This window comes from Pseudomonas sp. Marseille-Q5115, assembly GCF_916618905.1.
Classification (GTDB): domain Bacteria; phylum Pseudomonadota; class Gammaproteobacteria; order Pseudomonadales; family Pseudomonadaceae; genus Aquipseudomonas; species Aquipseudomonas japonica_A.
Genome location: NZ_CAKAKI010000001.1, coordinates 4,452,501 through 4,509,576 on the forward strand (window position 1 = coordinate 4,452,501; position 57,076 = coordinate 4,509,576).

Annotated in this window: 54 protein-coding genes and 1 pseudogene (2 of these 55 only partly in view); 32 read left to right on the top strand and 23 right to left on the bottom strand. The window is 60.8% G+C overall.

The window, feature by feature from the left end:
- Positions 1–936: the 5' portion of an acyl-CoA dehydrogenase gene (locus LG385_RS20250; RefSeq protein WP_225775661.1), read on the bottom strand. It extends 246 nt beyond the left edge of the window; the window shows 936 of its 1,182 coding nt (coding positions 1–936); the start codon lies at positions 934–936; the stop codon falls past the left edge of the window.
- 143 nt (positions 937–1,079) lie between these two features.
- Between LG385_RS20250 and LG385_RS20255 the strand changes: the two genes are divergently transcribed.
- The 15 genes from LG385_RS20255 to LG385_RS20325 all read left to right on the top strand — a co-directional run bounded on the left by LG385_RS20255 (position 1,080) and on the right by LG385_RS20325 (position 17,271).
- Positions 1,080–1,988 carry a LysR family transcriptional regulator gene (locus LG385_RS20255; protein WP_225775662.1) on the top strand — a complete coding sequence of 303 codons (909 nt, stop codon included), beginning with the start codon at positions 1,080–1,082 and terminating at the stop codon, positions 1,986–1,988.
- Between the two features lie 353 nt (positions 1,989–2,341).
- Entirely contained in the window at positions 2,342–3,463 is a 1,122-nt protein-coding gene (locus tag LG385_RS20260; RefSeq protein ID WP_225775663.1) for a Re/Si-specific NAD(P)(+) transhydrogenase subunit alpha, read from the top strand.
- Between the two features lie 14 nt (positions 3,464–3,477).
- Complete coding sequence (locus tag LG385_RS20265) at positions 3,478–3,795, top strand: NAD(P) transhydrogenase subunit alpha (RefSeq protein WP_181111269.1); 318 nt, start codon at positions 3,478–3,480, stop codon at positions 3,793–3,795.
- Positions 3,792–5,228 (top strand): NAD(P)(+) transhydrogenase (Re/Si-specific) subunit beta, encoded by a 1,437-nt coding sequence (locus LG385_RS20270; protein WP_181111268.1) that lies wholly within the window; start codon positions 3,792–3,794, stop codon positions 5,226–5,228. Before LG385_RS20265 ends, LG385_RS20270 begins: the two co-directional genes overlap by 4 nt.
- Positions 5,229–5,401: 173 nt before the next feature.
- Complete coding sequence (locus LG385_RS20275) at positions 5,402–6,895, top strand: acetyl-CoA hydrolase/transferase family protein (protein WP_225776289.1); 1,494 nt, start codon at positions 5,402–5,404, stop codon at positions 6,893–6,895.
- Between the two features lie 320 nt (positions 6,896–7,215).
- Positions 7,216–7,431, top strand: a complete 216-nt coding sequence (locus tag LG385_RS20280; RefSeq protein ID WP_225775664.1) for a DUF1127 domain-containing protein — start codon at positions 7,216–7,218, stop codon at positions 7,429–7,431.
- 213 nt (positions 7,432–7,644) lie between these two features.
- A complete protein-coding gene (locus LG385_RS20285) occupies positions 7,645–7,971 on the top strand; it encodes a DUF2388 domain-containing protein (RefSeq protein ID WP_181111266.1) in 327 nt (108 codons plus the stop codon).
- 106 nt (positions 7,972–8,077) lie between these two features.
- A complete protein-coding gene (locus LG385_RS20290; protein WP_225775665.1) occupies positions 8,078–8,371 on the top strand; it encodes a DUF2388 domain-containing protein in 294 nt (97 codons plus the stop codon).
- 34 nt (positions 8,372–8,405) lie between these two features.
- Positions 8,406–8,726, top strand: a complete 321-nt coding sequence (locus tag LG385_RS20295; protein ID WP_225775666.1) for a DUF2388 domain-containing protein — start codon at positions 8,406–8,408, stop codon at positions 8,724–8,726.
- Positions 8,723–10,684: a DUF4105 domain-containing protein gene (locus LG385_RS20300; protein ID WP_225775667.1), complete on the top strand. Its 1,962-nt coding sequence runs from the start codon at positions 8,723–8,725 to the stop codon at positions 10,682–10,684. The genes LG385_RS20295 and LG385_RS20300 overlap by 4 nt, the downstream gene beginning before the upstream one ends.
- A 104-nt stretch (positions 10,685–10,788) precedes the next feature.
- Positions 10,789–12,096 carry a CitMHS family transporter gene (locus LG385_RS20305; protein WP_225775668.1) on the top strand — a complete coding sequence of 436 codons (1,308 nt, stop codon included), beginning with the start codon at positions 10,789–10,791 and terminating at the stop codon, positions 12,094–12,096.
- A gap of 58 nt (positions 12,097–12,154) precedes the next feature.
- Positions 12,155–12,889 (top strand): TerC family protein, encoded by a 735-nt coding sequence (locus tag LG385_RS20310; RefSeq protein WP_225775669.1) that lies wholly within the window; start codon positions 12,155–12,157, stop codon positions 12,887–12,889.
- Between the two features lie 141 nt (positions 12,890–13,030).
- Positions 13,031–14,686, top strand: a complete 1,656-nt coding sequence (locus LG385_RS20315) for a Na/Pi cotransporter family protein (protein WP_225775670.1) — start codon at positions 13,031–13,033, stop codon at positions 14,684–14,686.
- Positions 14,687–14,759: 73 nt separating this feature from the next.
- Complete coding sequence (locus LG385_RS20320) at positions 14,760–16,160, top strand: M16 family metallopeptidase (protein WP_225775671.1); 1,401 nt, start codon at positions 14,760–14,762, stop codon at positions 16,158–16,160.
- 55 nt (positions 16,161–16,215) lie between these two features.
- Positions 16,216–17,271 carry a DUF5924 family protein gene (locus LG385_RS20325; RefSeq protein WP_225775672.1) on the top strand — a complete coding sequence of 352 codons (1,056 nt, stop codon included), beginning with the start codon at positions 16,216–16,218 and terminating at the stop codon, positions 17,269–17,271.
- Here LG385_RS20325 and LG385_RS20330 read toward each other — a convergent pair.
- From LG385_RS20330 to LG385_RS20355, 6 genes are all read right to left on the bottom strand, one after another.
- Entirely contained in the window at positions 17,253–18,482 is a 1,230-nt protein-coding gene (locus tag LG385_RS20330; RefSeq protein ID WP_225775673.1) for a nucleoside recognition domain-containing protein, read from the bottom strand. The two genes, LG385_RS20325 and LG385_RS20330, sit on opposite strands and share 19 nt — an antisense overlap.
- Positions 18,483–18,572: 90 nt before the next feature.
- A complete protein-coding gene (gltP, locus tag LG385_RS20335) occupies positions 18,573–19,901 on the bottom strand; it encodes a glutamate/aspartate:proton symporter GltP (RefSeq protein WP_225775674.1) in 1,329 nt (442 codons plus the stop codon).
- A gap of 543 nt (positions 19,902–20,444) precedes the next feature.
- Positions 20,445–20,870, bottom strand: coding sequence for an inhibitor of vertebrate lysozyme family protein (locus LG385_RS20340; RefSeq protein WP_225776290.1), 426 nt, complete (start codon positions 20,868–20,870; stop codon positions 20,445–20,447).
- A gap of 40 nt (positions 20,871–20,910) precedes the next feature.
- Positions 20,911–21,075 (bottom strand): DUF1328 domain-containing protein, encoded by a 165-nt coding sequence (locus tag LG385_RS20345; protein ID WP_040260491.1) that lies wholly within the window; start codon positions 21,073–21,075, stop codon positions 20,911–20,913.
- A gap of 37 nt (positions 21,076–21,112) precedes the next feature.
- Positions 21,113–21,394 (bottom strand): hypothetical protein, encoded by a 282-nt coding sequence (locus LG385_RS20350; RefSeq protein ID WP_225775675.1) that lies wholly within the window; start codon positions 21,392–21,394, stop codon positions 21,113–21,115.
- Between the two features lie 197 nt (positions 21,395–21,591).
- Complete coding sequence (locus LG385_RS20355; protein ID WP_225775676.1) at positions 21,592–22,434, bottom strand: BON domain-containing protein; 843 nt, start codon at positions 22,432–22,434, stop codon at positions 21,592–21,594.
- Between the two features lie 160 nt (positions 22,435–22,594).
- On the opposite strand from LG385_RS20355, the pseudogene LG385_RS25810 reads away from it, so the two are divergent.
- Positions 22,595–22,678, top strand: a pseudogene (locus tag LG385_RS25810) (hypothetical protein); the annotation flags it as partial.
- Here the strand turns inward: LG385_RS25810 and LG385_RS20360 are convergent.
- A protein-coding gene (locus LG385_RS20360; RefSeq protein WP_225772267.1) for an IS5 family transposase occupies positions 22,676–23,529 on the bottom strand; the annotation gives its coding sequence in 2 pieces (ribosomal slippage) (positions 22,676–23,181 and positions 23,181–23,529; 855 coding nt in all). The pseudogene LG385_RS25810 and the gene LG385_RS20360 overlap by 3 nt on opposite strands.
- A 93-nt stretch (positions 23,530–23,622) precedes the next feature.
- On the opposite strand from LG385_RS20360, the gene algB reads away from it, so the two are divergent.
- On the top strand, positions 23,623–24,969 hold the full coding sequence (gene algB, locus LG385_RS20365) for a sigma-54-dependent response regulator transcription factor AlgB (RefSeq protein WP_225775677.1): 1,347 nt from the start codon (positions 23,623–23,625) through the stop codon (positions 24,967–24,969).
- Positions 24,970–24,977: 8 nt separating this feature from the next.
- Entirely contained in the window at positions 24,978–26,750 is a 1,773-nt protein-coding gene (locus tag LG385_RS20370; protein WP_413247339.1) for an ATP-binding protein, read from the top strand.
- Here the strand turns inward: LG385_RS20370 and LG385_RS20375 are convergent.
- From LG385_RS20375 to LG385_RS20385, 3 genes are all read right to left on the bottom strand, one after another.
- Positions 26,743–27,537, bottom strand: a complete 795-nt coding sequence (locus LG385_RS20375) for an N-acetylmuramoyl-L-alanine amidase (RefSeq protein ID WP_318781411.1) — start codon at positions 27,535–27,537, stop codon at positions 26,743–26,745. The genes LG385_RS20370 and LG385_RS20375 overlap by 8 nt on opposite strands.
- 59 nt (positions 27,538–27,596) lie before the next feature.
- On the bottom strand, positions 27,597–29,693 hold the full coding sequence (locus tag LG385_RS20380; protein ID WP_225775679.1) for a diguanylate cyclase: 2,097 nt from the start codon (positions 29,691–29,693) through the stop codon (positions 27,597–27,599).
- A 90-nt stretch (positions 29,694–29,783) separates the two neighbouring features.
- Positions 29,784–30,425 (bottom strand): thiol:disulfide interchange protein DsbA/DsbL, encoded by a 642-nt coding sequence (locus tag LG385_RS20385; protein ID WP_225775680.1) that lies wholly within the window; start codon positions 30,423–30,425, stop codon positions 29,784–29,786.
- 174 nt (positions 30,426–30,599) lie between these two features.
- Here LG385_RS20385 and yihA point away from each other — a divergent pair, with 174 nt between their 5' ends.
- Complete coding sequence (yihA, locus tag LG385_RS20390) at positions 30,600–31,238, top strand: ribosome biogenesis GTP-binding protein YihA/YsxC (protein WP_225775681.1); 639 nt, start codon at positions 30,600–30,602, stop codon at positions 31,236–31,238.
- Between the two features lie 233 nt (positions 31,239–31,471).
- Here the strand turns inward: yihA and polA are convergent, their stop codons facing one another.
- Positions 31,472–34,234, bottom strand: a complete 2,763-nt coding sequence (polA, locus tag LG385_RS20395) for a DNA polymerase I (RefSeq protein WP_225775682.1) — start codon at positions 34,232–34,234, stop codon at positions 31,472–31,474.
- Between the two features lie 74 nt (positions 34,235–34,308).
- Between polA and LG385_RS20400 the strand changes: the two genes are divergently transcribed.
- Both LG385_RS20400 and LG385_RS20405 read left to right on the top strand, forming a co-directional pair.
- Positions 34,309–34,596, top strand: coding sequence for a DUF2782 domain-containing protein (locus tag LG385_RS20400; RefSeq protein WP_225775683.1), 288 nt, complete (start codon positions 34,309–34,311; stop codon positions 34,594–34,596).
- 65 nt (positions 34,597–34,661) lie between these two features.
- Positions 34,662–35,612 carry a homoserine kinase gene (locus LG385_RS20405; protein ID WP_225775684.1) on the top strand — a complete coding sequence of 317 codons (951 nt, stop codon included), beginning with the start codon at positions 34,662–34,664 and terminating at the stop codon, positions 35,610–35,612.
- Position 35,613: 1 nt separating this feature from the next.
- On the opposite strand, the gene LG385_RS20410 is transcribed toward LG385_RS20405, so the two are convergent.
- On the bottom strand, positions 35,614–36,534 hold the full coding sequence (locus LG385_RS20410; RefSeq protein ID WP_413247340.1) for a zinc ABC transporter substrate-binding protein: 921 nt from the start codon (positions 36,532–36,534) through the stop codon (positions 35,614–35,616).
- A 65-nt stretch (positions 36,535–36,599) separates the two neighbouring features.
- Here LG385_RS20410 and LG385_RS20415 point away from each other — a divergent pair, with 65 nt between their 5' ends.
- From LG385_RS20415 to LG385_RS20430, 4 genes are all read left to right on the top strand, one after another.
- Entirely contained in the window at positions 36,600–37,082 is a 483-nt protein-coding gene (locus LG385_RS20415) for a Fur family transcriptional regulator (RefSeq protein ID WP_181111243.1), read from the top strand.
- Positions 37,082–37,855, top strand: a complete 774-nt coding sequence (gene znuC / locus LG385_RS20420) for a zinc ABC transporter ATP-binding protein ZnuC (RefSeq protein ID WP_225775685.1) — start codon at positions 37,082–37,084, stop codon at positions 37,853–37,855. The genes LG385_RS20415 and znuC overlap by 1 nt, the downstream gene beginning before the upstream one ends.
- Positions 37,848–38,633: a zinc ABC transporter permease subunit ZnuB gene (gene znuB / locus LG385_RS20425; protein WP_225775686.1), complete on the top strand. Its 786-nt coding sequence runs from the start codon at positions 37,848–37,850 to the stop codon at positions 38,631–38,633. The genes znuC and znuB overlap by 8 nt, the downstream gene beginning before the upstream one ends.
- Positions 38,634–38,715: 82 nt before the next feature.
- On the top strand, positions 38,716–39,423 hold the full coding sequence (locus tag LG385_RS20430; RefSeq protein WP_225775687.1) for a PA5502 family lipoprotein: 708 nt from the start codon (positions 38,716–38,718) through the stop codon (positions 39,421–39,423).
- A 33-nt stretch (positions 39,424–39,456) separates the two neighbouring features.
- On the opposite strand, the gene katE is transcribed toward LG385_RS20430, so the two are convergent.
- Positions 39,457–41,583: a catalase HPII gene (gene katE, locus LG385_RS20435; protein WP_225775688.1), complete on the bottom strand. Its 2,127-nt coding sequence runs from the start codon at positions 41,581–41,583 to the stop codon at positions 39,457–39,459.
- Positions 41,584–41,802: 219 nt separating this feature from the next.
- Between katE and LG385_RS20440 the strand changes: the two genes are divergently transcribed.
- The 3 genes from LG385_RS20440 to LG385_RS20450 are packed head-to-tail and all read left to right on the top strand — an operon-like array spanning position 41,803 to position 44,292.
- Positions 41,803–42,810 carry a methionine ABC transporter ATP-binding protein gene (locus LG385_RS20440; RefSeq protein ID WP_225775689.1) on the top strand — a complete coding sequence of 336 codons (1,008 nt, stop codon included), beginning with the start codon at positions 41,803–41,805 and terminating at the stop codon, positions 42,808–42,810.
- Positions 42,810–43,472: a methionine ABC transporter permease gene (locus tag LG385_RS20445; RefSeq protein WP_225775690.1), complete on the top strand. Its 663-nt coding sequence runs from the start codon at positions 42,810–42,812 to the stop codon at positions 43,470–43,472. Before LG385_RS20440 ends, LG385_RS20445 begins: the two co-directional genes overlap by 1 nt.
- 46 nt (positions 43,473–43,518) lie before the next feature.
- Positions 43,519–44,292 (top strand): MetQ/NlpA family ABC transporter substrate-binding protein, encoded by a 774-nt coding sequence (locus tag LG385_RS20450; RefSeq protein WP_181111237.1) that lies wholly within the window; start codon positions 43,519–43,521, stop codon positions 44,290–44,292.
- A 3-nt stretch (positions 44,293–44,295) separates the two neighbouring features.
- Here the strand turns inward: LG385_RS20450 and LG385_RS20455 are convergent, their stop codons facing one another.
- Positions 44,296–44,928 (bottom strand): SCO family protein, encoded by a 633-nt coding sequence (locus LG385_RS20455; RefSeq protein WP_225775691.1) that lies wholly within the window; start codon positions 44,926–44,928, stop codon positions 44,296–44,298.
- A gap of 218 nt (positions 44,929–45,146) precedes the next feature.
- On the opposite strand from LG385_RS20455, the gene LG385_RS20460 reads away from it, so the two are divergent.
- On the top strand, positions 45,147–45,791 hold the full coding sequence (locus tag LG385_RS20460; protein ID WP_225775692.1) for a hypothetical protein: 645 nt from the start codon (positions 45,147–45,149) through the stop codon (positions 45,789–45,791).
- 5 nt (positions 45,792–45,796) lie between these two features.
- Here the strand turns inward: LG385_RS20460 and LG385_RS20465 are convergent, their stop codons facing one another.
- From LG385_RS20465 to LG385_RS20485, 5 genes are all read right to left on the bottom strand, one after another.
- A complete protein-coding gene (locus LG385_RS20465) occupies positions 45,797–47,290 on the bottom strand; it encodes a SulP family inorganic anion transporter (protein ID WP_225776293.1) in 1,494 nt (497 codons plus the stop codon).
- Between the two features lie 238 nt (positions 47,291–47,528).
- Complete coding sequence (locus tag LG385_RS20470) at positions 47,529–48,248, bottom strand: carbonic anhydrase (RefSeq protein WP_225775693.1); 720 nt, start codon at positions 48,246–48,248, stop codon at positions 47,529–47,531.
- A gap of 248 nt (positions 48,249–48,496) precedes the next feature.
- A complete protein-coding gene (locus LG385_RS20475) occupies positions 48,497–49,555 on the bottom strand; it encodes a PA0069 family radical SAM protein (RefSeq protein ID WP_225775694.1) in 1,059 nt (352 codons plus the stop codon).
- A 69-nt stretch (positions 49,556–49,624) separates the two neighbouring features.
- Complete coding sequence (gudD, locus tag LG385_RS20480; protein ID WP_225775695.1) at positions 49,625–50,971, bottom strand: glucarate dehydratase; 1,347 nt, start codon at positions 50,969–50,971, stop codon at positions 49,625–49,627.
- A gap of 28 nt (positions 50,972–50,999) precedes the next feature.
- Complete coding sequence (locus LG385_RS20485; protein ID WP_225775696.1) at positions 51,000–52,355, bottom strand: MFS transporter; 1,356 nt, start codon at positions 52,353–52,355, stop codon at positions 51,000–51,002.
- A gap of 259 nt (positions 52,356–52,614) precedes the next feature.
- Here LG385_RS20485 and LG385_RS20490 point away from each other — a divergent pair, with 259 nt between their 5' ends.
- Entirely contained in the window at positions 52,615–53,328 is a 714-nt protein-coding gene (locus tag LG385_RS20490) for a FadR/GntR family transcriptional regulator (protein ID WP_225775697.1), read from the top strand.
- 52 nt (positions 53,329–53,380) lie between these two features.
- On the opposite strand, the gene LG385_RS20495 is transcribed toward LG385_RS20490, so the two are convergent.
- Both LG385_RS20495 and prlC read right to left on the bottom strand, forming a co-directional pair.
- Positions 53,381–53,653, bottom strand: coding sequence for a YheV family putative zinc ribbon protein (locus LG385_RS20495; protein ID WP_181111229.1), 273 nt, complete (start codon positions 53,651–53,653; stop codon positions 53,381–53,383).
- Positions 53,653–55,701 carry an oligopeptidase A gene (gene prlC, locus LG385_RS20500; protein WP_225775698.1) on the bottom strand — a complete coding sequence of 683 codons (2,049 nt, stop codon included), beginning with the start codon at positions 55,699–55,701 and terminating at the stop codon, positions 53,653–53,655. Before prlC ends, LG385_RS20495 begins: the two co-directional genes overlap by 1 nt.
- 100 nt (positions 55,702–55,801) lie before the next feature.
- Between prlC and LG385_RS20505 the strand changes: the two genes are divergently transcribed.
- The gene (locus LG385_RS20505; RefSeq protein ID WP_181111291.1) at positions 55,802–56,353 is read left to right on the top strand and encodes a gamma carbonic anhydrase family protein; all 552 of its coding nucleotides are present in this window, start codon (positions 55,802–55,804) and stop codon (positions 56,351–56,353) included.
- Positions 56,354–56,359: 6 nt separating this feature from the next.
- Complete coding sequence (locus LG385_RS20510; RefSeq protein ID WP_225775699.1) at positions 56,360–57,016, top strand: HAD family hydrolase; 657 nt, start codon at positions 56,360–56,362, stop codon at positions 57,014–57,016.
- Here the strand turns inward: LG385_RS20510 and LG385_RS20515 are convergent.
- Positions 56,984–57,076, bottom strand: the final stretch of a protein-coding gene (locus LG385_RS20515) for an aminopeptidase (RefSeq protein ID WP_225775700.1). Its footprint extends 1,002 nt past the window's final position; the window shows 93 of its 1,095 coding nt (coding positions 1,003–1,095); its start codon lies off the right edge, out of view; the stop codon is at positions 56,984–56,986. The genes LG385_RS20510 and LG385_RS20515 overlap by 33 nt on opposite strands.

Genomic DNA, 57,076 nt, shown 5'->3' on the forward strand with positions numbered 1-57,076 from the left:
CCCCAGCCTCAGACACCCTTGAAGGGCGAGTGTGATTTCGGTCTGCATGTCAGCGAGCTTCTTCTGTACCAGTTGGGTGGCCGCCAACGGCCGGCCGAACTGCTGGCGGTCCAGGGTGTACTGCCGTGCCGTATGCCAGCAATACTCAGCCGCACCAAGAGCACCCCAGGAAATCCCGTACCGCGCCGAGTTCAGGCAGGTGAAGGGGCCTTTAAGCCCTCGCACATCCGGGAAGGCGTTTTCTTCGGGCACGAATACGCTGTCCATCACGATTTCGCCGGTAATAGAAGCACGCAGCCCAACCTTACCGTGAATGGCGGGTGCAGTAAGGCCATCCCAGCCTTTCTCCAGAATGAACCCGCGGATATCGCCTTCGTCATCCTTGGCCCATACCACGAACACATCGGCGATCGGGCTGTTGGTGATCCACATCTTGTTGCCGGTCAGGCGATAACCGCCATCGACCTTCCTGGCGCGAGTGATCATTGCCCCTGGGTCCGAGCCATGATTAGGCTCGGTCAAACCGAAGCAACCGATCGAATGGCCGCTGGCAAGCTTGGGCAGGTACTTCTGCTTCTGGGCTTCGGTGCCGAATTCATTGATCGGCACCATTACCAGCGAAGACTGCACGCTCATCATGGAGCGGTAGCCAGAGTCAATTCGCTCCACCTCACGGGCGATCAACCCGTAGCACACGTAATTCAGCCCGCTACCGCCGTATTGCTCAGGGATGGTTGCGCCAAGCAACCCGATATCACCCATCTCGCGGAAGATGGCAGGGTCGGTCAGCTCGTGCCTGAAGGCTTCCAGCACCCTTGGCGCCAGGCTGGTGTTCGCGAATTGAGCCGCGCTGTCCCGCACCATGCGCTCTTCTTCTGTGAGCTGTTGATCCAGCAGCAACGGGTCAATCCAGTTAAAGCTCGCTTTTGTGGCCATGGTGCGGTCCTCGAAAAAGTAACAGTGCGTTAAGCCTAGATGCCGCGACGGCAGTACTCAAACGAGCTTTATGCACCCTGTTGTGTTGATTTCTCACTCCGAAAGCCGCACAAAGGCGCAAATGCCAGCCGAGGTCATGAGCCATGCGCAGAAAGATCCCTAGCACTGCAGCCCTTGTCAGTTTCGAATCCGCAGCCCGCCACGAGAGCTTCACCAAGGCAGCGCAGGAGCTATCGCTGACCCAGGGCGCCGTATGCCGCCAGATCGCCGCACTCGAGGGCTTTCTTAATGTGGAGCTGTTTCGGCGCTCACGCCGCGGGGTAAAACTGACCGAAGCAGGGCTTTCCTATAGCCGGCAGGTCGCCGCTCAGCTGGATGCGGTCGAGCGGGACACCTTGTCGGTCATGGGCCAGCAGGGTGCGGTGGCTATCGAACTGGCAGTGGTGCCCACTTTCGGCACACGGTGGCTATTGCCACGGCTGAAAGACTTCCAGCGGCTGCATCCTCACGTGACGGTAAACCTCACCAACAGAACCCGGCCATTCCTGTTCGCCGATACGCCGTTTGATGCCGCAATCTACTTCGGTGACGGTGAATGGCCGGGCGCCCAGGCTTTTTCGTTGATGGGTGAACGGTCGGTTCCCGTATGCAGCCCGGCGCTGCTGTCCAGGGGTACCTTGCAAGACCCGGCAGCCCTTGCCGAGCTGCCGCTGCTCCAGCAAACGACCAGGCCGTATGCATGGCGGCAATGGTTCAACTCCGCAGGGCTGCAAGTGGCGCGGGACCTTACCGGCCCCCGTTATGAGCTGTTCTCGATGCTGGCCCAGGCCGCTATCCATCAGATGGGGGTTGCGCTGATTCCACCATTTTTAATTGAGCAGGAATTACTCAGAAAAGAGCTGGTGATAGCACATCAACATGCCTTCTCCGACGCTCGTGCTTATCACCTGATGATTCCGGAAAGGAAAGTTGAATCCGCTTCGCTGAAAGCTTTCAGGGACTGGCTGATCGGTGCAGCGCGCAACTATTCCTTTGAAGACTATCAGCCATAACTTCCAATCCATGCGCGTAAAGAATAGCTGCTATAACTAACTTTGTTGTAAGCAATTGACGCACCCACCACTTAGAGACCAGTCGGTCTAGCTCAGACCGCCCGGCCTGCGGGCCTTTGCGCCCGAAAACAAGAGCCCGCCAGCGGCTTTAATTGCAATGATTACAGCCACTTGCGGAACACCCGCAAACGAACAAATACACCTGCAAAGCATTAATAGTTGATAGCAGCTGAATGCCTATGCAGAATGCAGCCAGGCATTTCCTTTAACCACTTCAGTCTGCTGCTTATTGCAGGGCGGCCTGCGTCTTTTAAAGTGCAAGCTCCAACAAAGTTTCAGCGAGGAGAAAGATCGTGCGCATAGGCGTTCCACTAGAAACCCACCCGGGGGAAACCCGCGTGGCGGCCACTCCCGAAACAATCAAGAAGCTGATCGGCCAGGGCCACAGCGTGGTGGTCGAAGCCGGCGCAGGTGTGGCCGCGAGCATCCCGGATGCCGCCTATGAAGCAGCGGGCGCCAGCATCGGGGACGCATCCCAGGTGCTGAGCGCACAGGTGGTGTTGAAGGTCGTTGCGCCGAGTGCCGAGGAACTGACCGCCCTCGCTGCCGGTACGGTCGTGGTAGGCATGCTCAACCCATTCAACGCCGAAGGCCTGGCGCGCATGGCGGAGCAGGGGATTACTGCCTTCGCGCTGGAGGCTGCGCCCCGTACATCCCGCGCCCAGAGCCTGGACGTGTTGTCTTCCCAGGCCAATATCGCCGGCTACAAGGCTGTGCTGTTGGCTACCCAGCATTATCCGCGGTTCATGCCGATGCTGATGACCGCCGCTGGCACCGTGAAAGCCGCGCGGGTACTGGTACTTGGCGCCGGTGTAGCGGGGCTGCAGGCCATCGCAACCGCCAAGCGGCTAGGCGCGGTCATCGAAGCGTCCGACGTTCGCCCCGCAGTGAAGGAACAGATTGAGTCGTTGGGCGCGAAATTCATCGATGTGCGTTACGAAACGGACGAAGAACGCGAGTGCGCCCAAGGTGTGGGCGGTTATGCCCGACCAATGCCAGCCAGTTGGATGCAGCGCCAGGCTCAGGCCGTGCATGAGCGGGCGAAGCAGGCGGATATCGTCATCACCACCGCCCTGATCCCGGGCCGCAAGGCGCCCACGCTGCTTAGCGCCGAAACCGTCGCGCAGATGAAACCCGGCGCCGTGGTGGTGGACCTCGCGGCCTCCCAAGGTGGCAACTGCCCGCTCACGGTCGTGGATCAAGTGGTTAACGCCCATGGCGTGACTATCGTAGGCCCGGCGAACCTTGCCACTCAGGTGCCTGCGGACGCCTCCGCGCTCTACGCGCGTAACGTGCTGGACTTCCTCAAGCTCATTCTGGGCAAGGACGGGGCACTGGACATCAACCTCGAAGACGACATCGTCGCGGCCTGCCTGATGTGCCGGGACGGCCAACTTCTGCGCAAGCAGCCCTGAAAAGGAATATCGCAATGGATGACATGCTGATCTCTCACGGCATCTACAACCTGATCATCTTCGTGCTCGCCATTTATGTGGGCTACCACGTGGTGTGGAACGTTACACCCGCTTTGCACACCCCGCTGATGGCGGTCACCAATGCCATCTCCGCCATCGTGATCGTAGGCGCGATGCTGGCTGCTGCGCTGACCGTAACCCCGCTCGGCAAGTTCATGGGCACGGCGGCCGTGGCGTTGGCCGCAGTGAATGTGTTTGGTGGCTTCCTCGTTACCCGTCGCATGCTGGAAATGTTCAAGAAAAAAGCCAAGCCCGGAGCCGACGCGCAATGAGCATGAACCTGATTACCCTTCTTTATCTGGTGGCCTCCATCTGCTTTATCCAGGCACTCAAGGGGCTTTCACATCCGACCACCTCCCGCCGCGGTAACCTGTACGGGATGGCGGGCATGGCACTGGCTGTGCTGACCACTGTGGTACTGATCTTCAAGCTGGGCTCGGAGCTGGCGGGGGTAGGGATTGGCTACGTACTGCTTGGGCTGCTGATTGGCGGCACGGCGGGGTCGATCATGGCGCGCCGGGTAGAAATGACCAAGATGCCGGAGCTGGTAGCCTTCATGCACAGCATGATCGGCCTGGCGGCGGTGTTCATTGCCATTGCGGCCGTAGTAGAGCCACAGTCGTTGGGCATCGTCGCGCAGCTGGGCGACCCTATCCCTGCGGGCAACCGTCTTGAGCTGTTCCTCGGCGCGGCCATCGGGGCCATTACCTTCTCCGGCTCCGTGATAGCTTTCGGCAAGCTCTCGGGCAAATACAAGTTCCGCCTGTTCCAAGGTGCGCCCGTACAGTTCGCCGGCCAACACAAGCTCAACCTCCTGCTTGGCATACTTACGGTCGGCCTTGGGCTTGTGTTCATGCTCAGTGGCAGCCACACCGCCTTTGCACTAATGCTAGTGCTCGCGTTCGTAATGGGTGTGTTGATCATCATCCCGATCGGCGGGGCCGACATGCCGGTGGTGGTGTCCATGCTCAACAGCTATTCAGGCTGGGCAGCGGCAGGCATCGGCTTCTCGCTCAACAACTCGATGCTGATCATTGCCGGCTCGCTGGTAGGCTCGTCCGGGGCGATCCTCTCCTACATCATGTGCAAGGCAATGAACCGGTCCTTCTTCAATGTGATCCTCGGTGGCTTCGGCGGTAACGCTCAGGCGAGCGCCAGTACGGGTAGCCAGGAAGCGCGGCCAGTGAAATCCGGTTCGGCCGATGACGCCAGCTTCCTGCTGAGCAACGCCGACACTGTCATCATCGTGCCCGGCTATGGCCTGGCGGTGGCCCGCGCGCAGCACGCCCTCAAGGAGCTGACCGAGAAGCTGACCCACAACGGGGTTACAGTGAAATATGCCATTCACCCGGTTGCCGGTCGCATGCCCGGGCACATGAACGTACTGCTCGCCGAAGCCGAAGTCCCCTATGACCAGGTGTTCGAGATGGACGACATCAACTCCGAGTTCGGCCAGGCAGACGTTGTGCTGGTGCTGGGGGCCAACGATGTGGTCAACCCGGCCGCGAAGAACGACCCGAACTCCCCGATTGCAGGCATGCCCATCCTGGAAGCTTTCAAGGCCCGTACCATCATCGTAAACAAACGCTCCATGGCAAGCGGCTATGCCGGGCTTGATAACGAGCTGTTCTACCTGGACAAAACCATGATGGTGTTTGGCGACGCTAAAAAGGTCATCGAGGACATGGTCAAAGCGGTCGAATAACCCTTCAATAACAGAGGCCCGGCTTCACCGCCGGGCCCGTTCGTTACCATCCCCGCAATACTGTTTTACACTGAAAACCCCTCTCCAGAGCCTTTCCTTCGACCTTGGTCGATGGTCAGGCACAGCCGCGGTTCAATAGACTTGTCGCCTGATTTCCCTCGAGAGACATGTCCATGTACACCGATCGCATTCGCCTGCCTTCCCTTCTCAGCAAGGTGATGCCCGCTTCCGAAGCCGCCGCCTTGATCGAAGACGGGATGACGGTGGGCATGAGTGGCTTTACCCGCGCCGGTGAAGCCAAGGCCGTTCCCCAGGCGCTGGCGGAGCGCGCGCACCATCATCCGCTGCAGATTACCTTGATGACAGGCGCCAGCCTGGGTAATGACCTGGACAAGCAATTGACCGACGCAGGCGTGCTGGCACGGCGCATGCCGTTCCAGGTCGACAGCACGCTGCGCAAGGCTATCAACGATGGCAAGGTCATGTTTATCGACCAGCACCTTTCTGAAACCGTCGAACAGCTGCGCAACCTGCAGCTCAAGCCGGTGGACCTGGCTGTGATCGAAGCCGTGGCAATCACGGAGCAGGGCCACATCGTCCCAAGCACTTCGGTGGGTAACTCGGCCAGCTTCGCCATCCTGGCGAACAAGGTGATCGTGGAGATCAACCTTTCCCAGCCAGCCTCTCTGGAAGGGTTGCATGACATTTATATCCCGACCTACCGACCTACGCGCACACCTATCCCGGTGGTCGCCTGCGATAGCCGGATCGGCAGCACGGCGATCCCGATTGACCCGGCAAAGATCGCGGGCATCGTCATCAGCAACCAACCGGATTCGAACTCCACGGTGCTTCCGCCAGACGAGGACACCAAAGCCATCGCGGATCACCTGGTGGCATTCTTCAACAACGAAGTAGCGCTTGGGCGGCTCACGCCACGGCTCATGCCGTTGCAGGCCGGAATCGGCACAATCGCCAATGCGGTGATGCATGGTTTGCTGGATTCTCCGTTCCACGACCTCACGATGTATTCGGAAGTGCTTCAGGACTCAACCTTTGACCTGTTCGACGCCGGCAAACTGAGCTTCGCCTCCGGTAGCTCCATCACACTGTCCGCGCGCCGCCATGAGCAAGTGTTCTCAGACCTGGAGCGGTACAAAGACCGGCTGGTACTGCGACCTCAGGAAATTTCCAACCACCCGGAAGTCATTCGTCGCCTCGGCATCATTGGTATCAACACAGCGCTGGAATTCGACATCTACGGCAATGTGAACTCTACCCACGTTGCAGGCACCCGGATGATGAACGGGATTGGGGGTTCAGGCGATTTCGCGCGCAATGCACACTTGGCCATATTCGTTACCAAGTCCATCGCGAAGGGCGGCGCCATTTCAAGCGTTGTTCCGATGGCCAGTCACGTGGACCATACCGAGCATGATGTCGACATCCTGGTGACTGAACAGGGCCTGGCAGACCTGCGCGGCCTTGCTCCACGGGAACGCGCCGAGGCGATTATCGAGAACTGTGTGCACCCAGCTTTCAAAAACGCGCTGCGGGAGTACTTCGAAACCGCCTGCACGAAAGGCGGGCACACACCTCACAACCTGGCGCAGGCCCTCAGCTGGCACATCAATGCCGAAACAACCGGCCGAATGCTCGCTGAATAGGAATACGGAGCGGTCTGTGGAGCAAAACAGTTTGGTGCCAGCAAGGTGTTAATCAGGGAAGCTGGCAAAAACTGTTCTGCTGTACCGCTCAAAATCCAGGCAAATTTAGCCGTCTAGCGCATTTCATGCAGTCGAGTGCTCCAACACGGTGCGCACCAGTACAGAATGCACCGGTTAGGGTAGTACAGTGGCGTAAAACAGATAACTGAATGCCACTCTTATTAGTGAACTGTGCATATGATTTCGGGTGGTTGAGGCGCATCATTTGCTCATCTTCAGATCACCACTTGAATCCCGCCACAAGCGGAAGGATGACCACCATGGAACGTACCCTGAGTTCCGACCTGCAATTCACTGAAACTACCACCCGCAACCAGGCCTCGTTGCCGCTGCGTATTCTCGCTAGCCTGAGCCTGTGGCAGCGCCGCTTGGCCAGCCGCCATCAACTGGCTCGCCTGGATGCTCGACTGCTTGCCGACGCCGGTATCAGCGAATCCCAGCGTTACGAAGAGCTGAGCAAGCCTTTCTGGCGCTAAGCGCACCTCCGGGTGACATCAAAAACCCGCTACGGCTTCCGTAGCGGGTTTTTTTTGTATCTATCACGCTCGAATACAGTTTTACCTTGAATCCGGAAATCCTTTAACTGTATCTGCCCCGAATAAACGCCACGATGGAATCTTTCTCACTTCGCGGTTCTAATACCTCGGTCGCAGGCCAGCGCTCCGCTGGGCCACGCAGGGAGAGTCATCATGCTTAACGCTAAACAAGGTCTGGCGCTCGCCGGCGCGCTCGTTCTCGGAATCGCGAGCGGGGCGCAAGCTTCCAGCTTCGTGGTCACCACTGACGCCGTAGTACGTGCGGTCGATGCAAGCACCAATGCTACGTCGGACGTTTCTTCGTCTCTACGGGACAACAAGATTGTGCAGCAGGCGAAAGACGATGCAGCCAGCTTTGTTGCCACGCAGGGGCAAATCCGAGGGGTTCGCCTCGAAAGCGCCCTGGGTTGGATTCGCGGGCAGATGCCTGGGCTGCAGGCCAGCGATATCGAACTGGCCAAGGCCATTGTTGCCAGCTGAGCGGATGAAACTTGCGCAAGGCGAGCGCTGCGGACCGGCCAGGGCCTAGCTCCGCCGATGCGCATGCGCTAGCCTTGCCGCTTCGTTGAAAATGCCCTAAAAAACCATGCGCTACCTGTTCCTGCTATTTACCTGGCTGCTGTGCACTGGCACTGCCCAGGCTTTCGATACCACCACGCAAGGCGTCATCATCAGCGGCTATGTGACTAGCCAGGTCACCACGGCACCGTTCGACAAAAAGATCATCGCCGATGCGCGCGATGATGCCGCTGTGTTCGTGGCCACCAAAGGCAGGGACCGCGGCGTACGGCTCGAGGCAGCCTTGCAGGCCCTGCGGCGCGACGCATCGGACCACAACGCCAGCGACCTTGAACTGGCGCAGGCGATTCTCGTCCAATAGGCACTTTTACACCCCCCGTTTTTCCGGAGATACCATGCGCACCACATTGATCGTCGCAACCTTGGGCCTGCTGGCCCTGGCTGATGCGGCGCAAGCCCACACACTCGTGCAAACCAGCAATATCATCGTTCGCGCCTTCGGCCGCTCGATCGACTTCACCTCGGACACCACCACGTCCATCCGTGATTCCAAAGTGGTGCTGCAGGCCAAGGATGACGCGGCGAGCTACGTTGCCAGCCAAGGTGATATCCGAAGCGCCCAGCTGGAATCCGCATTGGCCACCCTGCGTGCCCACTTGCCTGAAGCACAAGGCGCGAGCGACCAGGCACTGGCTGAAGCCATTCTCGCCCTGTGAAAGCCTTGGCCGCCTGGCTGCTTGCCGGCGGCCTCCTGTTTTTCAGCGCTACCGCGAGTGCGGCGCTGGAGCTGCTGATAAACGATCCCGGCCTTACAGCTGCCGAGCACAGTGCCACCCAAGCACTGCTCGACGAGGCCACAGCCGCACTGCCTCCCGCGTTTATTGCTGCGCTGGACCGCACTGTTCACGTGAGGTGGACAACCCATATGCCCGAGGATGCCTACGGGCAGGCAGGGTTGGTGTCTACGCTGGAACTCAATCGCCGGTTGTTACCTGGCCTGGTTGACGGTTCGGCCGCCATCGAGAAAACCGGCCGCCCTCATGGCACTGTGCGGGCAGAGATGCTGGCGACGGTTCTGCACGAGCTCACCCACCTCTATGACCGGGCGCGGTTATGGCCAGCCAGCGAACGAGCCCTTATTACGCGCTGCCGCCAACAGCAGGCGGCACTGGGCGAAGTGGGCCTGGCGCAAGCGTGCAGAGGGCAAACGGAGCGACGGTTCACCTTGAGCGACGACCCGCGCTTGCTGGACTTGGCAGGATGGCCCCAGGCCGTGGGCCGCCGCGGCGAGCGTGAGCAGGCTAACCGGCAGATCGCACGAAGCCCGGACCTGTACGAAACCAGCAGCCCCAAGGAATTTATCGCGGTCAACATGGAATACTTCCTGTTAGACCCAGCCTATGCCTGCCGCCGGCCTGAGCTATATGCCTACCTTAAAGGCCACTTTGGCTGGGCACCGGCCAGCCAGGCCAACTGTCCCACCGCGTTGCCATTCCTCAACGCAGGCAGTGATTTTGCCCGCCAGCCGCTTGGCCTCATCGACCCCGAGCGGGTCTATGAAGTCGATTATCTGTTGGCAGAGGCCAATCAGAACTGGGTAAGCCGCTGGGGCCACAGCATGCTTCGGCTGGTCATCTGCGCCCCGGGCAGGCCGCGCGGGCCGGATTGCAGGCTGGACCTTGAATACAGCCTGGTGCTGTCGTTCCGCGCCTTCGTCAACGATGTGCAACTGTCCACCTGGGGCGGGCTCAACGGTGCGTATCCGTCTCGGCTGTTCGTACTGCCGCTGTCTCAGGTGATTGATGAATACACCAAGACCGAGCTGCGTAGCCTGGCTTCGGTACCGCTCAAGCTCAGCCGCCTGGAGATCCAGTCCCTGGTGCGCCATGCGGCCGAGATGCACTGGAGCTACGACGGTAACTATTACTTCCTCTCCAACAACTGCGCTGTGGAAACACTCAAACTGCTGCGTGCCGGGACCCGGAACCCGGCCCTGCAGAGCATGGACAGTATCGTGCCCAATGGCTTGCTGAGCGTACTGGAAGCGCGGGGGCTCGCTGACGGGAATGTACTCAAGGACAAGCGTGAAGCCCTGCGCCGCGGGTACCTGTTCGACTCCTTCCGGGACCGCTATCAGGCGATGTTCACGATTCTGAAGCAGCAGCTGCCTATCCCCCAGAACACGGTGGAGGAGTGGCTGGAGCAACCTGCGGCCGCACGGCAGGCGTGGTTCACCAAGGCCGACTTGCGCACCAGCGCCGCGCTGCTGTTGCTGGAGCAGGCCGGCTATCGGCGGCAACTGCTGCTGGCTCAGGAGGAAGTGAAGCAGCGTTACCTGGGCGCTCGGGACGCCGGCGACCAGAGCGTGGGCAATGCCAACGAAACCCTACAGGCCATCCTCGCCAACAGCGGGTTCCTCAGCCGCCCCGCCGAGCTGCTCGGCGCAGAAGGCTACGGGCTGCCTCAGGAAAGCGAGTGGAAGCGCCTGGAGCAGGCATCGGGTGAGCGCCAACGACAGCTGCAACAGCTGAGCGTCGACCTCGACAAGGAAGTCCGTGCCTTGTTAACGCCAGAGCGCGCCGCAGCCATCGCTGCCAGCGAGTCCAATCTCAAAGCCATCGGCCAGCACCTGCGCGACCTGCACAAGGCCAGCGGCGGGTTGATTCTGCCGTAACTACCTTGCTGCACTGAAAGGCAGGCGAAAGCCACAGTGCTTAGGATCGGCGGCAACCGGTGCCGTGCCCGGACCATAACGAAGACAACAACAAGAGATTCGCCATGCTGACCTTCCTTGGCTTCGCCATGGTCGTGACGTTCATGTTCCTGATCATGACCAAACGACTGTCCGCCCTGATCGCCCTGATCATCATTCCTATCCTGTTCGCGCTGTTCGGCGGTTTCGCCGCCAAGATCGGCCCCATGATGCTCGAAGGCATCAGCAAGCTGGCGCCCACGGGCGTAATGCTGATGTTCGCCATCCTGTACTTCGCCTTGATGATCGACTCCGGGCTGTTCGACCCGGCCGTGCGCAAGATCCTCAAGCTGGTAAAGGGTGACCCGCTGAAGGTCTCCGTCGGTACCGCCGTGCTCGCCTTGGTGGTATCGCTCGATGGCGACGGCGCCACCACGTACATGATCTGCTGCGCGGCAATGCTGCCTTTGTACAGCCGCCTGGGCATGAGCCCGCGGATCATGGCCGGGCTGATCATTCTCGCCGGTGGCGTTATGAACATGACGCCTTGGGGTGGCCCAACGGCCCGTGCCGCCAGCGCGCTGCATGTAGACCCTTCCGATATCTTCGTACCGATGGTGCCCGCCATGGTCGCGGGCGTACTGGGCATCCTGGCCATCGCCTGGATGTACGGCAAACGTGAAAGGGCGCGCCTGGGTGAGCTGCACCTTCCGGGTGATGAAGCGCCCTCCTGCGATATCACGGTATCTCAGTTCCCGGACGCACGCCGGCCGAAGCTGATCTGGTTCAATGGCCTGCTTACCGCCGGGCTGATGGTAGCCCTGATCAACGGCGTATTGCCGTTGCCTGTGCTGTTCATGATCGCGTTCAGTATCGCCATGATCGTGAACTATCCCTGCTTGCAGGCCCAGAAAGACCGCGTTGCCGCCCACGCTGGCAGCGTGCTCGCGGTGGTGGGGCTGATCTTCGCGGCGGGTATCTTCACTGGCATTCTGTCGGGTACGGGCATGGTAGACGCCATGTCCAAGAGCCTGCTGGGCGTGATTCCGGAAGCGTTGGGGCCGTACCTGGCTGTTATCACAGCGCTGGTGAGCATGCCGTTCACCTTCTTCATGTCCAACGATGCGTTCTATTACGGCGTGCTGCCGGTGCTGGCCGAAGCCGCTTCGCACTACGGCATCACACCCGTTGAAATGGCCCGCGCCTCGATCGTTGGCCAACCCGTGCACCTGCTCAGCCCGTTGGTCCCTTCCACTTACCTGCTGGTAGCGCTGGCAGGCATCGAGTTCGGCGACCATCAACGCTTCACCCTTAAATGGGCAGTACTGGTTTGCCTGTGCATAATGTGCGCCGCCTTGCTGATGGGGATCTTTCCCCTGGCAGGCGGGCTCTAATCCACTACCGTATATTCAGCGCTAGCAAGCGCCGTTGTCTCTACCAAAGGAATCAATAATGGAATGGTTGACCAGCCCGGAACTCTGGGTCGCCTTTTTCACCCTGACCGCGTTGGAAATTGTACTGGGCATCGACAACATCATCATGATCTCGATCCTGGTAAGCCGCATGCCCAAAGCCATGCAGGCCCGCACCCGGCTGTTCGGCCTGGCCCTGGCCATGGTCACGCGCATCCTGCTGTTGCTGTCGATCACCTGGGTGATGCGCCTCACCGCTGACCTGTTCGTGGTATTCGAACAGGGCATTTCCGGCCGGGACCTGATCCTGTTCTTCGGTGGGCTGTTCCTGTTGTGGAAGAGCGCGCAGGAGATCTACCACGGCATGGAAGGCGAAGAAGAGAGTGGTGATGAGCCTTCTGGCAAAGGGGGTAACTTCCTTTACACCATCATCCAGATCGCAATCATCGACATCGTATTTTCCCTGGACTCGGTCATTACCGCTGTAGGGATGGTGTCGCATGTACCGGTGATGATCGCGGCGATCATTGTGGCGGTACTGGTGATGATGCTTGCTTCGGGCACCATCAGTCGCTTCATCGACCAGCACCCGTCGCTGAAGATGCTCGCGCTGTCCTTCCTGCTGGTGGTAGGTACCGTATTGATCGGCGAAGCATTCGACGTTCATGTGCCCAAGGGCTACGTTTACTTTGCCATGGCGTTCTCGCTGGCAGTGGAAGCCATCAACATCAAAATGCGCACCAGCGCAGCGAAGAAGCGCAACACACAAGCCTGAGGCACGTGCGGGCTGCAACAAGGCCCGCTCGTATGTTACGGTTTTGTTTCAACAAGGCCTGTGCCCTGCTGGCCACAGGTGCAGGCCTCAGCGGTTCTGGATGTTCGCCCCGTGGGGGCTTAATCAGGGAGGCCGTTTCGCATGCTCACCCTGCTGGATCTTCTTTCCGCCGTGGCGCTGCTGGTGTGGGGTACCCACATCGTTCGCACCGGCATCCTTCGTGTGTACGGTACCGCGCTGCGCAGGTTGCTGGGGCAGAACATGGCCAACCGGCCACTGGCGTTCCTGGCGGGCATTCTCGTTACCGCTGTGGTTCAGAGCAGTAACGCCACCGCCATGCTCACCACCTCCTTCGTAGGCCAAGGCTTGATGGGCCTTACCCCGGCCCTGGCAATCATGCTGGGCGCAGATGTGGGTACCGCGGTCATGTCTCGGGTGCTCACCTTCGATCTGTCATGGCTGTCCCCGCTGCTGATTTTCCTCGGCGTTGTCTTTTTCCTTTCACGCAAGCAAACCCGCCTCGGGCAGCTGGGCCGCGTAAGCATTGGGCTGGGGCTGATCATCCTGGCGCTACAGCTGATCGTCGAAGCGGCCGCGCCCATCACCCAGGCAAAAGGGGTGCAGGTACTGTTCGGCTCATTGACCGGCGATATCCTGCTGGACGCATTGGTGGGTGCGCTCTTCGCGATGGTGTCGTACTCAAGCCTGGCCGCCGTGCTGCTCACCGCCACGCTGGCTGAAACCGGCGTGATCAGCTTGCCGGTCGCTGTAGGCCTGGTGATTGGCGCGAACATCGGCAGTGGGTTGCTGGCGTTCATGTCCACCAATATGCAGAACACCCCCGGGCGCCAAGTGGCACTGGGCAGCCTGCTGTACAAGCTTATCGGCCTGGTAGCGATCATTCCGGTGCTGGACCCGGTGGTTCACTGGATGGACACCCTGGGCTTCGACCCACAATCCATGGTGATCGGCTTCCACGTGCTCTATAACAGCCTGCGCTGCCTGGTACTGCTGCCCACCGCTGGGCCCATGGGCCGGCTGTGCGCGGCGTTATTGCCCGAGCGCCCCGATACCGGTGGCCGCGCGGTGCCTCGCCACCTCGACGCTACCGCTTTGAGCACCCCAAGCCTGGGGCTGGCCAACGCCGTGCGTGAAACACTGCGTATCGGAGATATCGTCGAAAGCATGCTCGGAGCGGTGCTCAACGCCTTGCGCGGCGTTCAAACGGCGGTCACCGCCGAAGTGCGAAGCCTGGGCGATGATGCCGAGGCGTTATCCAGCGCCATCAAGCTGTATCTGGCGCAAATGCCTTTGGATGAACTCAGCGATCAGGACCGGCACCGTTGGGCCGAGATCATCGAGCTGTCGGTAAACCTGAACCTGGCCAGCGACCTGATCGAGCGCATGCTGCGCAAGGTACAGCAACAAAAAACCTCCGAGCGCCGGTCGTTTTCTGAAATCGGCCTGGAAGAGCTCACCACGCTCCATGGCCAACTGCTGAGCAACCTGCGCCTGGGCCTGAACGTATTTTTAAGCCGTGATGAAGAAAGTGCTCGCCAGCTGCTACGTGAAAAGAGGCGCTTCCGCGCTCAAGAGCGGCGCCTTACCCACGCACATGTCAGCCGGCTGCAACACAAGGTGGTGCAAAGTATCGAGACCAGCTCGCTTCACCTTGAGCTGATCGCGGATATGAAGCGGCTCAATTCGCTGTTCTGTGGCAGTGCGTACGCGGTGCTGGGTACCGGTGACACCGGCTCGCTGTTGGCGGGCGATGACGCGACAACCCAGCTCTCTTGAACGTCGCGGGCACGTTGCAGTCAGTTAAAAGGGCCGGCCGCGGCCCTTTCGGTTAGTGCAAGGAAGCCCGTAGATGCGTTGCATGTTGTTCGCCTGCCTGCTGTTGCTGTCGTTACCCAGTGCCGCGCTGGACCGGCTGCAGGTGCAAGGGTACCTCCTGCCAAACGGCCTCCAGGTATTGCTCAAGCCAGGCACCGACCGCGGTCATGTTGCCATTCGCCTGGTGGTAGGGGTGGGGTTCAGCGACTTCAACTGCGCCAGCCAGGAATTGCCCCACTTGCTTGAGCACCTGCTGTTCAGCGGCTTGGACGACAGCGGCGAAGGTGGCCTGGAAGAGCGTATGCAAGCGCTGGGCGGGGAGTGGAACGCCTTTACCAGTGAAGCCGACACCACCTTTGTGATCGAAGCCCCCGCACGCAACCAGCGCAAGGTGCTGGACTTGTTGCTGCAGGCCATCACGCGTACCGAGCTGACCGAGGCCCGCCTTGATACCGCCAGGCGCATCGTAGAACGCGAAGACGGTGGCCATTACTCGCACTTGCAGCGCTGGCTGGATCACCAGGACCTTGGCAAGGACGCCAGTAACCAGCTGGCGATCGAGATGGGCTTGCGCTGTGCCGACCGCGCTTCTGCGGCCGGGCTTACCCTCGCCCAGGTGAAACAGGTACGCCAGCAATGGTATGCGCCCAACAACATGACCTTGATCGTTGTGGGCGAGCTGGACAAATTGCTTCCCGCCTATCTGGAGCGGTCTTATGGCGAGCTCGCCTCGGTCAAGCCCAGCGACCATCCGCCACTTACGCTGGAGCAGCGGCCCGCCCAACGAGAGCGCACGCTGATCCAAGGCTGGCTCGGCGATACGGCCAAGCTTCACTGGTACTTCCCCGAGCCCGATGTGGAGGATTTGCCGCCTGGGGTATGGGACTTGTTGCAAAGCTATCTGGACTGGGCGCTGTACAAGAAACTACGGCTGGAAGAGGGCCTTTCCTATGGGCCGGGCAGCCTGAACGAGCCCTTCGGTGACAGCACGCTGATGAGCCTGAATGCCGACCTGGACCGGGACGATATCGAGAAAGCGCGTGAGGCAGTGCAGGCGCTGACGCGCCAACTCAAGGACAAAGGCTTGGATGGGCCTACTTTCGAGCGCCTGAAAGCAGGGGCAATCGATCGCCTGGCTTGGGCTATCCAGGGCGACAGCGGGCTGGCGGACTATTACTGGGGCGCGCTGAGCGACTATGAAGACGGCCGCTTTGCCGATCCCGCAGCCGCCTTGCGCTCGGTAACGTTGGCGCAGGCGAACGAGGCGGTCAGGCGCCTTTTTGCCGACCCAGGTTATATACGCGTCGAAAAATCGCTGATCGGCTATGACGACCTCGCCACCCTGATCACGGTCACGTCCGTGTTAGCGGCTTTGGCAGGGCTGGCCCTGTGTATCGCCATCGCGCGCCATCGACGACGCTCGGCGGGCAAGTGAGCGGCCACCTCGCCAAGCCGGTATCCTTGGCTTTCGTTCCGCCTATGTTGCCGTCATGAAGTCATTGCCACCTTTTGTTCTGAAAATCATCGAGCTGATCAAACGCTACCCGGGCATTGTCGCCGCCTTTGGCTTCTGCTCCGGGCTTGGAAGCTTCGTTCTGGTAGACCGCCAGGCCACTCTGGCCACGCCCATCGCCATCCTGCTGTTGGTAAGCTGGGTATGGCTGATGTTCGAAAACACCTTCAATCGGCTGTTCAGCCGCTACTTCAAGCGGGAAATCCCCCAGCCGCTGCTGCGCTATGCCACGCAGATGATCCACCAGGAAAGCCTGTTCTTCGTGCTGCCGTTCTTTTACGTCACCACCACCTGGAATAGCGGCCAACTGGTGTTCACCGGGCTACTGACCCTGGCCGGCCTGGTGTCCATCACCGATCCGCTGTACTACCGTTGGGTAGCACCCCGCCGCTGGCTGTTCCTGGCGCTGCACACCTTTACCCTTTTCGCGGCGCTGCTTACGGCGATGCCGATCATCCTTCACCTCACCACAGCAGAAACCTTCAAGATCGCGCTGGTAGTGGCCATGCTGCTGTCCTTCCCCAGCCTGGCCAGCAGTTTTCCGTTCAACCACTGGCGCAGGGCGCTCGGCCTGGTGGCAATGACACTGGCGATCGGCGGAGCGGGCTGGCTGTTACGTACCTGGGTGCCGCCAGCTACCCTGTGGATGACCGAAGACGCCATTACCCTCAGCCTGGATGACCAGACCCGCACCCCGGGTGATGGCCTTGGCCAGTTGACTGTCAACCAGGCACGCAGTGGGGTATATGCCTACACGGCAATCAATGCCCCGCGGGGGCTGGCGGAGCGCATTTTTCATGTGTGGGAGTTCAACGGCAAGGAAGTCGACCGCATCGCCCTGGACATCCATGGCGGCCGTAAAGAGGGTTACCGCGCCTGGACGCGCAAGCAGAACTTCCCGGGTAACCCAACAGGCCAGTGGAAAGTACGGGTAGAGACCGAAGACGGTCAGATCATCGGCGCCCTGCGGTTCACGGTTGCCGATGACGCAGCGCCGACCGGCAATGCATCGGCTCAGGCAAAGAACCAGTAGCACACCGCAATCGCGCTGATGACGCCCGCGAGTTCGGCCAGCAACGCGCAGCCGACCGCGTGGCGGGCGCGCTGGATACCCACGGCGCCGAAGTACACGGCCAGCACATAGAAGGTCGTTTCGGTGCTGCCTTGTACAGTGGCCGCCACTAACGCGGGAAAACTGTCCACCCCCTTGCTCTGCATGGTTTCGATCAACATGGCGCGGGCGGCGCTGCCGGAAAACGGCTTGACCAGTGCCGTGGGCAGCGCATCGACAAACCGTGTATCCAGGCCGAGCCACTGCACGCCATGGCGGATACCCTCCAGCGCCAGGTCAAGGGCACCCGAGGCACGCAGCACGCCTACCGCGCACAGCATGGCCACGAGGTAAGGCAGCAGGCCCTTGGCAACGTCGAAGCCTTCCTTGGCGCCCTCCACGAAGGCTTCATACACCGGTACCCGGCGAAGCCCGCCGATCACCAGAAAACCAAGGATCAACCCGAACAGCGTGAGGTTGCCGAGCAGGGAGGAAAGGCTGGCTACCGCCGTGGCAGACAAGCCGGCAAGAAACGCCATGAAGCCACCCAACAGCAAAGCGCCAGGCAGCAGGTAAGCCAGCACCACCGGCTCCCACAGCCGCAGGCGCTGCATGAAAGCCACTGATAGCAAGCCCACGAGAGTAGAACCGCTGGTGGCCAGAAGAATAGGCAGAAATACCATGGTGGGATCCGGCGCGCCCTGTTGAGCTCGGTACATGAAGATGGTGACCGGCAGCAGGGTGAGCGACGAGGCATTAAGGACCAGAAAGAGGATCTGCGCGTTGCTGGCGGTTTCAGGGCGCGGGTTCAGCTCCTGCAGCGAACGCATGGCCTTGAGCCCGATAGGCGTGGCGGCGTTGTCCAGCCCCAAGGCATTGGCCGCGAAGTTCATGGTGATCAGGCCCAGCGCAGGGTGCCCCCGTGGCACTTCGGGCATCAACCGGGCGAACAACGGCCCGAGCAAGCGAGCGAACCAGTCCACGATGCCGGCCTTTTCGGCGATCTTCAGAAATCCCAGCCAAAGGGTGAGGGTGCCGAACAGCAGCACCATCACGTCGACGGACAATTTGGCCATATTGAAAATGGCTTCGACCATGGCGGCGAAGATTCCGCTGTTGCCGGCAAGCAGCCATTGGGCCATTGCCGACACTGCCGCCACTATGAAAAAGCCGAGCCAAAGGCCGTTGAGCATGGTGAACCCCCACTGATCGATGCCGGCATGATAGTCGGGCCGGTGGGAGCAGGCTATGGCCGGGCAGGGCGCCCGGCCACGCAACAGTGATCAGCGCGAGGTAGACGTTTGCGCCGAGCGCTCGCCGCTGCGCCAGTGCGGCAGGCTGTTCCAGTAGCGAGCACCCTTGGCGTCGTCGTACATGCCTTCCCAGCGTGCGATCACCAGAACAGCAAGTGCATTGCCGATCACGTTCAGGGCGGTGCGTGCCATGTCCATGATGCGGTCCACGCCTGCGATGAAGGCCAGGCCTTCCAACGGGATGCCCACGCTGCCCAGGGTGGCGAGCAGCACCACGAACGAAACACCCGGTACCCCGGCGATGCCCTTGGACGTCACCATCAGGGTGAGTACCAGCAGGATCTGCTGGCCGATGGACATGTCGATGCCGTACAGCTGGGCAATGAACAGCGCGGCGATGCTTTGGTACAGCGTGGACCCATCAAGGTTGAACGAATAACCGGTTGGCACCACGAAGCTGCTGATGGCCTTAGGCGCGCCGTAGGCCTCCATCTTCTCGATTACCCGAGGCAAGACGGTCTCCGAGCTGGCCGTGGAGTAAGCCAGGATCAGCTCATCCTTGAAGATGCGGATCAGCTTGAACACCGAGAAGCCGAACAGCCGGGCTATCAGCCCGAGCACGCCCAGCGCGAAGAACAGAATGGCGGCATAAACGAGCACCACCAGCTTGGCCAACGGCAGCAGCGAGGCAAAGCCGAAGTTGGCCACGGTTACCGCGATCAGGGCAAACACGCCAATGGGTGCGTAGTTCATGATCATGTGGGTTACCCGGAACATCGTCTCCGAGATGCCCTGGAACGTGCGCACCAGTGGTTCGCGCGTTTCTGGCGCCAGGCTGGAAAGGCCAAGGCCGAACATGACCGAGAAGAAAATGATCGGCAGCATCTCGCCTCGCACTACCGCAGCGAAGATGTTGGAGGGGATCAGGTTCAACAGCGTCGCCACCAGCGCATGGTCATGCTGCACTTCGGCCGTGGTTTTCTGGTACTGCGAAATATCTACCGTACCCAGTGTGCTCATATCGATGCCACTGCCCGGATGCACAAGGTTGGCCAGCACCAGCCCCACCAGGATGGCAATGGTCGTAACCACTTCGAAGTAAATGATGGTCTTGAGGCCGATGCGCCCCAGTTTTTTCGCATCACCTACCCCGGCGATGCCTACGATCAGTGACGAGATCACGATCGGGATAACGATCATCTTGATCAGGCGGATAAAGATATCGCCTGCCGGCTGGAGGACATTACTGATCCACCAGGCTTTTTCGGCACTGAAGTGATTAAGCGCCGCGCCGAGGGCAATGCCCAGCACGAGCCCGATGAGAATTTGCCACGCAAGGCTGAGTTTTGGCTTTGTCATTATTAACCCTTGGTCAGGTTCACTCAGGTCACGCCCTGCTGGGCATGCCGATGGTTTACCGCCTGAAGCAGAGCCTCTGGCAGCAAAAGCGGTGAACTATCAAGGGGTGGCAACCTGCCGTCTAATGCCGGAACGGGCTGGCCCATGCCGAATCGGCATGAATAAACTATTGATTTAAAAGGATATGAGGATGGGAGGTCGCGGCATTCGGGATACCGAACAACGCACCCAAGGCTGCAAGGGGTTGTCTTACGGTTACGATAAAACGTTCGGATAGCCGAACACTGAACTGAGGCGGGCCCGAGCATCACTTCCTCGACGGGCGGTATCAAAAAGCCCCGAAATGCGGTGGCGCCGGGCTGCATGGCCGCTTGCCTGGCATCTCGAGGCTTTTTTTCTGACCCGGCCCACCCACGGTGGAGGCACTCCCTGTACCCCTAGGTCGCTCCAGCGCTACAGCCGCCAAAGCATCCCGGCCCCTTGGTCATGTAACAGCCTTCCTCAGGCTGTACAGTTCCGCAACACAACGCTTCATAACCGATGTCAGTACCAGTTGGGGTCGCTTTTCAGCTGCTCCATCAACATGGCCTGCATGCCTTCATCCGGATCGCCCATCCAGCGGTAATCCGCATGCCTGGAAGGCGTCTTGTCTTCCGGAACGCCCTGCGGGACGCTGACCCAAAGCACGTAGGCCTTGGACTTGTCCCAACTGAACGCAACTACCACGCGGTTGTGCAGACAGTCATCTGCTTTCTCACACACCTGCCCAACCAGGTATTTGTCGCCATCTTCCGTGACGGCATTCATTGGAGAAGAGGCTCCGGACAGGTTCAACACCCAATCGGGAAGGCGCTCCTGCTTCCGTACGGCTCCCTGCCACGCATCACGGTACTCAGTATCTGTTGCAATCAGGTTACCGGCTCGCTGCTGGCCATCGTTATCCGCCAGCGCAGGTATTGCCGTGGCCATTGCCACGGCGAACACCAGGCTCGAAATAACGCCCTTCACGTCACGGGCGCCCACGGCGACCGAAGAAGAACGATACGACGAACAGCACCAGGAAGATGACGAAGAGGATCTTGGCGATCCCGGCAGCTGTACCGGCGATGCCGCCAAATCCAAGCACAGCGGCAATGATTGCAATGATCAGGAAGGTAATGGCCCAGCTCAGCATGGTGATACTCCTTTATGTTGTGATCAGGTTTTAGCCGTCAAAACACCCAGCGGTCTACGCTCGGACGCTGGAACTCATCACTTTGTTCAACGGGCTGAAGACGAGAAATTTGCGAAGCGGATGCACTCACGGCGTTGAGCGCAGGTGCCTGCACGGAATGCAGCGTGTGAATCAATGGCTCGGATGGTTGGGTCCAATAATGGAACTGCTGAGCACCCACGAGGGTCAGCATCAGCGCCAGGGAAGCGAAGAGGCCTTGGCGGAAGGTATGCGTATTGATGAAAGAGACCGAAGCATCGCGTTGACCTGGCTGTTTCATATTCACCCCTCCGAAATCTGTTGCATCAAATGCCGATGCGTTTGAGGGGTATATTGCAGGCTGCATGCCAGCTTTCGATTTGTAGGAAAAGTCTTATTTTACGGGCACTTGCGGCGGCTAAAGCGCCCTGGCGGGTACGCAAGCTGCACGATGCCCGATGAATCTCCGGGCGTTTTGCATGATGGCACTATGCCGGACTACAAAGCCGCTCTAGTCCCGACCTTCACCAGATCAGCGTCCACGCCTCTGACTCCGCGGATCTGGCTCGCTATTGCCACGGCGTGCGCCTTTTGCGGCTGGCTGTCTACTTCGCCAGAAAGCGTGATGATGCCTTCACGAGCTTTTACATCCAGGCGTAAGGCGTCGAGGGAGCGCTCGTACTGAAAACTGCGGGCCACTTTGCTTGCGATCCATCCATCACTGACCGCTTCGTCCGGTTGCCGTGCCTGGGTCTCGGCCTCGCTTGTACGCGTATCCGCTGCCCGCAGGCTGATCAGGTTGTTGACCACTATGGCACCGTCCGTACTCGCCGCCAGCGTACCCGCCCACTCCTTGGCTTGCGCGGTGATGGCCTGGCCCTTCAGTGTTACCACACCTCCATCCACACTCACCTCTATCGGTGCGCCTGCCGTAGAAACACTCCAGGCGAGGCGAGAGCGAATCGCCGAAGCCAGCGTCAGGTCATCCAGTGCGATCTGCTGCGGGGATTTGACCGGCGGGCGCTCCGCCAGCGAAGGGTCGACGGCGAGTTTGTTGTCCACGCTCTCGCTTCCGCTGACAGCTTTCGCAAGCGCAGCCGCCAGGGCTTTGTTCTGCTCGCTCGCCACTACGCCGTCGAGCACCACATGAGCCCCGGCCACCCTCACTTCTATCTTTTCATTGGCCAGTTCGCGGTTAAGCGCCAATGCGGTGCCGGTAGCACCTTCGGTTCGAGCATCGGTGAGCGCATCGGCGTGCACAGTAGCCGTTCCCAGTGCAACGGTGCTGCTCAAAGCGGCTGCGAACGCGTATCGCGCCAATGCCGTGTGATATCCCGTCATGCTTCCTCCAGCGTAATGTCTCGCGGGTAACCCAGCCTCGATCAAAGGCACTGCAAGTGAGCGCTACCCTGTGAGGGGTGAAATCGTTCAGAATTGACATTGCAACTTGCCCGATAATTCTCGGACTAAGAGAAGATCTTTATTTTAGGAGCGTAGGAAAATGGAATCTGGTGCGGATCATCAAGGCCGTATCCTGCTGGTTGATGATGAAGCAGCCATTCTTCGCACCTTCCGTTACTGCCTAGGTTTTGTACGAAAAGTATTGCCGCATACAACGTAGGCTGCAGGCCAGCGTGACCATGGCTGCAAAGCTTCTGGCTAGTTTGTCGTAGCGGGTGCCGATTCTGCGATTCTCTTTTAGCCAGCCAAACATCCGTTCTATGATGTTTCGCTGCCGGTATTTCGGTCGATCAAATAGCCGGGGCAAACCAGGCCTGGGTTTGCGCGGCATGGCGCGCAGTGGGATCACCGGCTGCATTCGGTAACGGTCGCAATAGTGACGCAGGTGTTCTGCGTCATACCCTTTGTCAGCCAGTAACCAGCGACAACGTTTGCGTGGTCGCCCTGGCTTTCCGGGAATGCGTACCTGCTCCAGCAGCGGCTGGGCTTGAGCGATGTCGCTGGCTTGTCCCGGCGAAAGCATAAAGCGTAATGGCACGCCATTAGCGTCGCAGAGCATGTGAATCTTGGTGGTCAGGCCACCTCGACTGCGCCCAAGGGCATGGTCTAGCGGTTCTCCAGGCCCCCTTTTTTCCCGGCGCCTGAAGAGGCTCGGGTTGCACGTACCGCAGTGGAATCGATCATCCAGGTGTCCAGATCGATCCGTCCTTCCTGATTCAGTCGAATGTGCAGACGCTCCAGTATCCGGTCGAATGTACTGTCGTCGCGCCAGTCACGGAAACGCTGATACACCGTTGACCAAGGCCCAAAGCGCTCCGGCAAATCGCGCCAGGCAGCCCCGGAGCACAGAATCCATAAGATTCCATGGAGTACCACACGATCATCACTGCGCGGGCGACCCATTTTCTGTTCTGGAGAAACCAGATCCTTGATCAATTCCCACGCTGCGTCGGGGAGTTCGTAACGCCTTGCCATGCGGACCTCCAGCCAATCATGGCGGCGATTCTACCCGCACCGACTTTTCGTACAAAACCTAAGAGAAGATCTTTATTTTAGGAGCGTAGGAAAATGGAATCTGGTGCGGATCATCAAGGCCGTATCCTGCTGGTTGATGATGAAGCAGCCATTCTTCGCACCTTCCGTTACTGCCTAGAAGACGAAGGCTACAGCGTCGCCACAGCGAGCAGCGCGGCCCAGGCCGAAGCGTTGCTGCAACGCCAGGTTTTCGACCTGTGCTTCCTTGACCTTCGCCTGGGCGAAGACAATGGCCTGGACGTGCTTGCGCAAATGCGCACTCTGGCCCCCTGGATGCGTGTAGTAATCGTGACCGCACACTCGGCCGTCGATACGGCAGTCGATGCCATCCAGGCCGGCGCGGCGGACTATCTGGTAAAACCCTGCAGCCCGGATCAGCTTCGCCTCGCCACGGCCAAGCAACTGGAAGTACGTCAGCTGTCGCAGCGCCTGGAAGCGCTGGAAGGCCAGATCCGCAAGCCGAAGGACGGTCTGGATTCCCACAGCCCAGCCATGATGGTAGTGCTGGAAACGGCGCGCCAGGTTGCCAATACCGACGCGAACATACTGATCCTTGGTGAATCGGGAACCGGTAAAGGCGAACTCGCCCGGGCTATCCACGGGTGGAGCAAGCGCGCCAAAAAAGCCTGTGTCACCATCAACTGCCCGTCACTGTCGGCAGACCTGATGGAAAGCGAGCTTTTCGGCCATAGCCGAGGCGCGTTTACCGGCGCCAGCGAGAGCACACTCGGCCGAGTGAACCAGGCCGATGGCGGCACGCTGTTCCTGGACGAAATCGGCGACTTCCCGCTCACTCTGCAGCCTAAATTGCTCCGGTTCATCCAAGACAAAGAATACGAGCGCGTCGGTGACCCGGTCACCCGCCGCGCAGATGTGCGTATTCTGGCGGCGACCAACCTGAACCTTGAAGACATGGTCAAGGAAGGGCGCTTCCGGGAAGACCTGCTCTACCGCCTGAACGTCATCACCTTGCACCTGCCGCCGTTGCGCGAGCGCAGCGAAGACATCCTCACTCTCGCGGATCGCTTCCTTGCCCGCTTTGTGAAGGAATACGCACGCCCCGCTCGCACGTTCAGCGAGGAAGCTCGCTCGGCGCTGTTGAACTACCGCTGGCCCGGCAACATTCGCGAGCTGCGCAACGTGATCGAGCGGGCAAGCATCATCTGCCCTCAGGAACGCGTTGAAGTCAGCCACCTGGGTATGGCCGAACAGCCGACGAACAACGCGCCACGGGTTGGCGCGGCGCTGAGCCTTGATGAGCTCGAAAAGGCGCACATCGGCGCGGTGCTGGCCAATAGCGACACGTTGGACCAGGCAGCCAGGACACTCGGCATCGATGCCTCCACGCTGTACCGCAAACGTAAGCAATACAATCTGTGATGCCTTGGATGAAGTTGCGGACCCGGCTTTTCCTCAGTATCTCAGCGCTCATTACGGTAGCGCTGGTAGGGCTGGTGCTGGGCCTGGTAAGCGTGATGCAAATGGCATCCAGCCAGCAATCGCTGTTGCAAGGCAGTTTCCATACCCTGGAAAGCGGCCTGCGCTTGCGCCAATTGCTGGGCGATCAGTTATCCATCGTATGGGCAGACTCGCCAGACCCCGAGGCATTCGAGCAAGCCGAGCGGCAGTTCACCCAAACGCTGGAGCAGGCAAAGGCCACCGGTACGCCCGATCAACTGAGGCATTTCGAACAGATCGGTGAGCACTATCAGGTGTTCCAGCAGCGCTTCGACGAGGTGATGCGCATGGGCGCGAATGCCCGTGCGGACAAGGCCTTGGGTACCGCCTTCAATGCCGTGCGCAACGACCTGATCGATGCGTATAGGGCTTCGCTGGAAAGTATTACCGCCAATGAACATGCGTCCCACACGCGCGCGCAATGGATATCCGCGCTACTGGGGTTGGTAGGCATCGCCGTGCTATGCGTTGGCTTTATCACGGCACACCGCATTGCGCGGCGCTTCGGTGAGCCCATCGAGGCCTTGGCCAATGCCGCGGATGAGATCAGCCACGGCCGGTATGACGTGGCGCTGCCGGAATCCGGCGCGACCGAGATGAACCGGCTGAGCGACCGCTTTGCGTCCATGGCCGAAGCGTTACGCAACCATCAGGCCACCAATGTGAATGAACTGATCGCGGGCCAGCAGCGCATGCAGGCAGTGCTCGACAGCATTGATGACGGCCTGCTGATGATCGATCGCCAAGGGCTGCTAGAGCACCTTAATCCGGTTGCCCAGCGCCAGCTCGGCTGGGACACCGACCGCAAGGGGCTTAGCCTGGGTGCTGCGCTGGGCCGCCCCGACCTGGACGCGCAACTGCACACGGTGTTGCGCGGCGGTACGCTGGAGCGCGCCCCGGAAGACCTTAGCTTTGAAGTGGATGGCGAGACGCGGTTGCTGGCGTATAGCCTCACCCCTGTAAGCCACGTTCAAGGCGACATCCTCGGCGCGGTCATGGTGTTGCACGACGTGACCGAGCAGCGCGCGTTCGAACGCGTACGCAGCGAGTTCGTGTTGCGTGCCTCCCACGAACTGCGCACACCCGTCACAGGCATGCATATGGCGTTCGGGCTGCTGCAGGAACGTGTGCGCTTCGAAGCCCAATCCCGGGAAGCGGACCTCCTTAAAACCGTCAACGAGGAAATGCAACGGCTGGTGCAGCTGATCAACGACCTGCTGAACTTCTCCCGCTACCAGAGTGGGTTGCAAAAGCTCACGCTTGGCCCCTGTTCGATCGACGATTTGCTGTGCCGCGCCCGCGACCGCTACAGCGAAGCCGCCGCCGGGCAGGGTATCGAGCTCACCATCGAGCCTCACGAGAACCTGCCGCGCCTGCACGCCGACGAAGCGCAGCTGGATCGCGTGCTGGACAACCTGATCGATAACGCACTGCGCCATACCCCGAGCAACGGGCATATCCGTTTGCAGGCCCGCCGCCATGCGGAGCGGGTGATCATCAGCGTCGAAGACAACGGCGAAGGCATTGCCTATGGCCAACAGGGCCGGATTTTCGAGCCTTTCGTGCAGGTAGGGCGCAAGAAAGGCGGAGCGGGGCTGGGGCTGGCGCTGTGCAAGGAAATCGTGCAGCTGCACGGCGGGCGCATGGGCGTATATTCGCGGCCTGGCCAGGGAACACAGTTCTACATGGCCCTGCCTATCTAGGCTGGCCGCGCATGCCTGCCAATACCTGGAGCAAAGCGGCGGTTTCGGCGTCAGGCAGCCCATCGTAACGCCCTGGGCGATAGTGCATCTGAAACGCGGCGAGCACGTGGCGGGTGGTCACGTCCAGCTCGCCGCTGCGCACCACGGCATAACCCACCTTCGCCAGTTGTTCCTGATACCAGGCAATGCCTGGCAGCGCCTGAGCGAACTGCTGTTGCGCACGGCTCACCGCGCCAGCGTCCGGCCACAACCCAAAGCCTTCCTGTGCGAGGCGCTGCCAAGGGAACAGCGGCCCCGGATCGAGCTTGCGCAAAGGGGCAATATCGCTATGCCCCACAAAGTACGCCGGGGCGATGCGATAGCGCGTGCGGATGTCCTTGAGCAAGGCCAGGAGCGCTTGCACCTGCGCCTCACTGTACGGATACCATTCGCGCCCTTGGGGCGTATCGCGATAGCCCGGGTTCACGATTTCAATACCAATCGAACTGGAGTTGAGCCAGGTGCGGCCGTCCCACTCGCTTTCCCCGGCGTGCCAGGTGCGATAACGCTCATCCGCCAGGCGGTAAACCGTGGCGGGGCCATCGCCGATCAGGTAGTGGGCACTGACTTCACCGTGAGTGAGCAGCGCAAGCGAGCGGTCCAGCGGTGCTGCCGTGTAGTGCATCACCACGAACTGAACGCGGCTGTCGTAATTGGCGGAGGGGTGGCTGGTATCCACGCGCAGCGTGTTGGCGCACCCCGCCAATAGTGCTACCAAGGCCAACCAGGCCACGTTTTGCAGGTTCATGGTTTACAAGACATCCGCAGAAAACCGTTAGTTTACATGCCTGCCGCGCCGATGCAGGGTCAGCTGCTCTCTATGCGGTTTCGGCCGGTATCCTTGGCGTGGTACAAGGCCTGATCCGCGCGCTTGAGCGCAGCTTCAGCCTGTTCGCGCGCGCGCAGCGCCGCGGTACCGATCGACACCGTGACCACGATGCGCATGCCCTTGAAGTGGAAAGGGCAGGCCTCGATCACCTGACGCATCTTCTCCAGCACCTCATGGGCCGCCTCAGGCGCGGAGTCAGGGAACAGCGCCACGAATTCCTCACCGCCAAAGCGGGCCAGGTAATCGCCTTCGCGCAACTGTCGGCGCAGCTGGTCAGCAACGATCTTCAGCACCCTGTCTCCGGCCAGGTGCCCATAGCCGTCATTGATCGACTTGAAATGGTCCAGGTCCATGATCGCTACCTGGGCGGGGGTGTCGTACGCCTCGCGCTGGGCCACCAATAGCTGCAGCCGTTCATTGAGGCCCGCCCGGTTGGGTAGCCCGGTCAGCGGATCCAGCAGGGCTTTTTGTCGTTGCTCTTCCAGCACATCGCGGTAGGCTTCCGCTTCGCGCTCCATGCTCGCTACCCGCTCGGAAAGCCCTCGCATACGCTCGGCGACTTCCTCTTCCCGTGCCTCCCGGCGGCGCCGATGCTCGTCGACCGAACCAAGCAAGCCGTCCAATCGAGACTCCAGCAAGCGCTTCAAGCCATCGGCATCACCCACTTCGGCCACGCTTTCATGCAGCCCGCCCACCTGCTCACGCAAGTCAGTGTCCAGCTGCCGTGCTTCATCCTGGCTTTCAGCATGGCCTTGGCTGGCCTCCTGGAGCTGGCCGTGGAACCAGGCGAGGCGTTCATTGATCTGTTCCAGGTAACGTTGCAGCTCCTGCTGGCCGTTATCACTGATCGCCAGCATCATCACCGCCAGATCGTCCAGCAATGGCAACAGTTCGTACCAGTTCAAGCCATGCTCGAGCCGCTCGCGCATGGATTCGCCCTTCTCCTGCAATTTCTGTGGCAACACCAGGTCATCGAGCATTTTCAGCAAGGTACCCTCGATATGAGTGGCCACCGAACTGTAGGTAGGCTCGTGACTCACCGCGAGCGCGAAGCCCTGGGCTTCGGTGGGCTCGGCGCCTGGGGCATTCGCAAAGGCTTCGGCCATTTCCTGGGGAAGCGGCAGGATGTCGAGCACACTGAAAGGGGCCAGGTGCGGCGCCTGGGCGGAGTGGGACAAGGCAAGGTCTTCGATGTCGGCAGCCGGCTTGTCCGCGACAAAAGCCTCCAACGTGAGCGGTTGCTCCTGCGTGCCAGCCTGCGCCTCGGGCGCTGCGTCTGATTCGTGTGCCACACAATCAGGCTCACTGTCAGCAAACGTTCGGTCAGGTATCGGCTGCGCAGCGCTGACTTCGTCATGGCCTGACGCTGGCAGTTCCCGTGGCGCCTCGATAATCAACAGCCGGGGTTGGTCTTCCAGCTCCGGCTCATCGTTGGCCGGGCACGGCAGCGGCCCGCCGATCAGTGGCGAAGCGAGCACAGGTACCGGCTCGGCCTCAACTGAGGGCGACGGCTCCGCAACCGATGTGGGAGCCTGAGGGGCAGGGTCCGCCTCACGATGGCCGAACAGACGCTCCAGCAGGCCAGGCCTGGCTGCGGACGACGAAGGGTCCAGCATAGACAGGGCATTGCCTTGAAGCGCGCTCAGTTCACTCAGCAAAATTGGAAGCTCACGCCCCTCCGACAGGCGTTTGTCCAGGCTACCGGCGAACTTTTTGAGGGGTTTGGCGGCGTCACGCGGTAACGGAAGGGTCTGAAGTTGCGCTACCAGCGCGCTGACAGCCGTGCTGATTTGCTCGAGCCGGATTTCACGCCGCTGCTCGGAGTCGAGCACGGCTTTCTCAAGGCGAGGAATAAGGTTAGCGAGGCCGGCATCCATGTTGTCGCCGCGTACAACCTCACGCATTTCCTTCATGCACTCGTCTACCGCCTTGTCCGAGCCCTCCGCGGCCAGCGTGCTGCGCACCAGCCCCTGGCGAAGCAGGTCGAGCCGGGCATTCCAGCGACGCTCGAGCTTTTCCTGGGCTTCGATGCTTTGAAGGTACTTTTCTTTCCAGCGCTGGGCTTCATCTGTCATGGGAAAACGAGGCCGGCGCGCAGGAGGAACGGAGCGGAGCATAGGCGCACCCCTGCCAGGCAGGGGTGCGAGAGAGGCATTACGGGGGGGTTATTGGCCGGCGCCCTTGGCCGCACGCTCTTTCTCGATCAGCGTATCGGCCACTTTCAGGGTTTCTTCAGGCCCGCCCGACGAACCGAGATCGAAACGGTATTTGCCGTTCACGATCATGGTCGGCACGCCCGTCACGCCGTAATCCACCGCCAGCTTCTTGTACTTGACTACCATGCCCTTCACGGCGAAGGAATTGTAGGTTTCGAGGAACTTGGCCTTATCCACGCCTTGGGTAGCTACGAAGTCCGCCATCTCCTCGGGTGTCTTGAACATCTTGTGTTCCTTGTGGATGGCATCGAACACCGCGGTGTGAACCTTATGCTCTACGCCCATGGCTTCGAGGGTAACGAACATCTGGCCGTGCACATCCCAGATACCGCCGAACATGGCCGGTATGCGAATGAAGTGCACATCGGCAGGCAGTTTTTCGATCCATGGGTTGATGGTGGGCTCGAAGGCATAGCAGTGGGGGCAGCCATACCAGAACAATTCCACGACCTCGATCTTGCCGGGCTGGGCTACCGGTACCGGGCTCTCAAGCACGGTGTACTGCTTGCCGGCCTGGATGTCATCTGCGTGGGCGGCGACGCCGAACAGGCTGGCCAGCGCCATTACCGCGCCGATGAACAGATTACGCATGCTTAACTCCTGGGCGTTTAGGGATGGCCTTCAATACATTGCTGTGGCTGGCATGGCAAGTAACAATGCATTCGTAGTTGTTACGAAGGCCTGCCGCGCGGCAACGACAGCAGGGCGGCTCAGGCGATATACTGCCGCGCAATGTGCCATGGCGCTTGCGCCCTCAGGATTCCAATGTCGTTCAAAAACCCAGTGCTTGGCCTCTGCCAGCAAGCTTCCTTCATGCTCAGTGCCGCCAAGGTCGATCAGTGCCCCGAAGACCAAGGCTTTGAAGTCGCCTTTGCCGGGCGCTCGAATGCTGGCAAATCCAGTGCGCTCAACACCCTTACCCATGCCAGCCTGGCGAGAACGTCGAAGACGCCGGGGCGCACGCAGCTGCTGAACTTCTTCCAGCTCGATGACTACCGTCGCCTGGTTGACCTTCCCGGTTATGGCTATGCCAAGGTGCCGATCCCGCTCAAGCAGCACTGGCAGAAACACCTGGAAGCCTATCTGGGCAGCCGGGAGAGCCTCAAGGGCATCATTCTGCTGATGGACGTGCGCCACCCCATGACCGACTTCGACAAAATGATGCTCGATTGGTCGGTTGCCAGCGGCATGCCGATGCATATTCTGCTGACCAAGGCAGACAAGCTCACCTACGGCGCCGCCAAGAATACGCTGCTCAAGGTGCAAACCGAGATCCGCAAGGGCTGGGGCACCGGCGTCACCGCGCAATTGTTCTCCGCGCCGAAGCGCAGCGGTACCGACGAGGCGTATGAAGTACTGGCCGGCTGGCTGGACCTGATGCCCGAGCAAGCAACAGAGGCGTAGCCCGAAAAAAAGGCAAAAAAAACCCCAAACTTCATATGGGGAGGGAGAAGTTCGGGGTTCAAGTTCCGGGCCGCTCGCACGGGCCGGATATCTGCCAACACTTAACACAACATAGGAGCATGAAGGGCTTCACAGCCATTCACAGCGTCAGAGCACTAATTCACAGGTTTAGTTCCTTGCCGATGCTAATAAATCGCAATAACGGCAAGGTTTCATAATCTGATCAGCTGGTGTTAGTGCGCCTCGTCCCAGTTATTGCCCGCGCCTACTTCCACCAGTAATGGCACATCCAGCGCGGCCGCGCCTGCCATGTGGGGCTGGATCTGCTCACGCACCAGCGGTACGAGGTCTTCACGCACTTCCAGTACCAGTTCGTCGTGCACCTGAAGGATCATCCTGGCGTCCAGCCCAGATTCTGCCAGCCAGTTGTCTACAGCCACCATGGCGCGCTTTACAATATCCGCCGCAGTTCCCTGCAGCGGTGCGTTGATGGCGGCGCGCTCGGCACCGCGGCGCAGGGCAGGATTTTTCGCGTTGATGTCCGGCACATACAGCCGCCGACCGAACAGTGTTTCCACATAGCCTTTTTCTGCCGCCTGGGCGCGGGTGCGCTCCATATACGCCAGCACGCCAGGATAGCGGGTGAAATAACGGTCGATGTAATCCTGGGACTGCTTGCGGTCCACGCCGATCTGCTTGGCCAGGCCAAAGGCACTCATTCCGTAGATCAAGCCAAAGTTGATCGCCTTGGCGCTACGGCGCTGGTCGTTGGTGACCGCGTCCAGCTCCACGCCAAATACTTCGGCGGCGGTCGCCTTGTGTACGTCCAGGTCGTTCTGGAAGGCATGGAGCAAGCCTTCATCGCGGGCCAGGTGAGCCATGATCCGCAGCTCGATCTGGGAGTAGTCCGCAGCCAGCAGTTTGTACCCTGGCGCAGGGATGAAGGCCTGGCGGATGCGCCTGCCCTCGGCTGTGCGGATGGGTATGTTCTGCAGGTTCGGGTCGCTCGATGAAAGCCGCCCGGTCGCTGCCACCGCTTGCTGATACGAGGTATGAATCCGCCCGGTGCGAGGGTTGATCTGTTCAGGCAGCTTGTCGGTATAGGTGCTTTTGAGCTTGCTCAGTGTTCGGTACTGCATCAATACGCGCGGCAGGGGGTAATCCTGCTCGGCCAGCTCGGCCAATACGGCTTCGGCTGTGGAGGCCTGCCCCTTGGCGGTTTTACTGATAACCGGCATGCCCAGTTTTTCGTAAAGAATCACGCCCAACTGCTTGGGAGAACCGAGGTTGAATTCTTCACCAGCGATGGCGTAGGCCTCGTGTTCCAGTGCCACCAGCTTTTCGCCCAGCTCTGCGCTTTGTATCGCCAGCAGGCTCGCGTCTACCAAGGCACCGGTGCGCTCCATCCGAGCCAGCACGGGGACCAGCGGCATTTCGATATCGCGTAATACGCTTTCCACGCTAGGCACAGCCGCCAGGCGAGGCGCGAGGGTTTGATGCAGCCGCAGCGTAACGTCCGCATCCTCGGCAGCGTACGGCCCGGCCTGCTCCAGCGGCACCTGGTCGAATGTGACCTGCTTGGCGCCCTTGCCGGCAACATCGGTGAACAGGATGGTCTGGTGGTTCAGGTATTTGGCCGCCAGGCTGTCCATGTCATGACGCGTGGCGGTGGAATCCAGCACGTATGATTCAAGCATGGTATCGAAGGCCACACCGCGAACGGTGATGCCTTCGTCCAGATCGCCGCCGATGGCGCAGTTCGCCAGGATGTTGATGTCGTATTTGGCGTGCTGGGCCACTTTCAGCTTGTTCGGGTCTTCCAGCAGCGGCTTGAGCGCCATAAGCACGATGTCGCGATCGAGCTGGCGTGGTACGCCCATGTAAGAGTGCGTGAGCGGTATATAGCAGGCTTCGTGCGGCTGGACCGCGAAGGACAAGCCCACCAGCTCCGCCACCTGCGCATCCAGCCCGGTGGTTTCGGTATCGAACGAAAACAGCTCGGCGTTGCGCAGCTTTTCCAGCCACAGCTCGAACTGCACTTCGTCGAGCACGATTTCGTACGTAGGCTCTACGGCCGGAGGCGCGTCGGCCAACTGCAAGGGTGCGCTGGTGGCGTGCGCGTCGCGCTTGAGCTCTTCGAGCCAGCTCTTGAACTCCAGCTCCGAATACAGCGCCGCGAGCATTTCCCGGTCCGGCTCGCCGCACATCAGCTCATCAACGGAAACGTCCAGCATGACGTCTGTCTTGATCGTGGCGAGTTCGTAGGAAAGGAATGCCATCTGCCGGTGTTCTTCCAGCTTGGCGGGCAACGATTTGGCCCCGCGAATCGCCAGCGTTGGCACCTTGTCCAGGTTTTCGTACAGCTCGGCCAGGCCGCCGCCGATACCCAGCAATAAGCCCTGCGCTGTTTTTTCGCCCACGCCCGGTACGCCAGGAATGTTGTCGACCTTGTCGCCCATCAGCGCCAGGAAGTCGATGATGTGCTCGGGGCCCACGCCGAACTTCTCGCGCACCCCCGGGATGTCGAGCACCGTGCCGGTCATGGTGTTCACAAGCGTGATGTGCTCGTCCACCAGTTGCGCCATGTCCTTGTCGCCTGTGGAGATCACCACCGGCCGGCCTTGGGCGGCACTTATTCGGGCGAGGGTGCCAATCACATCATCGGCTTCTACCCCATCGACGCACAACAGCGGATAACCGCTGGCCTTCACCGAGGCGTGCAAGGGCTCCACCTGAACCCGCAGGTCATCGGGCATGCTTGGGCGATTGGCCTTGTACTCGGCGAACAACTCGTCCCGGAAGGTCCCACCCTTGGCATCAAAAACCACCGCGAAGGGGCTGTCGGGGTATTGCTTGCGCAGGCTGCGAAGCATGTTCAACACGCCTTTTACCGCGCCGGTAGGCAAGCCTTTGGACGTGGTCAACGGGGGCAGGGCATGGAAGGCGCGGTACAGGTAGGACGAGCCGTCTACCAGAACGAGAGGCGCTTGGGTCATGAGCAGAATCAACCTTTAGGACGTTGCCGGCGCTAGAATACCGGTTCAATGGACCACAAAAGGACAAGGTTATCATGTGCACGCTGAAACGCTTGATGCTCACCGGCCTGCTGCTTGCCGCGCCGATAGCCGCAATGGCCGCTGATGACGCGCCCTCGGCGGATCCGGACGTTACCATTCGCCAGGACGGCGACAAGACGATCCAGGAGTATCGGCAGAACGGCTTCCTGTATGCCGTGAAGGTCACACCCAAACACGGCAAGCCGTATTTCCTTGTGCGGGCAGACGGCACCAGCCCTAACTTCATCCGCTCCGACCAGCCCGACATGCTCATTCCCCAATGGGAAATCTTCAAGTGGTAAACTCGCCCGCGTTCATTTAAACCTCAGCCACCGCCTACCGGTGGCTCTTCAGGCCCTGAATCCACATGTCCGTGTTTACACCGCTGTCGCGCCCGCAACTCGAAACCTTCCTTGAAGCCTACGACCTGGGCCGGCTGCGGGATTTCCAGGGCATTGCCGCTGGCACTGAAAACAGCAATTTCTTCGTAAGCGCGGAAAAGGGCGAGTTTGTGCTTACCCTGGTGGAACGCGGGCCTACGCAGGACTTGCCCTTTTTTGTCGAGCTGCTGGAAGTGCTGCATCAGGCCCAGCTGCCGGTGCCCTTCGCAATACCCGCGCGCGACGGTATCGCCCTGCGGCAACTCGCCGACAAGCCAGCCCTGCTGCAGCCCCGGCTGGCAGGCAAACACATCGCCGAGCCCAATGCCCAGCACTGTTCGGAAGTAGGGGCCTTTCTGGCGCGGCTGCACCTGGCCACTCGCGACAGAATCCTCCACCGGCGTACCGACCGCGGCATGACCTGGATGCTCAAGGAAGGCGAGCGATTGGTGCAAGGCATGGCGCCCGAACCTGCCACGCTGCTTGGCAATGCCTTGAAGGAGATCACCCAGCACCGCGAAGCCATCCTGGCGCTGCCTACGGCCAACCTGCATGGGGACCTGTTCCGCGACAACGCCATGTTCGAAGGCACCCATCTCACCGGGGTGATCGACTTTTACAACGCCAGCGCGGGCCCCATGCTGTACGACGTAGCCATTACGCTGAACGACTGGTGCTCCGGCCCCGACGGGCAGTTGCAACCGGCGCTGGCCAATGCGCTGCTTGCGGGCTATGCCCGACTGCGCCGCTTTACGCCCGCCGAAGTGCAGCTGTGGCCGGTCATGTTACGCATCGCCTGCGTGCGCTTCTGGCTGTCGAGGCTGATCGCGGCCCAGTCATTCGCCGGCCGTGACGTGCTGATTCACGACCCTGCGGAGTTTGAACAGCGCCTCGCGCAACGCCAGCATGTCACGCTGGCGCTGCCGTTCGCACTCTGACTCAAAGCTGCTCGAGGCAGCCAGCGAGGTTATCTGCAAGCCGCTGCAGCAACAGTTCATAGCCTTGCGGGCTCGCTTTTTCGAAACCACCCAGCGCGTCCAGTTCGGCCAGGCGCACGGGCAAGCCGGCGGTCAAGGTTTCAGCCAGCCGTGGGCGCGCCGGCGGCTCGCTGAACACACAACTCTTCCCGGCCTCGGTAAGCCTGGCGCGCATGGCGGCCACGTGCGCCGCGCCAGGTTGCACCTCTGCCGCCACCGTGAACACGCCGGCGTGCTTCAGCCCGTAGGCTTGCTCGAAATAATCGAAGCCCTCGTGAAACACGAAGTAGGGTTTATCCGCTACACCGGCCAGGCGCTGACGGATACGGGCGTCCAACTGATCCAGGCGTTGCGAAAAAGCGGCGACGTTTTGCTGGTACCGCTGCGCGTTGGCCGGGTCCGCCTTGGCAAAATCCGAGGCCATTTTTTCGGCAATCACCCGGGCGTTGACGGTATCTAGCCACAGGTGCGCATCCAGTGAGCCCGGCCGATGATCGTGATCGTGCTCATCGGCGTCCTCTTCATGGGAATGGCTATCTTCGCTGAAGTGGCGCAGGTGCAAGCCTGGCATGGTCTGCACCGCCACGCTGGGCAGTGTGCGCTGTGACAATGGGCGTTGCAGGAACCCTTCGAGGTCCGGGCCGATCCAGTACACCAGGTCGGCGCCGGCCAGCTTGCGAACTTCGGAGGGTCGCAGCGCGTAGTTATGAGGCGAAGCACCTGGAGGCAACAGCACATCAGGTGTGCCCGCGCCCTCCTGCACCGCGGTGGCAATCAGCTGCAGCGGCTTGATACTGGTCAGCACGTTCAGGTCCGCGCAAGCGAAGGGGCTGATACTCAAGCCAAGCATGCAGCCTGCAACCCATGAAAAAAGCCGAGACACGGTAGACACCTTCAGACGCAGAAAGGGGTAACATAATAACGTCTCCATACAGATGCGTCCCGCTCATGTTTATCACGCCCCTGGCCAACCGCCCCCACGACCACTCCCATTGCGTGCATTCCGCGCTCACGGAAGCCGACACACTGTGCGCACAGAAAGGCCTGCGCCTCACTGCCCTGCGTCGCCGCGTGCTGGAACTGGTGTGGCAAAGCCACAAGCCCCTGGGAGCCTACGATATCCTGGGCGTATTGAGTGAGCAGGACGGCCGCCGCGCCGCGCCGCCCACCGTGTATCGCGCGCTGGATTTCCTGCTCGATAACGGCCTGGTTCACCGCATTGCGTCGCTCAATGCCTTCATGGGATGCGCCCACCCTGAACATGCGCATCAGGGGCAGTTCCTGATCTGCCGGGTGTGCCATGTGGCGGTGGAACTCGAAGACGCGCCTATCAGCGAGGCCATCAACCACGGCGCTGCTGGTATCGGCTTCGCGGTCGAGGCGCAGACGGTCGAGGTGGTGGGCCTCTGCGCCAACTGCAAGGCGGCCTGATGAAAGACGCGCTTATCCGCCTGGACCAGGTGTCGGTCACCTTTGCCGGCCAACCCACCCTGGAGCGCATCGACCTGCAAGTGCGCCCGGGAGAAATCGTGACCCTGATCGGCCCCAATGGCGCTGGCAAGACAACGCTGGTGCGGGCAGTACTCGGGCTGTTGCAGCCCACCAGCGGTTCGGTGTGGCGCAGGCCGCGGCTGCGCATCGGCTACATGCCGCAAAAGCTTCAGGTCGAGCAAACCCTGCCACTGACGGTACTCCGCTTCCTGCGGTTGCTTCCGGGCGTCAATCGAGCGAAGGCCCAGGCCGCATTGGATGAAGTAGGCGCTGCGCAGGTGATCGACAAGCCGGTACAAACCATTTCGGGAGGCGAGATGCAGCGGGTATTGCTGGCGCGCGCCTTGTTGCGCGAACCAGAACTGCTGGTGCTCGACGAGCCGGTGCAAGGGGTAGATGTCGCCGGGCAGGCGGAGCTTTACCGGCTGATCACCCGCCTGCGCGACCGCCACGGCTGCGGCGTGCTGATGGTGTCCCATGATCTTCACCTCGTGATGAGCACCACCGACCAGGTGGTGTGCCTGAATCACCACGTGTGCTGCTCTGGCCACCCGGAACAGGTCAGCGGCGACCCGGCGTTCATCGAGCTGTTCGGCGAACACGCGCCTGGCCTGGCCATCTACCACCACCATCACGATCACGCCCACACCCTGCACGGCGAAGTGGTGGAAGGGCACGCCCATCAGCACGGGGAGCAGTGCAAGCATGGATGACTTCCTGGTTTACGCACTCGCCGCCGGCCTGGCGCTGGCGGTAGTGGCCGGCCCGCTGGGTTCTTTTGTGGTATGGCGGCGAATGGCTTATTTCGGCGACACCCTGTCCCACGCCGCGTTGCTGGGCGTGGCGCTGGGCCTGGCCTTGCAAGTGAGCCCTACGCTGGCGGTCACGGCAGGTTGCCTGCTGCTGGCGGTCGTGCTGGTGACCTTGCAACAGCGGCAGCCCCTGGCGTCCGACACGCTGCTGGGCATACTGGCGCCCAGCACGCTCTCGCTGGGGCTGGTGGCGCTCAGCTTCATGCGCGACGTACGCATCGACCTCATGGGGTACCTGTTCGGGGATCTGTTGGCCATGAACGCCACTGACCTTGGCTGGATACTGGGCGGCAGCGCCTTGGTACTGGTGCTGCTGTTCGTGCTCTGGCGCCCGCTTATCGCGATCACGGTTCACGAAGAGCTGGCCCGGGTGGAGGGCCTTCCGGTGGCGCCGTTGCGTATGGGGCTTATGCTGCTCATTGCAATCGTGATCGCCGTGGCCATGAAGATCGTGGGCGTGCTGTTGATAACATCGCTGCTGATCATCCCGGCGGCGGCTGCCCAGCGGCATGCTCGCTCACCGGAGCAAATGGCGCTCGGCGCGAGCCTGTTGGGTGTAGTGGCCGTGTGTGGCGGGCTGGCAGCCTCGTGGTTCAAGGACACCCCCGCCGGGCCCTCGATCGTGGTGTGCGCGGCTGCCTTGTTCCTGCTTAGTTACGCGCTGCCGCGCCGTGCCTGAGACGCTCGTGCAAAGGGGGCTTTTTCGCACGGCCGTCCGGCGTGTAGACTTGCTCGATTTTGCCCATAAAGAGAGTGGCGCAATGAAGCCTTTCATGTCTGGTTGTCTGCTGATCGCGGCAATTTCCCTGGCGCTTGCCGGGTGCCAGAGCGCGCCGGTGGAAGCTCCGCCGGCACCACCCAGCGCGGTCGAAATACTGCAGCAGAGCATTACCAGCAATGAGTTGGCCACCGCAGAGGATCAGCTGGCGGCGTTGCAGGCGAAAACGCCCGATGACCCGCAACTGGAGAGCCTACAACGGCAGCTGGCCGAGGCCTACCTCAAGCGTAGCCAGATCGTGCTGCAGAAAGGTGACGTGAATGCGGCGGCTACCGCGCTGGCCCGGGCGCGCTCGCTGATGCCTCAGGCGCCGGCTTTGGTTGGCGGCGTAAACGGCGCTATCGCGCAGGCCCGCAAGGCAGAGTTGGAAAAAGCCGAAGCCGCCCTCAAGGCCGCCGAAGCGAAGCCCGTGGCACGGGTGATCGACCCGGCCGCCAACAGCACACCTATCACCTTGGCTACCCGTGACCTGCATCAGTTGTGGGCGCAGCTGGACGACATTACTACCGACATCGTGAATTATCACTGTGACGTCGTGGTGCAGGCACCGCGCCAAGCCGATATTCCCTGGCTTGAAACGCTGATTCGTACCCGGGTGAACCGCCGCGCTCGGGGCCTGCAATGGAAGCTGGGCCACCGCATTGAACAGCGGCAGCCAGCGATGATCATCCTCAGCCCGGCCAAGCCCTGATCGTAGTGACGGGCCCGGCCTGGCTGCTATCGGTCAGGCTGGAACGGCCTTGGCCTTCGGCTCCCGCGCCCATACCCGGTGCTGCTTGATAGCGGCGATGAAATCCGCGACCTTGCTGTCGCCGATCAACAAGCCTGCATCCTCTTCCAGCTTGAGCTGGTCGATCAGCGCCTTGGCCTGGTCGCTTACGCCAATGGCCTTGAGGTGCTTATAGGCTTCCAGCACATAGTGCAGTGCCACGCCATCAGTGCTCATCGCCTGCACCGACTGCTGAGTTCCGGGAATCCACACCGCATCGAACGCAATGGAGGGCAGCCCTTCCATGGAGGCGTCCACCGCCAATGTGGCGCCACTCGCGGTTTTCACCGGCGCCGAGGTAGGCCCTAGCACCTTGGCATGGGCACCTTCGGCTTCGAGCGCGGCTTTCACGCTGGCTACCGCCTGGTCGTCCACCCCGTTGGCCACCAGTACCGCGATCTTGCGGCCCTTGATGCTATCCACCAGCAGGTTCAGCTGGCTCAGCGCTGGCGATGCCTTGAGGGTCTGCTCCTTCACGTCAACCGTGCCAGCCGTGGGCGCAGGCAAGCCCAGGTTTGCCGCCACGCGCTGGGCCAGGGTGAGGTCGATATTGGCGAGGATCTCATTCACCTGCCGGGCGCGAATGAACTCCCGATCGACCTTGCCCAGCTCGAAGCTGTAGGCGGCGATGATGTGTTCCTTTTCCGGCTCGCTCATGCTGTGGAAGAACAACCGGGCCTGGGAGAAGTGGTCACCAAAGGACTCGCTGCGCTCGCGGATCTTGTAGCCTTCCACGCGCTCCTGATAGGTCTCGAACCCGCCGTCTTTAGGGCCAGCGGGCGTTTCCTTCGGCCAGCCACCATCGATGGAATTCGGCTCGTAGGCGGCACGGCCGCGGTCGATGGTCATGCGATGCATACCATCACGCTGGCCGTTATGGTTAGGCGCTACAGGGCGGTTGATAGGAATTTCATGGAAGTTCGGCCCGCCGAGGCGGCTGATCTGGGTATCGGTGTACGAGAACAGCCGGCCTTGCAGCAGGGGATCATTGGTGAAGTCGATACCGGGCACGATGTGGCCGGGGCAGAACGCGACCTGCTCGGTCTCGGCGAAGAAATTATCCGGATTGCGGTTCAGCACCAGCTTGCCCAACGGCGTGACGGGCACCAGTTCTTCGGGGATGATCTTGGTGGGGTCGAGCAGATCGAACTCGAACTTATGCTCGTCCTCCTCCGGCACGATCTGCACACCCAGCTCCCACTCAGGGTAGTCGCCCATTTCGATGGCTTCCCACAAGTCCCGGCGGTGGTAGTCGGTGTCCTTGCCTGCCAGTTTCTGAGCCTCGTCCCACACCAGCGAGCACACACCCTGCCTGGGCTTCCAATGGAATTTCACGAAGCTCGCCTTGCCTTCGGTATTGATCAACCGGAAGGTATGAATACCGAAGCCCTCCATGGTACGCAGGCTTTTGGGGATGGCTCGGTCGGACATCGCCCAGATGACCATGTGAGCGGACTCCGGTACCAGCGACACGAAGTCCCAGAAGGTATCGTGCGCCGAACCGCCGGTAGGGATCTCGTTATGAGGCTCGGGCTTGACCGCATGAACGAAGTCGGGAAATTTCACCGCGTCCTGAATAAAGAACACCGGCATGTTGTTACCGACCAGGTCGAAGTTGCCCTCGTCGGTATAGAACTTGGTCGCGAAGCCGCGCACGTCGCGCACGGTATCACCCGAGCCGCGCGGGCCTTGCACGGTGGAAAAGCGCACGAATACCGGGGTTTGCTTGTTCGGGTCTTGAAGGAACGCGGCTTTGGTCAGGCTGGCATGGCAGCCATAGCTCTGGAAGTAACCGTGGGCCGCGCAACCCCGCGCATGCACGATACGCTCGGGAATACGCTCGTGGTCGAAGTGGGTGATCTTCTCGCGCATGATGAAGTCTTCAAGCAGCGAGGGGCCGCGCGGGCCAACCCTGAGCGTGTTCTGGTTATCGCTGATCTTCACGCCATGGTTGGTACGCAGCGCCTGGCCGGTGGCGTCTGAGCGAAACGCTTCGAGTTGTTCCAGCTTGTCGTTGGTATTGGCCCGGTCCGGCGCATCGGTGCCGGCCAGTTCGCTGGGTTTTCCGCTTTCGGTTGCCATGTGGTTGTATCCTCGCTGGCTATGCCCGTTTCAGGCTTCGCATGGTGGTTCGTGGATTAGTGACTCACCATGGCAGGCGCCCGTTCCGTTGAATCGCAGCGGCTGCGGCAACCGGTCACGAAAGAAATACTGAAGCGGCGGCCTGCTCAGGCTAAAATGCGCGGTTTTGGCCAACCGCCCTCCATACGCGCCTCAGGGTGCGTGGCACGCAGGTGACCCGTGATCGAGTTTCAAGACGTCCACAAGACCTACCGGGTGGCAGGCCGGGATATTCCCGCCTTGCACCCCACCCGGTTACTGATCCCTTCAGGCCAGGTATTTGGCCTGATCGGCCATTCCGGCGCCGGCAAAAGCACCTTGCTGCGCCTGATCAACCGGCTGGAGCAGCCCAGCGGCGGCACCATACTCATCGATGGCGAAGACGTGACTGCCTATGGCGCGGACCGCCTGCGCCGGTTGCGCCAGCAGGTTGGCATGATCTTCCAGCACTTCAACCTGCTGGCGTCGAAAACCGTCGCCGACAACGTTGCGTTGCCGCTGCGCCTGGCGGGCGAACTTCCGTCGGCTGAAATCGACAAGCGCGTAGCCAGCCTGCTGGCGCGGGTTGGCTTGAGCGAACACGCGCGCAAGTTTCCGGCGCAGCTGTCCGGCGGGCAGAAGCAACGAGTGGGTATCGCGCGCGCGTTGTCCACCCAGCCGAAAATCCTGCTATGCGACGAGGCCACCAGTGCGCTGGACCCTCAAACCACAGCCTCGGTGCTGCGCCTGTTGGCCGAGATCAACCGCGAACTGAACCTCACCATCGTGTTGATCACCCACGAGATGGACGTGATCCGACGTGTATGTGATCAGGTAGCCGTGATGGACGCCGGGCGCATCGTGGAACAGGGCCCGGTAGCCGAGGTGTTTCTGCACCCCACCCATCCCACGACCAGGCGCTTTGTGCAGGAAGACGAGCAGATCGACGAAAGCGAACAGCGCGACGATTTCGCTCACGTGCCAGGGCGCATCGTGCGCCTGACCTTCCAGGGCGAAGCCACCTATGCGCCACTGCTGGGTACCGTTGCCCGGGAAACAGGCGTGGACTACAGCATCCTCGCTGGCCGTATCGACCGCATCAAGGATGCTCCTTATGGGCAGCTGACGCTGGCGATCACTGGCGGCGACATGGACGCAGCGTTCGCCCGCTTCGCACAAGCGGACGTACATATGGAGGTATTGCGGTGATGGAATTCTTTGCCAACATCGACTGGAGCGACATCTGGCTTGCCACGGTCGACACCCTGCTGATGCTCGGCGGCTCGCTGTTGTTCACGGTATTGCTCGGCTTGCCGCTGGGCGTGCTGCTGTTCCTCTGCGGCCCGCGGCAGCTGTTTGAACAACGCGGCATGTACGCTTTGCTTTCATTCGTGGTGAACGTACTGCGCTCCCTCCCGTTCATCATTCTGCTGATCGTGATGATCCCGCTGACCATCCTGATCACCGGCACTTCCCTGGGCATTGCAGGGGCGATTCCGCCGCTGGTGGTGGGGGCCACGCCGTTCTTCGCCCGCCTGGTCGAAACCGCGTTACGTGAGGTAGACCGCGGCATTATCGAAGCCACCCAGTCGATGGGCGCCACTACACGCCAGATCATCCTCAACGCGTTGTTGCCAGAAGCACGGCCAGGCATCTTCGCGGCGATTACCGTCACGGCCATCACACTGGTGTCCTATACCGCCATGGCGGGCCTGGTGGGTGCAGGTGGCCTGGGGGACCTGGCCATTCGCTTCGGCTACCAGCGATTCCAGACCAACGTGATGATCGTCACCGTGGTGTTGCTGATCGTCCTGGTGCAGGTGCTGCAAAGCATCGGCGACCGTCTGGTGATTCACTATTCCCGTAAATAAAAGTAAAGCCGCTCTTATCCCTGAGCGGCTTGCAGGAGCACTGACCATGAAAAAACTGCTGGTGGCATTCGCCACTGTTTTCAGCCTGGCCGCACACGCCAACGAAACGCTCACCGTTGCCGCCACTGCGGTGCCTCACGCCGAAATCCTCGAATTCGTGAAGCCAGCGCTGGCCGCACAGGGCGTAGACCTGAACGTGAAAGTATTCACCGATTACGTACAGCCTAACGTGCAAGTCGCAGAGAGCCGCCTGGACGCCAACTTCTTCCAGCACCAGCCCTACCTGAATGAATTCAATAACGGCAAGGGAACCAACCTGGTTGCCGTGACCGGCGTGCATCTGGAGCCGCTGGGCGCGTATTCAAGCAAGTACAAGAAGCTCGACGAGTTGCCGGGCGGTGCCAACGTGGTCATTCCCAACGACGCTACCAATGGCGGCCGCGCGCTGCTGTTGCTGCAAGCGGCAGGCTTGATCAAGCTGCAGAACCCGCGGGACATCCTGGCCACGCCGAAGGACATCATCGAAAACCCGAAAGACCTGAAAATCCGCGCCCTCGAAGCCGCCACCCTGCCACGGGTGCTGACGCAGGTGGACCTCGCGCTGATCAATACCAACTACGCCCTGGAAGCCAAACTGGACCCGGCCCGGGATGCTTTGGTGATCGAGGGCAACGACTCGCCTTATGTAAACATTCTGGTCGCCCGCCCGGACAACAAGGATTCGCCGGCCATGCAAAAGCTGGCTGCAGCCCTGCACAGCCCGGAGCTCAAGCAGTTCATCCTGGATAAATACAAAGGCGCGGTGCTGCCAGCCTTCTGAAGGTCAGTTGCTTTCCAGCAGCTGCGGCAAACGCTTCACCAGCAGGGCCGTGTCGAACGGCGCGCGGATAAACCCGCGTAGCCGACCGTCCGGCCCTATGACTGCCAGGTTGCCGCTGTGCTGTACAGTGTAATTGGGCTTGGTGGTATCCGGCGGCAGATAGGGAATGCCAGTTGCGGTCGAGAATTGCGTCAATACCGCTTCCGATGCCGTCAGCCCTTTGAAGCCCTTGTCGAAGTAACTCAGATAGTCCTTCATTTGCGCCGGCGTGTCCCGGTTCGGGTCAACGCTTACGAAGTACACCTGTAGCCGCTGCGCGGATGCCGAAGGCAGTTTGCGTTTCAGCTCTCGTAACTGCGCAAGCGTAGTGGGGCAAATGTCGGGGCAGAAGGTATAGCCGAAGAACAGCACGCTCCAGGTACCGGTAAGGCTATCCATCGCGACGGTGTGCCCGTCTTGATCGGTCATGTCCAGGCGGGGCATCGGGCGCCCTTGGGGAAGAACGATGAACCCAGCTTCCAGGAGCTCTGAACTTTCGTCCAGCCCGTCGCGGTTGATAGCCTTTTCGATCATCCAGCCGATCCCCAGAGCGACAATCACGATCAGGGCAGCGGTGGCTTTTTCGAGGCGGGTCATCTCATGGCTCCCAGAGGCATGCCACACGGTACGGTGATTCAGCACGCCGGAGCAAGCCTTCGGCAAGCCTCGAACCCTTAGAACTCTCGAAGCCCGTAATGGCTTTTAGCAATAACTCAAGGAAATAACCACGGACGGGTTATGAATATTTCATCTGACCCCTACCGTGGTGGCGACTATCGTAGGGGCTTTGCGCAAACGTATTAGCCGGAGTAAACATGAATACCGCCGCATTGCGCGAGCTGATCAAGCGTGCCCACAACCATGAGGCACAAACCGGCCAGCTCGCCGGCCTCCTGAATGGCCGCCTTAGCAACCTTCACTCCTCCATTCGCCTGAATGACGGCCAAAGCGAATCAGAGGCTACCCTGCACCGCTTCGTCGATGCCTATATCGAACAGGTGCCCGACCTGATCGACGCGGCGGCGCAAGTCGCGCTGGAGGCGGGCATCAGCCCGCAGATTCAACCGGTGCTGAACATTGCCTTGGAATACTTCCTGCGGCCGCCCGAATTGATAACCGGCCACGAGGGCCTGGACGGGTTGCTGGACGAAGCCTACCTGGCCCACCGCCTGGTGGAAGAGGTAAACGACCTGTATATCCGCCACTTCGCCCAGCCGTTGATACCGCTGGATACCACCGTTGCGAACCTGATCGCTCACAACCTTATCGGCGAACCCTTCGCGAACGAGCTGGATGAAGTGGTGCACCACTCCATGGACCAGCTGCTTGATGACGAAGCGTTCGAGCAGGAAACCGTTCAGGCGTACAAGGGCAAGCTCACCAGCCCCGAGACAGGCGCGGCGTGGAAACGCTGGCCTTGCCTGTCCCGTCAACTGGGGATTGAGATCAACGTTGCCTGACCGCGCTAAGCGCCTGCTCCCAAGCCGGTGCTGGTGCGCAAGCGGCCTTCCACACGGCGCTTGAGGCCGCGGCTTTCGATGATCAACCGGGAGCCGCTGGCCTGATTGGCCCGCCCCCAATCTTCCAGCAGTTCCAGGCACGAATGGTCGATGTAGCTCAGCCCTCCCAGCGGCACATGCACCTCCGTACCCGGCTCGATGGTGCCCAGCGCCTTGGTCAGCGCGGGTACCTTCAGGAAGGTGGCCGACCCGGTCAGGCGCAGTTCGACCCGGCGTTCGCCGGCAGGCACTACGGCGATCTTCAAGCGCGCGGCTTTGAGTGCCAGCTTCAGCAACGTAAGGGCGAAGCCCAGCAGCACGCCGGTCAGCAGGTCCGTGAATACGATGGCCAGCGCTGTAGCGGCGTAGGTGAACATTGGCATGCGCCCATAACGTCCCAACCCGCGGAAGGCCTTGAAGTCCACCAGCTTCACGCCGGTGAACACCAGCACACCGGCCAGGCTGGCCACTGGAATCTGCTGCAGCACGCTGGACAACACTACAACGAACGCCAGCAACCAAAGGCCATGCAGGATTGCCGAGGCGCGGGTTTGCGCGCCTGCCTGTACGTTGGCGGAGCTGCGTACGATCACGCCCGTCATGGGCAGGGCCCCAAGCAGGCCGCAGAGCATGTTGCCCACCCCCTGGGCCGACAGCTCACGGTCGAAATCCGATCGCACCCCACTGTGCATGCGATCTACTGCGGCTGCCGATAGCAATGTCTCCGCGCTTGCAATAAAAGCCAAGGCAACAGCGGCAATCAAGAGGGTAGGGTCCGCCAAGGCCATCAAGTCGGCCGGCTTGAGCAGGTCGATGGCATCAGCAAGGTTGGCGGGCACTTCCACACGCTTTACCTGCAGCGGGAGAATAATACTGAGCGCCGTCGCCGTGGCTACACCCAGCAAGGCACCCGGTACGAATCGCAGGCGGGCAGGGCGTAGCTTTTCCCACGCCCACATGATGGCGATGGTGAGCACGCCGAGCATCCCTGCTTGCCAACCCAAACCACCACCTAGGGCCGGCAGGGCCTCGCTGACTGCGCCGGGAAATTGCAGCAAGTTGGCAACGCCAGACGGCTGCGGTGACTGGTCAAGCATTACGTGCACCTGTGAAAGCACGATCAGCACGCCGATACCCGCCAGCATGCCGTACACCACCGCAGGCGCCGTCACCCGGAACCAGCAGCCGAGGCGAAACCGGCCTGCCGCAAACTGCAGAACACCCGCCAGCAGCAAGATAGGCCCCAACATGGCCAAGCCGTGCTGGCGGACCAGTTCGAATACCAATACGGCCAAACCGGCTGCGGGGCCGCTCACCTGCAAGGGCGAACCTGCCAGAAAGCCCACTACCAGGCCGCCCACGATGCCGGTAACCAAACCTTTTGCGGGCGGCACGCCCGAGGCGATGGCAATGCCCATGCACAAGGGCAATGCCACGAGGAAAACCACGACCGAAGCCATCAGTTCGCGCGGCAGGGCCGCCTTGATTTGCGCAATATTCACGTCGCTCTCCTGAAGTTACTTCAGGCCGCGGCCGCACCGTTACACCAGGCACACCGGCATTGTTCCGGGCACGCGGCAACCGCCGGGCACCCAGACGCTATACAAGTTGACCCGTTCGTTGATTGTTCTTATTAAACGGAAACGGCCTGAACCACGCCGGGCGTAGTTCCCATGGCCTATGACAATTGAACCGCTTCTAGAAACGGCCTTTCGGGGTTGCGCTTGGAGTTGGATGAGGACCATCCAGAGGCAGGAAGCAATCTCGCTCCGCGTCGTACGCTTTGATTTCGCTGGTTTCGATGTTGTACACCCACCCGTGGATAAACAGGTGGCCGCTGGCAATGCGGGCCGCGACAGAGGGGTGGGTACGCAGGTGTTGAAGCTGGGCGATCACGTTTTCTTCGGTGAGTACGGCCATGGTTTCGGCTTCAGTCGCGCAATTGCAGTTCTCGTGAACCACTGTCTTTGCGACTTCGGCGTGGCGCAGCCAGGCCTTCACGGTCGGCATCTTTTCGAGGCTGTCCGGGTTCAGCACCGCACGCATCGCGCCGCAGTCCGAGTGGCCGCAAATGATCACGTGCTGCACGCCTAGCGCCATCACTGCGTATTCAAGCGCGGTGGAAACGCCTCCGTTCATTTGCCCATAAGGAGGCACTACGTTGCCTACGTTGCGGGTTACGAACAAGTCGCCCGGCGAGCTATGGGTGATCAGCTCCGGCACGATGCGCGAATCGGCGCAGGTAATGAACATTGCGCGTGGCTTTTGCGCGGTGGCCAGCTTCTTGAACAGCGCTTGCTGTTCAGGGAAGACCTCCTGATGGAAATGCCGGAAACCGTCGACAATATGTTGCAGCGCTTGCTCTGCGCTTTCGGCCACTGTGGAGGGGTCGGGTAACGGTTGATCCTTCGGGTCCATGCTGCATCCTCTTGATGGTAGGAAAAGTCCCACTCAGGTCGGGAGAAAAATCCTACACCGAAATCTTAAAATTCCGTATTACAGAAACTGTGACCGGATAAGACAAATCTGATATTAGGTCGAGTTTCTTAATTAAAGCTGAAGTTGATGGGCGCTTTGTTCAGGGTGACAAGCGGCGCAATGCCACTAGTGAAGTTCGTTAGTGGCAGTTTGCTTTCTCCGCTTTATATATTAAACGCCATGACTTATCACAATAAGGCCAGCTGCCGCCCGGGCGGGCAGAACAACGAGCAATCCAACGGTTGATCTTCCCGCAGACCCAAGCCCGCCTTCTTGACCGCGGCAGCGAAACGCCGGGCGATAAGCTGAGCAAACACGCCTTCGCCTTTCATCCGTGCGCCAAACTGCGAGTTATACAGCTCACCGCCCCGGCTCTGGCGGATGAGGCTCAATACATGGGCCGCGCGTTGCGGATAATGAACACCCAGCCATTCCTCGAACAGTGGCGCGACTTCCAGCGGAAGCCGCAGCAGCACGTAGTGGGCACTGCGCGCACCTGAATCGGCTGCGGCCTGGATCATCGCTTCCAATTCATGGTCGTTGATCATCGGAATGATCGGGGCGCAGATTGCGCCCACTGGCACCCCGGCTTGCGCCAACACCCGGATCGCCCGCAGACGCGCACCGCCAGAGGCGGCACGGGGCTCCAGGGTTCGCTTGAGCTCATCGTCAAGCGTGGTGAGGCTGACCATCACCCTGACCAACCGCAATGCGGCCATTTCCTGAAGCAGGTCAAGGTCACGCAGCACCATCGCCCTCTTTGTGGTGATGGTGACCGGGTGCCGATAACGAAGCAGGGTTTCCAGCAATTGCCGGGTGATCCGGTATTGCTGCTCGATAGGCTGGTAGGGGTCGGTATTGGCGCCCAGGGCTATTGGCGCACACCGGTAGCCTGGCTTGCTCAAGGCCTCTTCAAGCCGCTCGGCAGCGTTGGTCTTGGCAATCAAGCGGGTTTCGAAATCCAGGCCCGGCGACATGTCCCAGTAGGCATGGGTAGGGCGGGCGAAGCAGTAGATACAACCATGCTCGCATCCCCGATACGGGTTGATAGAGCGGTCGAAGGGTATGTCTGGCGAGGTGTTGCGGGCGATGATGCTTTTGGCATGCTCGATCCGTACCTCGGTGTGAATGGTGGCCGGTACTTCTTGATACCAGCCGTCGTCCTCGGCCGTGGACTGGAGGCCATGAAAACGGTTATCCGGATTGCTGACCGTGCCACGGCCACGCTGCGGCGCTCTGGGTAACATACGGGGCCCCTATGCTGTATATGGATACAGTATAAACGCCCCGCCAGGGTCACGCTTGCCCCTCGTCGGTTACCGCACCAGGCATGGCCGCTTGTTGTCGAAGCGCCAGTTCGGAATCAGGAACTGCATGGCAACCGCGTCGTCCCGCGCGCCAAGGCCCATGCCTTTGTACAGCTCATGGGCATGCGCCACGGCATCCATGTCGATGTCGACCCCAAGCCCAGGCTTTTTCGGCACCTGCACGTGGCCGTCGATAATCTGCAAAGGCTCGCGGGTCAGGCGTTGACCATCCTGCCAGATCCAGTGCGTGTCGATCGCGGTGATATCGCCCGGCGCCGCAGCGGCAACCTGCGTAAACATCGCGAGGGAGATGTCGAAGTGGTTGTTGGAATGTGAACCCCAGGTAAGGCCCCAGTCGTTACACATCTGCGCCACCCGCACAGAGCCTTGCATCGTCCAGAAATGCGGGTCCGCCAAGGGAATATCCACTGCCTGGGACTGAATTGCATGGCCCATCTGCCGCCAGTCGGTGGCGATCATGTTGGTTGCGGTCGGCAGGCCGGTCGCCCGGCGGAATTCAGCCATCACCTCGCGGCCGGAATAACCCTCTTCCGCGCCGCAGGGATCTTCAGCGTAGGCCAGCACATGGTGCTGATCGCGGCACAGGCGGATAGCTTCCTTGAGTGACCAAGCGCCGTTAGGGTCCAGCGTAATGCGCGCGTCCGGGAAGCGCTCGGCCAGCGCCGTTACCGCCTCGATCTCTTCCTCGCCGCGCAGCACGCCGCCCTTGAGCTTGAAATCGTTGAAGCCATACCGCGCCTTTGCCGCTTCCGCCAGGCGTACCACCGCTTGCGGCGTAAGGGCTTTCTCGTTACGCAGGCGGAACCAGTCATCGCCTTCGGTTTCGGTGCGATAACCGAGGTCCGTCTGGTTGCGGTCACCGATATAGAAGAGGTACCCCAGCATCTTCACGGCATCGCGCTGCTGACCTTCACCCAGCAAGGCGGCGACCGGCACCTCAAGGAATTGACCCAGAAGGTCCAGGAGCGCGGCTTCCATGGCGGTGACGGCATGGATGGTAATGCGCAGGTCGAACGTTTGCAGGCCGCGGCCGGCGCTGTCTCGAGCGGCAAAGGCCTCGCGCATGCGGTTGAGAATCTGCTGATAGTTACCGATAGGCTGGCCTACAACCAGGCTGCGGGCATCCTCGAGGGTTTCACGGATGCGCTCGCCGCCGGGCACTTCACCAACGCCAACGTGCCCGGCGTTGTCCTTGAGAATCACGATATTGCGGGTAAAGAAGGGCCCGTGGGCGCCGCTGAGGTTAAGCAGCATGCTGTCGTGCCCAGCCACCGGGATTACCTGCAACTCGGTCACGATGGGGGCTTGGCCGGCTACGCGGGAAAAATCGTTCATGGTCATGTCCTTGTCGGGTTCGTGAGGCTCAGTGGGTCTTGCCAAGCGCGGGGCCGGCAGGCTCATGGGGCAGGGCATCCTGGCTGTTGGGCCGTGTCTTGGCGAAGAACACCAGAATGGCGGCAAGGATCGACGTGCCGGCCAGACCATACAGGCCACCTACGATCGAGCCGGTCTGCTGTTCGAGAAAGCCGAAGGTCGCAGGGGCGAAGAACCCGCCAAGGTTGCCCAGCGAGTTGATCAGGGCAATAACCGCCGCGGCGATCCGTGCATCGAGGTAGGCCTGCGGGATTGGCCAGAACAACGAGGACGCCGACTTGAACCCGATTGCGGCGAAGCACACCGCCACGAAGGCAAAGATCGGCCCGCTGGTGGTGGACAGGAACATGCCCAGTGCGGCAATCAACAGCGCGCAGGCGACCCAGGCCTGCTGGAACTTCCATTTGCCCGACGCAGCGGCGAAGCCATACATGGCGATGATCGAAATCAACCATGGAATGGAGTTGAACAGGCCTACCTGGAAATCGGTAAGGTCGCCCATTTTCTTGATGATGCTGGGCAACCAGAAGGTTGCCGCATAGATCGTCAGCTGGATGCAGAAGTACAACGCGCAGAACAGCAGGATCTGGCCATCTTTCAAAAGCTGGCCTACGGTCGGCTTGATCGTGGTCATGGCCTCGCGCTCACGCTGTTCCTGCTCGATGGCGTTTACCAGGGCATCCTGTTCCTCTACGGCCAACCACTTGGCATCGTGCGGCTTGGAATCCAGCCAGAACCACACCACGAAGCACAGGCACACCGACGCCAGCCCTTCAATCAGGAACATCCACTGCCAGCCGTGCATGTTCAGGCCCTCGATCCCGAGCAATGCACCGGACAGCGGGCCGGAGATCAACGAAGCGAGTGCCGAACCGCTGAGGAAGATGGCGATGGCTTTGCCGCGCTCCACGCCAGGCAACCAGCGAGTGAAGTAATAGATCACCCCGGGGAAGAACCCGGCCTCGGCGATGCCGAGCAGGAAGCGAAGGATATAGAAATGGGTTTCGGTCTGGATGAACGCCATCATCGTGGCGACGATGCCCCAGGTGAACATGATGCGGGTAAGCCATACCCGGGCGCCTACGCGCTGAAGCAGCATGTTGGACGGCACTTCGAACAGCGCATAACCAATGAAGAACAGCCCCGCGCCGAAGCCGTAGGCAGCGGCACCGATGCCAAGGTCATGCTCGAGATGGGTACGCACGAAGCCGATGTTCACACGGTCAATGTAATTGACGATGAACATGATGACGAACAACGGCAGCACCCGCTGTTTTACCTTCGCAACGGCGCGCGCCAGCACTGGATTCACGTCGCCACCGGCGACCAGGCTTGGATTGCTCACATTCGATACTCCCACTGTTTATTTTTATGCGGGGAAAGGCGCGGTGCGCCTGAAAGCGCGGTGTCGACCGTCGTGGCGGTGACTCGCTGCCAGACATCATACAACTGCAAGTCGAGCCGGACAACGCCCGCTGAGCAATCAATGGGTTATTTCTAAAGCAGCATCGTGGTAACAGCCCAATATTTGTGCGTTGTCATACAAGGTCAACGTTCTGCGGCGCCAGTGGTAATATGACTGCCATTTCTCCAGGACACGTACTATGGCCCCGGACAGCGAACCTCAGGCACGACGTCGCACGCCCAACCTGGCCCATGATCTGGTCAACGAACTGACCCAACGCATCTTGCAGGGCGAATTCGCCACCGGGCAGAAACTGCCCTCGGAAACGGCAATCGTCAGCGAGCACGGGGTGAGCCGCACCGTAGTACGCGAGGCTCTATCAAAACTTCAGGCCGCGGGGCTGGTGGAAACCCGCCATGGCGTGGGTACGTTTGTGCTGGAGCGGCGGGCACACGCGGGGCTTCGGCTTAACGTCGACACGCTGACCAATGTGCGCAGCGTGCTGGAGCTGCGCATGGGCCTGGAAACCCAGGCGGCCTCACTGGCTGCCCGGCGCCGTACGGATGCACAGCTGGCGCAGATGCGCGAGGCACTGGATGACTACGGGCGGCTGCTGGCAAACAACGATAGCTGTGTGGAGGCCGACCGGCGTTTTCATCTGCTGATCGCTCAGGCCACGGGCAATAACTGCTTTCCCGACATGCTGATGCACCTGGGCGCGTCATTGATCCCGCGCACGCAGCTCAATGCACAGGAGCGCGGCAGTGAAGATTTCAGCCAGTTGGGAAAGATGGCTCAAGCCGAGCACGAAGCGATTTATCAGGCCATTCGCCGGCAGGACGCCGATGCCGCCCGCGCCGCCATGCTGCTGCACTTGAGCAACAGCATGGAGCGGTTTCATGCAGGGCCGTGATCAGTCGCCCCCGTAGCAGCACGCCGCGGAAGCGACCCGCGACGGCCTTGGCTCAGGGCTTCTTGAGCTTGGGGTTGGGGAAGAACTGCACGGTCTGCACTTTGGGTTTTGCAGGCTTGGGCTCTGCCTGGTTCACCCGGGTACCGAGCTCTCGCGGGATGGACTGCCCCTGCGCATTCAGCGTGTCGGAGTAGCCACAGGCCACGCATTCACGGTGCGGAACGTCGTCTTCGTTCCACATCATGAGTTTGTCCATCTCGCTGCATGCCGGGCATACCGCCCCGGCGATGAAGCGCTTTTTGGTCTTGGTCACTACCGCCTCCATTACGCTGCCTCTTCCACCAGGCCGCTGTGCCGCAGCAGCGCATCAATGGACGGTTCACGGCCGCGGAAGTCTACGAACAACACGAGCGGCGCCTGCGACCCACCACGGGCGAGGATGGCTTCGCGGAAGGCACGCCCGGTTTGCGGATTGAGTACTCCGTCTTCCTCGAAGCGCGAGAACGCATCGGCCGACAGTACTTCCGCCCACTTGTAGCTGTAGTACCCCGCCGCATAACCGCCGGCGAAGATATGCGAGAAGCTGTTAGGGAAGCGGTTGTAAGCCGGTGGGCGCATGACCGATACCTGATCGCGAATCTGCTCGAGCACCTGCAGCGGCGTACGGCCGTCGCCGTGGGTGGCGTGCAACTCGAAGTCGAAGAGGGAGAATTCCAGCTGGCGAACCATCATCAGGCCCGACTGGAAGTTCTTGGCGGCCAGCATCTTCTCCAGCAGGTCTTGCGGCAATGGCTCACCGGTTTGGTAGTGGCCGGAGATCAGTGCCAGGCCTTCCGGCTCCCAGCACCAGTTTTCCATGAACTGGCTTGGCAGCTCTACGGCATCCCAGGCCACGCCGTTGATTCCCGACACGCCAGCGTGCTCGATGCGGGTGAGCAAATGATGCAGCCCATGACCGAACTCGTGGAAGAGGGTGGTCACTTCGTCATGGGTCAGCAGCGCTGGCTTGCCCGGTGCCGCCGGGTTGAAATTGCACACCAGGTTGGCGACGGGGCTCTGCAAGCTGCCATGCGCGGTGCGGCGACGGTCCTTGGCGCCGTCCATCCAGGCACCACCCCGCTTGTTGGCGCGGGCGTACAGGTCGAAGAAGAACCGGCCCACGTGCTCGCCGTTCTCCTTGATTTCAAACAGCCGGACATCAGGATGCCAGCTGTCGAAGCCCTTCTGCTCACTGATTTCGATGCCATAGAGGCGTTGCACGATCGCAAACAACCCGCTCAGCACCTTATCCACCGGGAAATAGGCGCGTAGGGTTTCCTGGGAAACGCTGTAGCGCTGTTCGCGCAGCTTCTCACCGTAATACCCACTGTCCCAGCTTTGAAGGTCCGGGCAACCCTGCTCGGCTGCGTAAGCCTTGAGCTGTGCCAGGTCCTTCTCGGCAAAGGGTTTGCTGCGTTGGGCAAGGTCACGCAGGAAGCCCAGCACCTGATCACTGGAGTCGGCCATCTTGGTTGCCAGGCTCAGCTCTGCATAGTTGGCGAAGCCCAGCAGGTGCGCCAGTTCCTGACGCAGGTTGAGGATTTCTTCCATTACCGGGCCGTTGTCATTCTGGCCGGCATTCGGGCCCTGCTCGGAGGCTCGCGTGCAGTAAGCGACATACACTTCTTCGCGCAATGCGCGGTCTTCGGCGTAGGTCATCACGGCGTAATAGCTTGGGAATTCGAGCGTGATCAGCCAGCCATCCAGGCCCTTGGCCTGAGCGGCTGCGGCCATTTGCGCGCGCGCCGAATCGGTGAGGCCGGCCAGGGTACGCTCGTCGGTGACGTGTTTGGTCCAGGCTTGGGTGGCGTCGAGCAACTGGTTGGAGAACTTGCTGCCCAGCTCAGACAGCTTGCTCTGCACTTCGGCGTAGCGCTTCTGTTGCTCAGGCGGCAGATCGATGCCGGACAAGCGGAAGTCCCGGAGCGAATGCTCGAGAATGGTTTTTTGCGCCAGATCGAAATGCTCGCTTTCGGGGCTGCTGGCCAAGGCCTGAAAGGCTTCGAACAGTTCGCGGTTCTGGCCCAGCTCAGTGGAATAGGCGCTAAGTGCCGGCAGGCACGCTTCATAGGCCTGGCGCAGCTCAGGGCTATTGCACACGGCATTGAGGTGGCTTACCGGGCTCCAGGCCGCGCCGAGGCGGTCGTTGAGCTCATCAAGGGCCAGCACCAGGCCTTCCCAGGTAGGCGCATTGCCCTCGCGCTCGAGGATTGCGCTGACCGCGGCACGGTTATCCGCGAGAATACGCTCGATAGCCGGCTGCACGTGCTCAGGGAGAATCGCCGAAAACGGTGGCAGGTCGTAGGGCTGGAGCAGCGGATTGGTCTCGGTCACGGTCACACACCTTGGCTTGAGAAGAAACACCGGTCATCTTAATTACAATCAGCGGCCACCGCAGCATCGGCGGCCGCTATTGTCATAGCAGAAGGAAACTATCGTGATTCGCACATTCGCCGGGGCACGCCCCGTTGTGGGGCCCAGGGCCTTTGTCGATGCCAGCGCCGTGGTCATCGGGGACGTAGAAATCGGCGAGGACAGCTCCGTCTGGCCTTTGACCGTGATTCGCGGCGATATGCACCGCATTCGAATCGGCAAGCGCACCAGCGTGCAGGACGGCAGCGTGCTGCATATTACCCATGCCGGGCCTTTCAACGAGGGCGGCTTCCCGCTCACCATCGGGGACGAGGTGACGATCGGCCATAAGGTGATCCTGCATGGCTGCACCCTGGGCAGCCGAATTCTGGTGGGGATGGGTAGCACGGTGATGGACGGCGCGGTGGTGGAGGATGAAGTGATCATCGGCGCCGGCAGCCTCGTACCGCCGGGTAAGACATTGGCAAGCGGCTTCCTGTATATCGGCAGCCCGGTCAAGCAGGCGCGCCCATTGACCGAGAAGGAACGCTCCTTCTTCAGCTATACCGCTGGCAATTACGTAAAGCTCAAAGACCAGCACCTGGCCGAAGGCTTTGATCAACCGGCAGTGTGAGTAACCATGCCTTATCAAAACATCTTGTTCGACCTCGACGGTACCTTGACGGACCCGCGTGAGGGCATCACCAAGTCCATCCAATACGCACTGGCGCAACTGGGTATCGACGAGCCCGACCTGCGCAAGCTTGAGCACTTTATCGGGCCGCCGCTGCTGGAAGCATTCATGCAGTTCTACGGCTTCGATGAAACCCGTGCCTGGGCCGCGGTGAACTTTTATCGCGAACGCTTCAAGGTAACCGGCCTGTACGAAAACGAGGTGTTCGAAGGGGTTATCGAGCTGCTCGACACACTGCGTGAGCAGGGCCGCGACCTGTTTGTGGCAACCTCCAAGCCTTGGGAGTTCGCCCGTGAAATCGCTCGCCACTTCGGCTTCGATCGGCACTTCAAGGTTATCTATGGCAGCGAGCTGGACGGCACCCGCACCAACAAGGTCGAGCTTATCGCCCACCTCTTGGCAACAGAGCAGCTGGACTCTGCCCACACATTGATGATCGGCGACCGCAAGCATGACCTGATCGGGGCGCGGCAGAACGGCCTCGCCGCAGTTTCAGTGGGCTATGGCTTTGGCAGCACCGAGGAGCTCAGTGCCCAGGCGCCCGAATTCCACTTCGACACCGTGGCCGAACTACACCGGGCCTTTGCCGAGCAACGCTTGTAGTGCCTGTTGGCGCTGGGCGGGGGCAAGCGCAGCCAGGCCACGGACGGCCTGGTAGAACGC

Coding starts and splice junctions, on each gene's coding strand:
- LG385_RS20255 (WP_225775662.1), top strand. CDS start 1,080: ATGCGCAGAAAGATCCCTAGCACTGCAGCCCTTGTCAGTTTCGAATCC.
- LG385_RS20265 (WP_181111269.1), top strand. CDS start 3,478: ATGGATGACATGCTGATCTCTCACGGCATCTACAACCTGATCATCTTC.
- LG385_RS20270 (WP_181111268.1), top strand. CDS start 3,792: ATGAGCATGAACCTGATTACCCTTCTTTATCTGGTGGCCTCCATCTGC.
- LG385_RS20275 (WP_225776289.1), top strand. CDS start 5,402: ATGTACACCGATCGCATTCGCCTGCCTTCCCTTCTCAGCAAGGTGATG.
- LG385_RS20280 (WP_225775664.1), top strand. CDS start 7,216: ATGGAACGTACCCTGAGTTCCGACCTGCAATTCACTGAAACTACCACC.
- LG385_RS20285 (WP_181111266.1), top strand. CDS start 7,645: ATGCTTAACGCTAAACAAGGTCTGGCGCTCGCCGGCGCGCTCGTTCTC.
- LG385_RS20290 (WP_225775665.1), top strand. CDS start 8,078: ATGCGCTACCTGTTCCTGCTATTTACCTGGCTGCTGTGCACTGGCACT.
- LG385_RS20295 (WP_225775666.1), top strand. CDS start 8,406: ATGCGCACCACATTGATCGTCGCAACCTTGGGCCTGCTGGCCCTGGCT.
- LG385_RS20305 (WP_225775668.1), top strand. CDS start 10,789: ATGCTGACCTTCCTTGGCTTCGCCATGGTCGTGACGTTCATGTTCCTG.
- LG385_RS20310 (WP_225775669.1), top strand. CDS start 12,155: ATGGAATGGTTGACCAGCCCGGAACTCTGGGTCGCCTTTTTCACCCTG.
- LG385_RS20315 (WP_225775670.1), top strand. CDS start 13,031: ATGCTCACCCTGCTGGATCTTCTTTCCGCCGTGGCGCTGCTGGTGTGG.
- LG385_RS20320 (WP_225775671.1), top strand. CDS start 14,760: ATGCGTTGCATGTTGTTCGCCTGCCTGCTGTTGCTGTCGTTACCCAGT.
- LG385_RS20325 (WP_225775672.1), top strand. CDS start 16,216: ATGAAGTCATTGCCACCTTTTGTTCTGAAAATCATCGAGCTGATCAAA.
- LG385_RS20330 (WP_225775673.1), bottom strand. CDS start 18,482: ATGCTCAACGGCCTTTGGCTCGGCTTTTTCATAGTGGCGGCAGTGTCG.
- gltP (WP_225775674.1), bottom strand. CDS start 19,901: ATGACAAAGCCAAAACTCAGCCTTGCGTGGCAAATTCTCATCGGGCTC.
- LG385_RS20340 (WP_225776290.1), bottom strand. CDS start 20,870: ATGGCCACGGCAATACCTGCGCTGGCGGATAACGATGGCCAGCAGCGA.
- LG385_RS20345 (WP_040260491.1), bottom strand. CDS start 21,075: ATGCTGAGCTGGGCCATTACCTTCCTGATCATTGCAATCATTGCCGCT.
- LG385_RS20350 (WP_225775675.1), bottom strand. CDS start 21,394: ATGAAACAGCCAGGTCAACGCGATGCTTCGGTCTCTTTCATCAATACG.
- LG385_RS20355 (WP_225775676.1), bottom strand. CDS start 22,434: ATGACGGGATATCACACGGCATTGGCGCGATACGCGTTCGCAGCCGCT.
- algB (WP_225775677.1), top strand. CDS start 23,623: ATGGAATCTGGTGCGGATCATCAAGGCCGTATCCTGCTGGTTGATGAT.
- LG385_RS20370 (WP_413247339.1), top strand. CDS start 24,978: ATGAAGTTGCGGACCCGGCTTTTCCTCAGTATCTCAGCGCTCATTACG.
- LG385_RS20375 (WP_318781411.1), bottom strand. CDS start 27,537: ATGAACCTGCAAAACGTGGCCTGGTTGGCCTTGGTAGCACTATTGGCG.
- LG385_RS20380 (WP_225775679.1), bottom strand. CDS start 29,693: ATGACAGATGAAGCCCAGCGCTGGAAAGAAAAGTACCTTCAAAGCATC.
- LG385_RS20385 (WP_225775680.1), bottom strand. CDS start 30,425: ATGCGTAATCTGTTCATCGGCGCGGTAATGGCGCTGGCCAGCCTGTTC.
- yihA (WP_225775681.1), top strand. CDS start 30,600: ATGTCGTTCAAAAACCCAGTGCTTGGCCTCTGCCAGCAAGCTTCCTTC.
- polA (WP_225775682.1), bottom strand. CDS start 34,234: ATGACCCAAGCGCCTCTCGTTCTGGTAGACGGCTCGTCCTACCTGTAC.
- LG385_RS20400 (WP_225775683.1), top strand. CDS start 34,309: ATGTGCACGCTGAAACGCTTGATGCTCACCGGCCTGCTGCTTGCCGCG.
- LG385_RS20405 (WP_225775684.1), top strand. CDS start 34,662: ATGTCCGTGTTTACACCGCTGTCGCGCCCGCAACTCGAAACCTTCCTT.
- LG385_RS20415 (WP_181111243.1), top strand. CDS start 36,600: ATGTTTATCACGCCCCTGGCCAACCGCCCCCACGACCACTCCCATTGC.
- znuC (WP_225775685.1), top strand. CDS start 37,082: ATGAAAGACGCGCTTATCCGCCTGGACCAGGTGTCGGTCACCTTTGCC.
- znuB (WP_225775686.1), top strand. CDS start 37,848: ATGGATGACTTCCTGGTTTACGCACTCGCCGCCGGCCTGGCGCTGGCG.
- LG385_RS20430 (WP_225775687.1), top strand. CDS start 38,716: ATGAAGCCTTTCATGTCTGGTTGTCTGCTGATCGCGGCAATTTCCCTG.
- katE (WP_225775688.1), bottom strand. CDS start 41,583: ATGGCAACCGAAAGCGGAAAACCCAGCGAACTGGCCGGCACCGATGCG.
- LG385_RS20445 (WP_225775690.1), top strand. CDS start 42,810: ATGGAATTCTTTGCCAACATCGACTGGAGCGACATCTGGCTTGCCACG.
- LG385_RS20450 (WP_181111237.1), top strand. CDS start 43,519: ATGAAAAAACTGCTGGTGGCATTCGCCACTGTTTTCAGCCTGGCCGCA.
- LG385_RS20455 (WP_225775691.1), bottom strand. CDS start 44,928: ATGACCCGCCTCGAAAAAGCCACCGCTGCCCTGATCGTGATTGTCGCT.
- LG385_RS20460 (WP_225775692.1), top strand. CDS start 45,147: ATGAATACCGCCGCATTGCGCGAGCTGATCAAGCGTGCCCACAACCAT.
- LG385_RS20465 (WP_225776293.1), bottom strand. CDS start 47,290: ATGGCTTCGGTCGTGGTTTTCCTCGTGGCATTGCCCTTGTGCATGGGC.
- LG385_RS20470 (WP_225775693.1), bottom strand. CDS start 48,248: ATGGACCCGAAGGATCAACCGTTACCCGACCCCTCCACAGTGGCCGAA.
- LG385_RS20475 (WP_225775694.1), bottom strand. CDS start 49,555: ATGTTACCCAGAGCGCCGCAGCGTGGCCGTGGCACGGTCAGCAATCCG.
- gudD (WP_225775695.1), bottom strand. CDS start 50,971: ATGAACGATTTTTCCCGCGTAGCCGGCCAAGCCCCCATCGTGACCGAG.
- LG385_RS20490 (WP_225775697.1), top strand. CDS start 52,615: ATGGCCCCGGACAGCGAACCTCAGGCACGACGTCGCACGCCCAACCTG.
- LG385_RS20495 (WP_181111229.1), bottom strand. CDS start 53,653: ATGGAGGCGGTAGTGACCAAGACCAAAAAGCGCTTCATCGCCGGGGCG.
- LG385_RS20510 (WP_225775699.1), top strand. CDS start 56,360: ATGCCTTATCAAAACATCTTGTTCGACCTCGACGGTACCTTGACGGAC.